The sequence below is a fragment of the Streptomyces sp. NPDC039430 genome (assembly GCF_055639435.1).
In genome coordinates this window covers 409582-466373 of sequence record NZ_JBVKAK010000007.1, presented here as the reverse complement: position 1 = coordinate 466373, position 56792 = coordinate 409582, and the positions used below count along the sequence as shown (strand labels likewise).

Annotated in this window: 48 protein-coding genes and 1 riboswitch (1 of these 49 running past the window's edge); of the genes, 18 read left to right on the top strand and 30 right to left on the bottom strand. The window is 72.1% G+C overall.

Going from position 1 to position 56792, the window contains the following annotated elements; translation table 11 throughout:
• From ACZ7LS_RS20830 to ACZ7LS_RS20815, 4 genes are all read right to left on the bottom strand, one after another.
• A protein-coding gene (locus ACZ7LS_RS20830; protein WP_385136663.1) for a hypothetical protein crosses the window boundary here: on the bottom strand, positions 1–1150 show its 5' end (the start). It extends 3551 nt beyond the left edge of the window; 1150 of the gene's 4701 nt are visible here — the first part of the coding sequence; the start codon lies at positions 1148–1150; its stop codon lies off the left edge, out of view.
• A gap of 32 nt (positions 1151–1182) precedes the next feature.
• Entirely contained in the window at positions 1183–2094 is a 912-nt protein-coding gene (locus tag ACZ7LS_RS20825) for a hypothetical protein (protein WP_385136665.1), read from the bottom strand.
• Between the two features lie 612 nt (positions 2095–2706).
• The gene (locus ACZ7LS_RS20820; RefSeq protein ID WP_385136666.1) at positions 2707–4254 is read right to left on the bottom strand and encodes a hypothetical protein; all 1548 of its coding nucleotides are present in this window, start codon (positions 4252–4254) and stop codon (positions 2707–2709) included.
• 61 nt (positions 4255–4315) lie between these two features.
• Positions 4316–5026, bottom strand: coding sequence for a GntR family transcriptional regulator (locus ACZ7LS_RS20815; protein WP_382529953.1), 711 nt, complete (start codon positions 5024–5026; stop codon positions 4316–4318).
• A gap of 150 nt (positions 5027–5176) precedes the next feature.
• Between ACZ7LS_RS20815 and ACZ7LS_RS20810 the strand changes: the two genes are divergently transcribed.
• The 6 genes from ACZ7LS_RS20810 (at position 5177) to ACZ7LS_RS20785 (ending at position 12396) form a co-directional block, all read left to right on the top strand.
• A complete protein-coding gene (locus tag ACZ7LS_RS20810) occupies positions 5177–6469 on the top strand; it encodes an MFS transporter (RefSeq protein ID WP_382871837.1) in 1293 nt (430 codons plus the stop codon).
• 4 nt (positions 6470–6473) lie between these two features.
• Positions 6474–7238, top strand: a complete 765-nt coding sequence (locus tag ACZ7LS_RS20805) for a LamB/YcsF family protein (protein ID WP_382529957.1) — start codon at positions 6474–6476, stop codon at positions 7236–7238.
• Positions 7235–7858: a 5-oxoprolinase subunit B family protein gene (locus ACZ7LS_RS20800; protein ID WP_385136669.1), complete on the top strand. Its 624-nt coding sequence runs from the start codon at positions 7235–7237 to the stop codon at positions 7856–7858. Before ACZ7LS_RS20805 ends, ACZ7LS_RS20800 begins: the two co-directional genes overlap by 4 nt.
• Positions 7855–8733 carry a 5-oxoprolinase subunit C family protein gene (locus ACZ7LS_RS20795; RefSeq protein ID WP_385136670.1) on the top strand — a complete coding sequence of 293 codons (879 nt, stop codon included), beginning with the start codon at positions 7855–7857 and terminating at the stop codon, positions 8731–8733. Before ACZ7LS_RS20800 ends, ACZ7LS_RS20795 begins: the two co-directional genes overlap by 4 nt.
• A 208-nt stretch (positions 8734–8941) precedes the next feature.
• The gene (locus ACZ7LS_RS20790) at positions 8942–10903 is read left to right on the top strand and encodes a hypothetical protein (protein ID WP_385136671.1); all 1962 of its coding nucleotides are present in this window, start codon (positions 8942–8944) and stop codon (positions 10901–10903) included.
• 5 nt (positions 10904–10908) lie between these two features.
• Positions 10909–12396 carry an ABC transporter substrate-binding protein gene (locus tag ACZ7LS_RS20785; RefSeq protein WP_385136672.1) on the top strand — a complete coding sequence of 496 codons (1488 nt, stop codon included), beginning with the start codon at positions 10909–10911 and terminating at the stop codon, positions 12394–12396.
• 7 nt (positions 12397–12403) lie between these two features.
• Here ACZ7LS_RS20785 and ACZ7LS_RS20780 read toward each other — a convergent pair whose 3' ends face one another.
• From ACZ7LS_RS20780 to ACZ7LS_RS20755, 6 genes are all read right to left on the bottom strand, one after another.
• Complete coding sequence (locus ACZ7LS_RS20780) at positions 12404–16006, bottom strand: hydantoinase B/oxoprolinase family protein (RefSeq protein WP_382529967.1); 3603 nt, start codon at positions 16004–16006, stop codon at positions 12404–12406.
• Positions 16003–17019 (bottom strand): SGNH/GDSL hydrolase family protein, encoded by a 1017-nt coding sequence (locus ACZ7LS_RS20775; protein WP_385136674.1) that lies wholly within the window; start codon positions 17017–17019, stop codon positions 16003–16005. Before ACZ7LS_RS20775 ends, ACZ7LS_RS20780 begins: the two co-directional genes overlap by 4 nt.
• Complete coding sequence (locus ACZ7LS_RS20770; RefSeq protein WP_385136676.1) at positions 17016–18209, bottom strand: glycosyltransferase; 1194 nt, start codon at positions 18207–18209, stop codon at positions 17016–17018. Before ACZ7LS_RS20770 ends, ACZ7LS_RS20775 begins: the two co-directional genes overlap by 4 nt.
• A complete protein-coding gene (locus tag ACZ7LS_RS20765) occupies positions 18206–19324 on the bottom strand; it encodes a glycosyltransferase family 4 protein (protein WP_382529973.1) in 1119 nt (372 codons plus the stop codon). The genes ACZ7LS_RS20770 and ACZ7LS_RS20765 overlap by 4 nt, the downstream gene beginning before the upstream one ends.
• Before the next feature lie 186 nt (positions 19325–19510).
• Positions 19511–20929: a HEAT repeat domain-containing protein gene (locus tag ACZ7LS_RS20760; protein ID WP_385136678.1), complete on the bottom strand. Its 1419-nt coding sequence runs from the start codon at positions 20927–20929 to the stop codon at positions 19511–19513.
• 228 nt (positions 20930–21157) lie between these two features.
• Positions 21158–21550: an ankyrin repeat domain-containing protein gene (locus tag ACZ7LS_RS20755; protein WP_385136680.1), complete on the bottom strand. Its 393-nt coding sequence runs from the start codon at positions 21548–21550 to the stop codon at positions 21158–21160.
• Between the two features lie 252 nt (positions 21551–21802).
• Here ACZ7LS_RS20755 and ACZ7LS_RS20750 point away from each other — a divergent pair, with 252 nt between their 5' ends.
• Complete coding sequence (locus ACZ7LS_RS20750; RefSeq protein WP_030355560.1) at positions 21803–21997, top strand: hypothetical protein; 195 nt, start codon at positions 21803–21805, stop codon at positions 21995–21997.
• A 38-nt stretch (positions 21998–22035) separates the two neighbouring features.
• Positions 22036–23691: a hypothetical protein gene (locus ACZ7LS_RS20745; RefSeq protein ID WP_382971032.1), complete on the top strand. Its 1656-nt coding sequence runs from the start codon at positions 22036–22038 to the stop codon at positions 23689–23691.
• A 23-nt stretch (positions 23692–23714) separates the two neighbouring features.
• Here the strand turns inward: ACZ7LS_RS20745 and ACZ7LS_RS20740 are convergent, their stop codons facing one another.
• Entirely contained in the window at positions 23715–25214 is a 1500-nt protein-coding gene (locus ACZ7LS_RS20740) for an SCO1417 family PLP biosynthesis transcription factor (RefSeq protein WP_382529980.1), read from the bottom strand.
• A 100-nt stretch (positions 25215–25314) separates the two neighbouring features.
• Between ACZ7LS_RS20740 and yczE the strand changes: the two genes are divergently transcribed.
• From yczE to ACZ7LS_RS20720, 4 genes are all read left to right on the top strand, one after another.
• Positions 25315–25983: a membrane protein YczE gene (gene yczE / locus ACZ7LS_RS20735; RefSeq protein ID WP_382529982.1), complete on the top strand. Its 669-nt coding sequence runs from the start codon at positions 25315–25317 to the stop codon at positions 25981–25983.
• The gene (locus ACZ7LS_RS20730) at positions 25980–26744 is read left to right on the top strand and encodes a glycerophosphodiester phosphodiesterase family protein (protein WP_382529984.1); all 765 of its coding nucleotides are present in this window, start codon (positions 25980–25982) and stop codon (positions 26742–26744) included. Before yczE ends, ACZ7LS_RS20730 begins: the two co-directional genes overlap by 4 nt.
• Before the next feature lie 61 nt (positions 26745–26805).
• The gene (locus ACZ7LS_RS20725; protein WP_385136683.1) at positions 26806–28164 is read left to right on the top strand and encodes an MFS transporter; all 1359 of its coding nucleotides are present in this window, start codon (positions 26806–26808) and stop codon (positions 28162–28164) included.
• A gap of 266 nt (positions 28165–28430) precedes the next feature.
• Positions 28431–28805, top strand: a complete 375-nt coding sequence (locus tag ACZ7LS_RS20720) for an RNA polymerase-binding protein RbpA (protein ID WP_003959706.1) — start codon at positions 28431–28433, stop codon at positions 28803–28805.
• A 94-nt stretch (positions 28806–28899) separates the two neighbouring features.
• Here ACZ7LS_RS20720 and fxsA read toward each other — a convergent pair whose 3' ends face one another.
• From fxsA to ACZ7LS_RS20700, 4 genes are all read right to left on the bottom strand, one after another.
• On the bottom strand, positions 28900–29499 hold the full coding sequence (fxsA, locus tag ACZ7LS_RS20715) for an FxsA family membrane protein (protein WP_382527590.1): 600 nt from the start codon (positions 29497–29499) through the stop codon (positions 28900–28902).
• 55 nt (positions 29500–29554) lie between these two features.
• Complete coding sequence (locus ACZ7LS_RS20710; RefSeq protein WP_385134906.1) at positions 29555–30442, bottom strand: polyprenol monophosphomannose synthase; 888 nt, start codon at positions 30440–30442, stop codon at positions 29555–29557.
• A 601-nt stretch (positions 30443–31043) separates the two neighbouring features.
• Positions 31044–32714 (bottom strand): amidohydrolase, encoded by a 1671-nt coding sequence (locus tag ACZ7LS_RS20705; protein WP_385134908.1) that lies wholly within the window; start codon positions 32712–32714, stop codon positions 31044–31046.
• Positions 32715–32927: 213 nt separating this feature from the next.
• A complete protein-coding gene (locus tag ACZ7LS_RS20700) occupies positions 32928–33368 on the bottom strand; it encodes an Lrp/AsnC family transcriptional regulator (protein WP_382527581.1) in 441 nt (146 codons plus the stop codon).
• Positions 33369–33571: 203 nt separating this feature from the next.
• On the opposite strand from ACZ7LS_RS20700, the gene ACZ7LS_RS20695 reads away from it, so the two are divergent.
• Positions 33572–33970 carry a hypothetical protein gene (locus tag ACZ7LS_RS20695; RefSeq protein ID WP_382527578.1) on the top strand — a complete coding sequence of 133 codons (399 nt, stop codon included), beginning with the start codon at positions 33572–33574 and terminating at the stop codon, positions 33968–33970.
• An 80-nt stretch (positions 33971–34050) separates the two neighbouring features.
• Here the strand turns inward: ACZ7LS_RS20695 and ACZ7LS_RS20690 are convergent, their stop codons facing one another.
• Positions 34051–35223: an acyl-CoA dehydrogenase family protein gene (locus ACZ7LS_RS20690; protein ID WP_382527576.1), complete on the bottom strand. Its 1173-nt coding sequence runs from the start codon at positions 35221–35223 to the stop codon at positions 34051–34053.
• A 352-nt stretch (positions 35224–35575) separates the two neighbouring features.
• On the opposite strand from ACZ7LS_RS20690, the gene ACZ7LS_RS20685 reads away from it, so the two are divergent.
• Positions 35576–36814, top strand: coding sequence for a glycoside hydrolase family 18 protein (locus ACZ7LS_RS20685; RefSeq protein ID WP_385134911.1), 1239 nt, complete (start codon positions 35576–35578; stop codon positions 36812–36814).
• 75 nt (positions 36815–36889) lie between these two features.
• Here the strand turns inward: ACZ7LS_RS20685 and ACZ7LS_RS20680 are convergent, their stop codons facing one another.
• Positions 36890–37570: a TetR/AcrR family transcriptional regulator gene (locus tag ACZ7LS_RS20680; protein WP_382674095.1), complete on the bottom strand. Its 681-nt coding sequence runs from the start codon at positions 37568–37570 to the stop codon at positions 36890–36892.
• A gap of 127 nt (positions 37571–37697) precedes the next feature.
• Entirely contained in the window at positions 37698–39098 is a 1401-nt protein-coding gene (locus ACZ7LS_RS20675) for a peptidase C39 family protein (protein ID WP_382527568.1), read from the bottom strand.
• Between the two features lie 253 nt (positions 39099–39351).
• Here ACZ7LS_RS20675 and ACZ7LS_RS20670 point away from each other — a divergent pair, with 253 nt between their 5' ends.
• Together ACZ7LS_RS20670 and ACZ7LS_RS20665 are read left to right on the top strand one after the other, a co-directional pair.
• Positions 39352–39981, top strand: coding sequence for a uridine kinase family protein (locus ACZ7LS_RS20670; protein WP_382876414.1), 630 nt, complete (start codon positions 39352–39354; stop codon positions 39979–39981).
• Between the two features lie 371 nt (positions 39982–40352).
• The gene (locus tag ACZ7LS_RS20665; RefSeq protein ID WP_382527563.1) at positions 40353–42257 is read left to right on the top strand and encodes an AAA family ATPase; all 1905 of its coding nucleotides are present in this window, start codon (positions 40353–40355) and stop codon (positions 42255–42257) included.
• Between the two features lie 53 nt (positions 42258–42310).
• On the opposite strand, the gene ACZ7LS_RS20660 is transcribed toward ACZ7LS_RS20665, so the two are convergent.
• The 11 genes from ACZ7LS_RS20660 to ACZ7LS_RS20610 form a co-directional block, all read right to left on the bottom strand.
• Positions 42311–43411, bottom strand: a complete 1101-nt coding sequence (locus tag ACZ7LS_RS20660; protein ID WP_382876412.1) for a hemolysin family protein — start codon at positions 43409–43411, stop codon at positions 42311–42313.
• On the bottom strand, positions 43408–44784 hold the full coding sequence (locus ACZ7LS_RS20655; RefSeq protein ID WP_382527558.1) for a hemolysin family protein: 1377 nt from the start codon (positions 44782–44784) through the stop codon (positions 43408–43410). Before ACZ7LS_RS20655 ends, ACZ7LS_RS20660 begins: the two co-directional genes overlap by 4 nt.
• A gap of 210 nt (positions 44785–44994) precedes the next feature.
• Positions 44995–45513: a PH domain-containing protein gene (locus ACZ7LS_RS20650; RefSeq protein ID WP_382527555.1), complete on the bottom strand. Its 519-nt coding sequence runs from the start codon at positions 45511–45513 to the stop codon at positions 44995–44997.
• 52 nt (positions 45514–45565) lie between these two features.
• Positions 45566–46414 carry an ATP phosphoribosyltransferase gene (hisG, locus tag ACZ7LS_RS20645; protein WP_382527552.1) on the bottom strand — a complete coding sequence of 283 codons (849 nt, stop codon included), beginning with the start codon at positions 46412–46414 and terminating at the stop codon, positions 45566–45568.
• 88 nt (positions 46415–46502) lie between these two features.
• Positions 46503–46775, bottom strand: a complete 273-nt coding sequence (locus tag ACZ7LS_RS20640) for a phosphoribosyl-ATP diphosphatase (protein WP_030355539.1) — start codon at positions 46773–46775, stop codon at positions 46503–46505.
• Positions 46776–46783: 8 nt separating this feature from the next.
• The gene (gene ribH / locus ACZ7LS_RS20635; protein ID WP_382527549.1) at positions 46784–47296 is read right to left on the bottom strand and encodes a 6,7-dimethyl-8-ribityllumazine synthase; all 513 of its coding nucleotides are present in this window, start codon (positions 47294–47296) and stop codon (positions 46784–46786) included.
• Between the two features lie 52 nt (positions 47297–47348).
• Positions 47349–48638 carry a bifunctional 3,4-dihydroxy-2-butanone-4-phosphate synthase/GTP cyclohydrolase II gene (locus ACZ7LS_RS20630; RefSeq protein ID WP_382527599.1) on the bottom strand — a complete coding sequence of 430 codons (1290 nt, stop codon included), beginning with the start codon at positions 48636–48638 and terminating at the stop codon, positions 47349–47351.
• A gap of 5 nt (positions 48639–48643) precedes the next feature.
• Positions 48644–49294, bottom strand: a complete 651-nt coding sequence (locus ACZ7LS_RS20625; protein ID WP_382875898.1) for a nicotinamide mononucleotide transporter family protein — start codon at positions 49292–49294, stop codon at positions 48644–48646.
• On the bottom strand, positions 49291–49956 hold the full coding sequence (locus tag ACZ7LS_RS20620; protein WP_382527545.1) for a riboflavin synthase: 666 nt from the start codon (positions 49954–49956) through the stop codon (positions 49291–49293). Before ACZ7LS_RS20620 ends, ACZ7LS_RS20625 begins: the two co-directional genes overlap by 4 nt.
• Positions 49957–51087: a bifunctional diaminohydroxyphosphoribosylaminopyrimidine deaminase/5-amino-6-(5-phosphoribosylamino)uracil reductase RibD gene (ribD, locus tag ACZ7LS_RS20615; RefSeq protein WP_385134950.1), complete on the bottom strand. Its 1131-nt coding sequence runs from the start codon at positions 51085–51087 to the stop codon at positions 49957–49959.
• Between the two features lie 182 nt (positions 51088–51269).
• A riboswitch (FMN riboswitch) is annotated at positions 51270–51400 on the bottom strand.
• A gap of 184 nt (positions 51401–51584) precedes the next feature.
• The gene (locus tag ACZ7LS_RS20610; protein WP_382527542.1) at positions 51585–52799 is read right to left on the bottom strand and encodes an ROK family transcriptional regulator; all 1215 of its coding nucleotides are present in this window, start codon (positions 52797–52799) and stop codon (positions 51585–51587) included.
• Between the two features lie 184 nt (positions 52800–52983).
• Here ACZ7LS_RS20610 and ACZ7LS_RS20605 point away from each other — a divergent pair, with 184 nt between their 5' ends.
• Positions 52984–54210: an MFS transporter gene (locus ACZ7LS_RS20605; protein WP_382527540.1), complete on the top strand. Its 1227-nt coding sequence runs from the start codon at positions 52984–52986 to the stop codon at positions 54208–54210.
• Positions 54211–54252: 42 nt separating this feature from the next.
• Here ACZ7LS_RS20605 and ACZ7LS_RS20600 read toward each other — a convergent pair whose 3' ends face one another.
• A complete protein-coding gene (locus ACZ7LS_RS20600; RefSeq protein ID WP_385134952.1) occupies positions 54253–55530 on the bottom strand; it encodes an alginate lyase family protein in 1278 nt (425 codons plus the stop codon).
• Positions 55531–55837: 307 nt separating this feature from the next.
• Between ACZ7LS_RS20600 and ACZ7LS_RS20595 the strand changes: the two genes are divergently transcribed.
• Positions 55838–56767, top strand: a complete 930-nt coding sequence (locus ACZ7LS_RS20595) for an LLM class F420-dependent oxidoreductase (protein WP_382527537.1) — start codon at positions 55838–55840, stop codon at positions 56765–56767.
• Positions 56768–56792: the final 25 nt, after the last annotated feature.

The following is a 56792-nucleotide window of genomic DNA, read 5'->3' as shown; positions in this document are numbered from 1 at the left end:
CGACGGTGAGGGCCAGCGAGGCGTGCCGGTAGGCCAGTTCGGCGGCGATCAGCGCGCTTCGGCCGCGCTCCTGCTCCGCCGAGGTCACCGTATGGGCGGCGGCGGTCACCTGCCGGGCGAGGTCGGCGGCCCGCTCCCGCTCCTCCGCCGCGCGGGCCGTGAGCCGCCGTACGAGCGTACGGGCCCGGCGCTCGGCGCCCGCGTGGATGTCACGGGCACGGGCGCGGGTGTCGGCGGCCTCGACGATCCGGCCGAGCAGATCGACCGAGCCGGCGGTGAAGTCGCGCTCGGCGGTGAGTTCGGCGCGGCGGCCCAGCTTGTTGCCGAACCCCCCGACGAGATCCGCGAGCCCGTCCGTGTCCCGGGTGTCGGTGACGGCCCGCAGCAGCAGATCGGTGAAGTCGGAGTCCTTCTTGACCGCGAAGAGGCCCGCCGCCTCACCCTCGTCGGCGTTCATCTCGCGCTGGTAGCGGAAGAGTTCGGGGTCCAGGCCCAGATCCCCGAGGTGCTCGTTCCAGCGGTCGTGGATCTCCTCCCAGTGGACGTCGAGATGCGGATAGAACTTGCCCGCCTCGGTCAGGCAGTCCCGGAAACCCTTCATGGTGCGCCGCCTCCCCCGGGCGCCCGAGGCGCCCTCCACGGGCGGCCGGACGGCGGTGGACTCGGCGACGGGCAGCGAGTCGAGACTGAGCCCGGGGCCCGGCCGGAAGGAGTACCAGCCCTCGGCGAACTTCCGCGGGTCGTTGGACACCTGACGGCCGCGCCACTCACTGGCCTTGCCGACCACCACGAGTTCACCGGTGAGCGTGTGCTGCCACTCCAGCGCGACATGTCCGCAGTCGTCCGCGAGGAGGAACTTCCGCAGCACGCCGGAGCTGGCGCCGCCGAGCGTATTGCGGTGTCCCGGCAGCATCACCGAGAAGATCAGCTTGAGCAGCACGGACTTGCCGCCGCCGTTCTCCAGGAAGAGCACACCCGCGGGGGCGGGCCGGCGCGGCGGGCCGACCGGCTCCTCCTCGAAGAACTCCGCCTGGGCGGGGGCGGGGTGGGGCACGGGCGCGCCCACTCCGCGCAGATCGAGCACGGTGTCGGCGTAGCGCGCACCGGCGGGGCCGATGGAGTAGAGGCGGACCCGGGACAGCTCGTACATGGCGGGGACTCTCGTCGTGGTGGGGGGCGGGGTCAGGCGTGGAACGGCAGGCCGGCGTCGGCGGCCAGCTCCAGATCGTCACCCTCGGGCGGTGGCAGCAGGGTGGCCGAGCCGTCGGTGACGGGGACGACGCCCAGCTCCAGCAGCTCGGCCATGGCCGCGTGGCCCGCCATGTCGCGGACCTGGAGCTGGTAGCGGGCGGTGGTGCGGTACGCGCCGCCCGCGTCGTCGCCGGTGCGCTGGAGGAAACCGGAGTCGGTGAGGAACGCGACGGCCTTGCCGACGATGCCGGTCGTGGAACCGGCCAGCCTGCGGGCGTCCTTGGTGGCGCCCGTGGCGCTGCGCCGCGCGTAGATCCGCCAGGCGGCTTCCAGGCCCGGTTCGCCGGTCGACGGGTCGGTGTTCTCCCCCGCCTCCTCGGCGCGCTCCTCCAGCCGGCGGCACGCCTGCCGTACGAACGCGTCGACGCCGTTGACCGTGATCCGGCCGATGTATCCGTCGTCGGCGAGGTCGGCGGGGCGGGGGAACGCCATGGCGGCGACGGCGAGATGGGCGAGGCCGTGCAGGAAGCGGTCGGCGGAGTCGGTGGCGGCGCGGCGGGCGTAGTCGCCCATCCGGACCGCGAAAACGGAGTCCTCGCCCGCGGTCACGGCCATGCCGGCGCGCGGGGAGACCTCCAGGACGACGAGGCCGAAGCCGGTGGCGACGGCGTCGGCGACGCGGGCGAAGGCGGGGTCTTCGCGGTAGCGGCGGAGGAGCCCGGTGTACTCGGCGTCGCGGGCGGGGAGCAGCTTGGGCTGGAGCCCGAAGGAGACGAGGCGGGCGGCGTCGGCGGCGTCGGCGGGCGTGACGTGGCCGGCGGAGCCGGCGGGGGTCGTGGTCTCGGCCGCGTCGGCGTCGGTCTCGGTCCACGCGGCGGGGTGCTCGGCGTGGTGGTCGCTCACGGGGTCTCCTTGTGCGGGTGCGCTGGGCTGGGCTGCGGTGTGCTGGGTTGCGGTGTGCTGGGTTGCGGTTTCGTGCGGCTGGTGCCGGGGCCCGGGGCCTCCGGAGGCACATGTCCGGACGGCATGATTTACGGCGCGTTCTGCCCTGTCGTTGGTTCGGGCGTCCGCGCGCCACACCTCACGCTTCAGAGTCCGGACACGCACCTCCTACACCCCCGACCCCTCCCCCGGTGGTCGTCCCGCAACCCACCGCCCTGGTGGGGGTGTGGGGTCGGGTGCGGCCCGGTGGCCCGGACCACTTGCCGCCCCGGTGCGGGAGGGTGTCGCCGCCTCCCCCGCCCACCCTCGCGCACGAACGCGTGGCTTGTGCGGGCGGTGAAGGGGGGCGCGCAGGGGGCGTGTCCGGGACACTAAAGCGTGATGTGTGGCGCGCGAACGCCCGTTTCCTGACTGTGGCCGGCTGCGCGCCGTACGGGGGTCCGGGGGTGTCCCCCGGGAAAGCACGGCATGCCGTCCCGGGCGCGAGCCCCGGAGCGCCACCCGACCACCACCCCCAGCCGAAACGCACCCGCACCCAGCAACCCGCACCCGATCACGACCCCCAGCCACAACTCACGCACCCTCGCCCCGCCCCGCGCGCACCGCGCGCCCCGCGCCAAGGCGGGCCGTTCCCACGATCAAGTCCGCCCCGCCGAACTCCACGTCGTCCAGCCGCGTGCCGTCGTCCACCGCGAACAGCACGCTCTCCTCGCCCTGCCGGTACGCCGTCCCCACCGGCGGGCTCGCCGCGTGGATGGCCAGTAGCGCCACCAGATACGGCAGTTCGGGATCGCGGCGGCGCGCCTCCGTCAGCAGGCCCGAGAGGCGGCGCGGCGCGTCGTGTTCCAGGTCGAGCAGTTCCTTCGCGCTCGCCAGCTGTTCCTCGGTGAAGCGGCTGTCGTCCGGGGTCGCGATCAGGTCCGGTTCCGGCATCTCCGCGCCCAGGTGTTCCCGTTCGACCGGTGGCGTCAGCAGCAGGTCGATCAGGTCGCCGACGCGTACGGAGACGGGCGTGCGCGGGCCGGTGCCGCGGGCGAAGAACGCGTCCGTCACGCGTGCCGCCCGCTCGACGGGGAGCGGCAGCAGCGGGGCGAGCAGTTGTCCGTACAGGTCGAGGCCCGTGTGGGCGGTGGGCCGGGCGAAGGCCTGCCGGTCCTGTTCCGCGCGGAAGAGCGGGCCCGCCTCCAGCAGCCGGGACTGGAGCTGGGTGTGCCGGCGGATGCAGTCCTTGACGATGTCGACCAGCTCGGCCGCGCGCCGCTTGTGCTCGGCCGTCTTGGGGTCCGCGCCGGTCTCGGCCTCGTCGCGGGCCTTGCGGATGTTCGTCAGGATCGCGTTCTCGTGGCGGTACCGGTCGGCGACATGGTCGAGGGCTTCGTCGATCAGGTCCGGTACGGCGTTGAGCCAGTCGACCGCCCGTACGTTGCGGCGGGTCGCCTCCAGCGTCCTGCGGAGCGTCTCCGCGTACTGCACGGTGCGGTATCTGGCCTGTTCCGCGGCGAGTTGGGCGTCGGCCAGCCTGCCGCGGCTGATCAGCACTTCGAGCTTGACCTCGGCGGCGATCTGCGCGCTGGTGACGTCCGTGTCGAGCGCGCCGACCAGGACGTTGACCGCTTCGTCGGTGGTCCGGAGGAAGACGCTGCCGCCGTGTCCCGGGACCTCTTCGATGAGCTTGAAGTCGTAGTCCCTGCGGGTGTAGACGCCGTCGGTGCCGAACGTGCCGTACACCGCGCGGAATCCGCGGTCCACGCTGCCGACGTTGATGAGGTTCTCCAGCACCCAGCGGGCGACGCGTTCATGCTCCGCGACCGGGCGGCGGGGTGCCTGCGCGGCGACGCGTGGCAGCAGTCTGGACACGATCTGCTCGTGGTCGGCGCCGGTGTCGAAGTCCATGTTCAGCGTGACCAGATCGATGGCCGAGAGCGCGACCTCGGCCATCGCGTAGACGGAGTACTCGCCCGCGAGATTGGCCTTGCGGGTGTCCAGGTCGTGCAGCGGCGCGGTGCAGGCGAGCGCGCGCAGCCGCCGCGCGAGCCCTTCGTCGGCGGCCGGGCCCTGTGCGGGCCGCGGCCCCGCGCTGAGCTGGGGCGGAACGAAGTCCGTCGGGGCAGGCGAAGTCACGCTGCACAGATTATGTCCTCGCACCGACAACGGGCGAAACGGTGCGGAAGCGGCCCCTGTCTCACTCGGTCCCGTCCTCGGCGACGAGCCTCGCGTACACCTCCACGAGCTGTTCGCGCGAGTCGTCCAGATACGCGGCGAGCATCCGTTCCGTGCCGTCCCTGTCGCCGGCTCCGAGGGACTCCAGGAGCTGCCGGTTCCGTACGAGGTACGGCTCGTGCAGCAGGCGCGGGTCGTCCACCACGTGGAAGGCGAGCCGTAGTTCGGCCAGTACGGCGCTCATCAGTTCGTCGGTGCGTACGCTGCCCGCCAGCGCGACCAGTTCGCGGTGGAAGTGGATGTTCGCGGTCGAGACTCCCTTCCAGCGCCCCTCGCGGGCCGCCCGCGTGCCGTTGGCGACCGCCTTCTCCAGGCCGTCGAGCGCGAACGGGGGTTCGCCGAGGCCGCGTACGACGGCGCATTCGATCAGCCGGCGTGTGCGGTAGATGTCCTCGACGTCCTCGACCGCGAGCACCCGCACGAAGACCCCGCGGTTGAGCTCGTGGACCAGCAGCCGCTCGTGCGTGAGCAGCCGGAACGCCTCGCGCAGGGTGTTGCGGGAGACGACCAGCGCCTTTCCGATCGACTCCTCCGAGAGCCGTTCGCCGGGCTGGAAGTAGCCCTCCGCGATGCGCGTCCGGAGGATGTCCGCGACCCGTTCCGCCGTGCTCGTACGGCCCAGCAGGGGGCGGTCGTCCGCCAGCTCGCCGAGTTCGGTCCCGCTCGTCGCCACAGCGCCCTCTTCCGTCTCCGTTCGCGTACGGACTCATCGTAGAAGCAAGAACGAAACAACAAGTCTCTTGTCGGATCGTTGAACAATCCCCTACGGTCTTCTCAGCTCACGGTCCCAGCACACTCCCCTTCCTGCGAGGTGCAGATGAGCATGACCCAAGCACGTCTGAGCAAGGACGGATCTCCCGAGGACACCGGCGCGTTCGCCTGGCTGCGGGCCCTGGGGCCGCAGGGGCGCCGGGCCTTCGCCGGCGCGTTCGGCGGCTACGGCCTGGACTCGTACGACTTCTTCACGCTGCCGCTGTCCATGGTGGCGATCGCCGCGTACTTCAGCCTCGACAACGGCCAGACGGGGCTGCTCACCACCGTCACCCTCGTCGTCTCGGCCATCGGCGGGGCGGTCGCGGGGGTACTCGCCGACCGCATCGGCCGGGTCAGGGCCCTGATGATCACCGTCATCACCTACGCGGTCTTCACCGTGCTCTGCGGATTCGCGCCCAACTACGAGACGCTGCTGGTCTTCCGCGCCCTCCAGGGGCTCGGTTTCGGCGGCGAGTGGGCGGTCGGCGCGATCCTCGTCGCGGAGTACGCCTCCGGCAAGCACCGCGGCCGTACGCTCGGTGCCGTCCAGAGCGCCTGGGCGGCCGGCTGGGCGCTCGCGGTCCTCGTCTACACGCTGGTCTTCCAGTTCCTGGACGCGGACACCGCGTGGCGCGTGATGTTCTGGACGGGCGCGCTGCCCGCCCTGCTGATCGTCTACGTACGGCGGAACGTCCACGACGCGCCCGAGGCCGCCGCGCAGCGCCGCGAGAGCGCCGAGAAGGGCTCGTTCAGCGCGATCTTCCGCGGGGACCTGCTCCGTACGACGTTCTTCGCGACGCTGATGTCCACCGGCGTGCAGGGCGGTTACTACACGCTCGCCACCTGGGTGCCGACCTATCTCAAGACGGAGCGCGGCCTCACGGTGGTCGGCACCGGCGGCTATCTGACCTTCCTGATCAGCGGGGCCTTCACCGGCTATCTGACCGGTGGCTATCTCACCGACCGGCTGGGCAGGAAGAAGAACATCGCGATCTTCGCCGTCCTGTCCGCCGTCGCCATCCTGGCCTACACCAACATTCCGGCGGGGGCGGACGGTCTGCTGCTCGTCCTCGGATTCCCGCTCGGCTTCTGCATGTCGGCCATCTTCAGCGGCTTCGGCTCGTTCCTCAGCGAGCTGTATCCGACGGCCGTACGCGGTACCGGCCAGGGCTTCACGTACAACACCGGGCGGGCCGTGGGCGCGCTCTTCCCCACCCTGGTGGGCTTCCTGGCCACCAGCTGGGGCGTCGGGGGCGCTCTGGTCTTCGGCGCGGTCGGTTACGGTCTCGCGGTACTCGCGTTGACCGGGCTGCCCGAGACCCGCGGCCGCGAACTGCTCGTACCCGAACCGATCGGAAGGTGACTCCATGACCTGGGCGTCCATCGATCTCAACGCCGACCTGGGCGAGGGCTTCGGCCACTGGCGGCTGACCGAGGACGAGGAGCTGCTCTCCGTCGTCACCAGCGCCAATGTGGCCTGTGGCTTCCACGCCGGGGACGCGGCCACCATGCGGCGGGTCTGCGGCTGGGCCGCCGAGCGCGGGGTCCGGATCGGCGCCCAGGTCTCGTACCGCGATCTGGCCGGCTTCGGCCGCCGCTCGATGGAGGTGCCCGCGGACGAGCTGGCCGCCGAGGTCGCCTACCAGATCGGCGCGCTGGAGGTGTTCGCGAAGGCGGCGGGCGCCCGCGTCGCCTATGTCAAACCGCACGGCGCCCTCTACAACAGGGTGGTCCATGACGCGGAGCAGGCCGAGGCCGTCGTGGAGGGCGTGCTGCTGACCGGCGAGCGGCTGCCGCTGCTCGGCCTGCCGGGCTCCCTGCTCCATGACGTGGCGGAGAAGGCCGGACTGCCCGTGGTCACCGAGGCGTTCGCGGACCGCGCCTACACCTCGGAGGGCACGCTCGTGCCGCGCGGGCAGGAGGGCGCCGTGATCACGGACCCCTCGGCGGTGGTGGAACGGTCCGTGTCCATGGCCCGGTTCGGCGTGGTGACCTCCCTGTACGGACGGTCCGTCGGCGTCCGCGCCCGCTCGCTGTGCCTGCACGGCGACACCCCGGGCGCCGTGGATCTCGCCCGCCGGGTGCGCCACCGGCTGGAGACGTCCGGCGTCCGGGTGGAGTCCTTCGTATGAGGGCGCTGCCGGTCGGCGACCGGGCAGTCCTCGTCGAGCTGGCGGACGGCGAGGAGACGGCGGCGTTCCACGCCGAGCTGCTGCGCCGCCGCGCGGCGGGCGTCCTGCCGCCGGTGCGGGAGATCGTCCCCGCCGCCAGGACCGTACTGCTCGACGGCCTGGACGATCCGGCGGGCTTCGCCGCGGGGCTCCACGGCTGGCGGGCCGAGGCGCCGGACACGCGCGTGCCGGACACCGTGGAACTGCCGGTGCGTTACGACGGTCCGGATCTGGCGGAGGTCGCCGCGCTGTGGGGTGTGCCGCCCGAGGAGGTGGCACGGATCCACTCTGCGGCCGAATTCCGGGTCGCGTTCTGCGGGTTCGCGCCCGGCTTCGGCTATCTCACCGGACTGCCCGCGCGGTACGCCGTACCCCGCAGGCCCACTCCCCGTACCGCCGTACCGCCGGGCTCGGTCGCTCTGGCGGGCCCGTACACCGGGGTGTATCCGCGCTCCTCCCCCGGCGGCTGGCAGCTCATCGGGACGACGGACACCGTCCTGTGGGATCCGGCGCGGGTGCCCGCGGCGCTGCTCGCGCCCGGGACGCGGGTGCGCTTCGTGCCGACGGCGGCCGGCCGATGACGGACCGGGCTCTCTCCGTCGTACGTTCCGGGGCGCTGACCACCGTGCAGGACCTCGGCCGGTACGGGCACGCCCATCTGGGGGTGCCGCGCTCCGGGGCGCTCGATCCGCCGGCGCTGCGGCTGGTCAACCGGCTGGTGGGCAATCCGGAGGGCGCCGCGGCGCTGGAGACGACGCTCGACGGCTGTGCGGTACGGCCGCGCTGCGCGGTGACGGCGGCGGTCGCAGGAGCGCCGTGCCCGGTCCTGGTCGACGGGCGCCCCGCCCCCTGGGGCGCTCCCGTGCGGGTGCCCGCGGGCGCGCTGCTGGAGGTGGGGAGGGTCGTCTCCGGGGTCAGGAGTTATGTGGCGTTCGGCGGCGGGGTGGCGGTGGAGCCGGTCCTCGGCAGCCGGTCGGCGGATCTGCTGTCGGGCCTCGGGCCCGCGCCGCTGCGTGACGGTACGGTCCTGCCGCTGGGCCGGGTGACGTCGGGAGCGGCCCGGGTCGACGGGGTGCCCACGCAGGCCCCGCCCGCCGAGCTGGTGCTGCGGATACGGCTCGGGCCGCGCGACGACTGGTTCACGCCTACGGCCCTGCGTACGCTGGCCACGCGCGCCTACCGGGTCTCGGCCGCGAGCAACCGTATCGGGCTGCGTACGGAGGGCCCGCCGCTGGAGCGCGCCGTCTCCGCCGAACTGCCCAGCGAGGGCATGGTGACGGGGGCCGTGCAGGTGCCGCCCGACGGCCGGCCGCTGGTGTTCCTCGCCGACCATCCGACGACCGGCGGCTATCCGGTGATCGCGGTCGTGGCGGAGCGCGACCTCCCGGCGGCGGCGCAGGCCGCGCCGGGGACGCCCGTGCGGTTCGTGGTCGTACGGCACCGGCCCGCCGGATGACGCCGGGGAGGCCGCCGGCCGACGTGAATGGGGCAGGGAGCCGCTGTGCGCGGCGGCCCGGTCCGGGCAGGTTCACGGTGCGACTCAGCAACCTCCGTAAAATCAACTGTAGTTGTAAGGCACTCCGGTAGACTTGACGGTGTCGCCCCACTTGTGCGGGGCGCGTGGCTCGGGGGGGCTGATGCGCGTGACGGATTCCGGAGTGCGCATGGGCCTCAGGGGCCGCAACGGCATCATCTCCCTCGTCGACGAGTGTCTGAGACAGCAGCCCACCGCGGAACGGCCGGTGACGATGCTGCTCGGCCCGCGCGGCAGTGGTGCCAGTGAGGCGCACAGTGCGCTGATGGAGCAGTTCGGCCCCGAGAACCCGTTCGCCTATGTCAATCTCGCCGCCGAGCACGGGCTGTTGCCGCGCTACGGTCTGGGGCTGCTCGCCCGGCAGCTCGAACGGAAGCTGCCGCGGTACCGCCGCTCCCACTTCCCCCGGCTCACCCTCGGACTGCTCGCCTCCGACCACGACCTGCGGATGACCAGCCTGGCCGAGGGACGGCGCAATATCCGGCGGGAGCTGGACGCCTTCCAGGAACGGGCCGAGGCCCGCTACGGCGATTATCTGGCCGCGTTCTTCGAGGTGGCGGGCGGCGCCGTGGGAGCCCCTGACGGCGCGTCGACCGCCGCCCTCGCGCTGCTGCGGGACGCCCTGCGGCGCGGCCGTCGCCGGCTGCCCGGCCGTAAGTTCACCGGGAGCGCCGCGTGGTACGGCGGGCATCCGCTCATCCGGAGCCAGGACCCGTGGGAGGCGCTGGTCGAGCTGAACCTGTGGCGGCACGACGGCGACGCGGAGGACGAGGAGCGGCTCGACCGCGTGCTGTTCTCGGCGTTCCTGGCGGATCTGCGGGGCAACGCGGCCCACTCGTTCACGCCCCGCTCGTATCTGCTGCTGCTCGACAACTCCCATTCGGAGTACGGCCGTCGCTTCCTCGATCTGCTGATCCGCGCCCGGCACGACGACACCGTGGTGGCGGGGCTCTCCTGCGACCCGCTGACCATCGTCGCCAGCTCCAACCGCTGGCTGCCGCGCTGGGGTCCGGCCACCGGCGACCAGTGGCCCTGGCAGCTGCGCGGCCCCGACCGGGCCTCTCTGGCGGACTGGAGCGAGCACCGGCCGACCCGCGACAGCGACGACACCTGGTGGTATCCGCTGCGGCTGCGGGATCTCAACCTCGACGAGGTCCGTATCCGTATCGAACTGGAGCTGCGCCGCCACCCGGATCTGGCGCCCTTCACCCGCCTCGCGCCCTTCGTGCACCGGCTGACCTGCGGGCTGCCCAGCGCCGTGCACCAGGTCCTTGAGGTGCTGCGGCACTCCGACGTACCGGCCGAGGACGGCCCCGAGCAGGACCGCTGGCTGCGCGGGCTGCCCGACCGGACGCTGCGCGACGGCGAGGAGACGCTCACGCTCGCCGACGCGGCGCTCGACCATCTACTCCAGGGCATCGACGAACCACGGCGCGCGACGCTCGCCGAGTGCGCCGCCGCGCGTGATCTGTCGATCGGTACGCGGGTGCTCAGCCCCGGGGACCCGCTCTTCGGCGAGATGCGCGCCCGCTGGCTGCTGCTCGGCCCCGGGAGTGTGACGCCGGCCCTCCATCCCTGGCCGCGGCGGCTGCTGCTGTGGCGGCTGGCCCGGCGCCCCGACGACTGGGACACCGTGCACGAACTCCTCGCCGAGCACTTCGGATCCGTGGGGCGCACGGTCCAGGAGATGTACCACCGGCTGGCCTGGGGCCGGATCGAGGAGGTGACCGCCCATCTGGTCGGGCGGTTCCCCCGGGTGCCCGCGGCGCAGTGGATCAGTGAGTTCAACGCGATCACGGCCGCGCCCAACCGGCTCGTCTCCCTGGGCGGTCCACTGGATCTGCTGGCCGGGCTCGGTCCCGGCGAGCCCGGCGAGGCGGTCACCACCGGAGGGGTGATCCGGGAGCTGATCATCACCCGCTGGGTGTGGAGCGATCCGCTCGCCGACCCCGGGATGCGGCTGAACGATCTGATCGCCGACGGGTTCAACCAGCTGTCGCGGCTGCGCAGGAACGATGTCGTGGCGCTGTTCAACGAGGCGGAGCGCTATCGCCACTGGCGCCATCCGCTGACGTCCACGAGCGAGGGGTGAGCGGGATGCGCAGACTCGAATGGCCGCTGCACATCGTGCGCCGCGTGGTGATCGGGGTGGTCATCGTCGCCGTGCTCGCGGTGGCGGTCCCGCTGGGCGTCCGCTGGATCGGTGACGTACGGGCCCGGTGCGACGACGGGGTCGTCAAGCGCGGCGAGGACAAGGAGTGCGTGGGCGTCACCGACGGCTCGTTCCATTTCGCGGACCATCTGGCCACCGTGGTGAAGAAGATCAAGGAGGAGAACGACCTGGTCAGCAAGGAGGCCAAGAAGGAGCCGTATGTCAGCGTCGCGTACATGACCTCCTTCACGCTCACCAACGACGACAGCAATTCCGAGGATTCGGTGCGGCACGAGCTGGAGGGCGCCTATCTCGCGCAGTACCGGCACAACCGCGGCGATCTCGCCTCCTCGCCCAAGATCCGGCTGCTGATCGCGAACACCGGCAGCAGTTCGGCGCACTGGAACCACACCGTGGACGAGCTGATCGCCCGGAAGGACTCGGACGACAAGCTGGTGGCCGTGACCGGTCTCGGCCCCAGCACCGGCCCGAATCTGGCGGCGCTCAGGAAGCTCTCCGAGAGCGGCCTCGCCACCGTGGCCAGCACCATGACCGCCACCAACATCCAGGGCATCCCCGGCTTCGTACGGGTCTCGCCCACCAACGTGGACGAGGCGTACGCGGCGGCGGCCTATCTGAAGCGGTCCACGAAGCTGCGTACGGCGGTGGTCGTCCAGGACGCCGCCACGACCAATCTGTACGCGGCCACCCTGGGCACCGCGTTCACCGAGGCGTTCCCCGACAAGAAGACCGGCCACCGGCTGGTGGCGGAGCGGATGACGTTCGACTCGTCGGTGCCCGGCGGCGCCTGGAAGAACGAACTGCGTTATTTCCCCGCGCAGCTCTGTGACACCCGGCCGCAGGTCATCTACTTCGCGGGCCGCGGCCGGCATCTCACCAACTTCCTCGATTCGCTGGCCAACCGCAGCTGCACGGACCATACGTTCACGGTCCTCGCCGGTGACGACACCTCGAACCTGGACCGGGAGCAGATCGCCCACGCCGTCGAGAACGATGTCACGGTGCTCTTCACGGGGCTGGCCCACCGCGACATGTGGCGGGCCGATCCCGGGCGGGTCTCCGAACGCTCCGCGCGGTACTTCCAGGAGAACGGCCTGCTGGACACGTGGTTTCCGGGCGACGACCGCTACGACGGCCAGGACCTCATGGCCCATGACGCGGTGCTGACCGCGGCCGAGGGCGTCCGGATGGCGGCGGGCGGCCCGGGGGCCGTGACCGGGGGCGCGGTGGGCCGGATGTTCCAGCAGATGAACGGGCCGCAGCAGGTGGCGGGGGCGAGCGGTTTCATCTCCTTCCGGAACAACGGCAATCCGCGGAACAAGGCCGTCCCGATCCTGAGGCTCAACGCGCGGGGCCGCGCCGAACTCGTCGAGGTGTCCTCCGCGCAGGGCAAGCCCCCCGAGGGGCAGTGACCTGGCCTCAGCGGGGCGGCGTCCCGTAGCCGCCACCGCCCGGCGTCCGCATGACCAGGACGTCGCCCGGCCCCACGTCGGCCGAGTCGACGCCGCGCAGCGGCGTGACCGTGCCGTCCGCGCGCTCCACCGTGTTGCTCCCGAGCGCGCCGGGTCCGCCGCCCGCCATGCCGTACGGCGGGACCCTGCGGTGCCCGGTCAGCAGCGTCACCGTCATCGGCGCCAGGAAGCGCAGCCGCCGTTCGACGCCGTCGCCGCCGTGCCAGTGTCCGCTTCCGCCGCTGCCGTCCCGTACGGCGAACGCGTCGACCCGTACGGGATAGCGCCACTCCAGCACCTCCGGGTCGGTGAGCCGGGAGTTGGTCATATGGGTCTGTACGGCGTCCGCGCCGTCGAAGCCGTCGCCCGCGCCGGAGCCGCTGGCGACGGTCTCGTAGTACTGCACCCGGTCGTTGCCGAAGGTGAGGTTGTTCATGGTGCCCGAGCCCTCGGCCTGCACGCCGAGGGCCGCGTACAGCGCGCCGGTGATGGCCTGCGAGGTCTCGACATTGCCCGCGACGGTCGCCGCGGGAGGGGCGGGCGCGAGCATCGATCCTTCCGGCACCCGCACGTCCAGGGGTTCGAGGCAGCCGCTGTTGAGCGGGATGTCATCGGCCACGAGCGTACGGAAGACATAGAGCACGGCCGCCAGCACGACGGACGTGGGCGCGTTGAAGTTGCCGGGCAGCTGCGGCGAGCTGCCGGTGAAGTCGATGACGGCGGAGCGCGCTTCCCGGTCGACCCGGACCGCGACCTCGATCACCGCGCCGCCGTCGGTCTCGTAGCGGTACGCGCCGTCGTGCAGCCCGGCGACGATCCGGCGTACGGACTCCTCGGCGTTGCGCCGTACGTGCCCCATGTACGCCTGGACGACGTCGGTGCCGAACTCGTCTGTCATGCGGCGCAGTTCGGCGATGCCCTTCTCGTTCGCCGCGATCTGGGCGCGCAGATCGGCGAGATTGGTGTCCGGGTCGCGGGAGGGGTGAGGGGCCGTGGTGAGCAGTTCCCGGGTCTCGTCCTCGCGCAGCCTGCCGTCCCTGACGAGCGGCCAGTTGTCGAAGAGCACGCCCTCCTCGTCGATGGTGGTGCTGAAGGCGGGCATGGAGCCGGGGGTGATGCCGCCGATCTCGGCGTGGTGGCCGCGCGAGGCCACCAGGAACCGCGGCGTTCCGCCCTGTTCGTCGAAGACGGGCGTCACGACGGTCACGTCGGGCAGATGGGTGCCGCCGTGGTACGGGTCGTTGATGGCGTACACCTCGCCCGGCCGCAGCGCGCCCTCGTTGCGGCGGAGCACTTCCTTGATGGTCTCGCCCATCGATCCCAGATGGACGGGGATATGGGGCGCGTTGGCGATCAGATTGCCGTCGGAGTCGAAGAGCGCGCAGGAGAAGTCGAGCCGCTCCTTGATGTTGACGGAGTGGGCGGTGTTCTCCAGGCGCACGCCCATCTGTTCGGCGATGGCCATGAAGAGGTTGTTGAAGACCTCCAGCAGGACGGGGTCCACGTCCGTGCCGACCGCGACCCGCGCGGGGCGTGGCCGTACGCGCGTGAGCAGCAGATGCCCCCGCTCGCCCGGAGCCGCCTGCCAGCCCGGTTCGACGACGGTCGTGGCGTCGGCCTCCGCGATCACCGCGGGCCCGGTCACGGTGTCGGCGGCGCGCAGGTCCTCGCGGCGGTACAGCGGGGTGTCCCGGACCCGTCCCTCGGTGAACATCCCGACGGTCGCGTACGGTTCGTGTCCGCCGGTCCCGGCGGGCGGCGTGGGCGCGTACGGGGCGTGCGGACCGGACGCGCCGACGGCCTCGACCGATACCGCCTCCATCACCAGCGGTTTGTCCATGGTGAAGGCGTAGCGCGAGCGGTGTTCGGCCACGAAGGCGGCGGTCATGGCCGCGGCCCCGTCCAGGGGTACGGGCAGGCTCGCGTCGGTCCCCGCGTAGCGCAGCAGCACCCGCGCGCGCGTGGTGATCGCGTCGTCCGGGACGGAGTCGGCGCGCAGCTCGGCACGGGTGCGTTCGGCGAGGGAGTCGCACAGTTCGCGCACCCGGCGCAGGGCCGGTTCGGTCAGCTCGGTCTCGACGGACTGCTCCCGCATGGCGGTGGCGTCGGCGAGCCCGATGCCGTACGCGGAGAGGACACCCGCGAGCGGCGGGACGATCACGGTGTCGACGCCCAGCGCGTCGGCGACCGCGCAGGCGTGCTGGCCGCCTGCGCCGCCGAAGCTGGTGAGGGCGTAGCGGGTGACGTCGTGGCCGCGCTGTACGGAGATCTTCTTGACGGCGTTGGCCATGTTCAGGACGGCGATCTCCAGATAGCCGGCCGCGACCTCCTCGGGGGTGCGGCTGACGCCGGTGGCCTTCCGTACCTCCTCGGCCCGGCGCGCGAAGCGCTCCCGTACGGCCTCCACGTCCAGCGGCTGGTCGCCGTGGGGGCCGAACACGGCGGGGAAGTGGGCCGGCTGGACGCGGCCCAGCATCACCTGCGCGTCGGTGACGGTGAGCGGGCCGCCGCGCCGGTAGCAGGCGGGGCCCGGCACGGCGCCCGCCGAGTCGGGCCCCACGCGGTAGCGCTGGCCGTCGAAGTGCAGCACGGACCCGCCGCCCGCCGCGACGGTGTGGATGTTCATCATGGGCGCGCGCATCCGCACCCCGGCGACCTGGGTGCCGAGTTCGCGCTCGAACTCGCCCGCGTAGTGCGAGACATCGGTGGAGGTGCCGCCCATGTCGAAGCCGATGACCCGGCGGAAGCCGGCCTGTCCCGACGTGCGGGCCATCCCGACGACCCCGCCGGCCGGTCCCGACAGCACGGCGTCCTTGCCGCGGAAGTGGGCGGCCTCCCGCAGGCCGCCGTTGGACTGCATGAACATCAGCCGGATGCCCCGGAGTTCATGGGCGATCTCGTCGACGTAGCGGCGCAGGATCGGTGAGAGGTAGGCGTCGACGACGGTGGTGTCGCCGCGCGGTACGAGTTTGATCAGCGGGCTGACCTCATGGGAACAGCTGACCTGCGTGAAGCCCGCCGCCCGCGCGGCCCCGGCGACGGCGTTCTCGTGCGCGGGATGGCGGTAGCCGTGCATCAGGACGACGGCGGCGCCGCGGAAGCCGTCCTCGTGGGCGGTGCGGAGGGCGGCGGCGACGGCGTCCGTGTCGAGCGGCCGTACGGTGGCGCCGTGCGCGTCGATACGTTCCGGGACCTCGATGACGCGTTCGTAGACGGCCTCGGGCAGCACGATATGGCGGTCGAACAGCCGGGGCCGGTTCTGGTACGCGATGCGCAGGGCGTCGCGGAAACCCTCGGTGATGAGGAGGACGGTCGGCTCACCGCGCCGCTCCAGGAGCGCGTTGGTGGCGACGGTCGTCCCCATCTTGACGACATCGATCCGGTCGGCGGGCACCGGTTCGCCGGGACCGAGACCGAGCAGCAGCCGGATGCCGGCCACCGCCGCGTCCTGGTACCGCTCGGGATGGTGCGAGAGCAGTTTCCGTGTGACCAGCTCTCCGTCGGGGCGCCTGCCCACCACATCGGTGAAGGTGCCGCCCCGGTCGATCCAGAATTCCCAGCGCCCGGTCATTCCCCCATTCTGGCAAGGGGAGCGCCGGGCGACAGCGCGGCGAGCGCGCGGGAGAGGGCGAGTTCGGCGTGCAGGTCGAGCCGGGCGCCGGTGCCGCGGGCCCAGTGCGTCACCTCGTCGCCCGCCAGCCGCAGCAGCTCGGGCAGGAGATCCCGGCAGCGGCGCGCCACCCATCCGGTGCCCGAGGTGGCGAGCCAGCGCAGCGTGGCCGCGCGGCTCGGCGGGGGCTGGTCGGCCGCGAGGGAGGGCTCGTGGCCGAGGGCCAGTCCCCGTTCGGCGAGCAGCGCGTGGAAGCGCGCGGCGATCATCCGGTGCCCGCGCTCTGCGGGGTGCAGCCGGTCGGCGCTCCACAGGGACCGGTCGGCGACCCAGGACGCCTCCGCCATGTGCAGATGGACGGTGTCGTAGCGCGCCGCCAGGGCGTGGACGACGGCGTTGACGGCGCGCTGCCGCCTGGCGAGGGGCAGGGCGAGCGGCGCGGGCAGCCCGAGCATTCTGCCGGGGTCGGGCAGACAGGTGGTCAGCAGTACGGTGCCGTGCGCGGCGAGTGCGCCGCACGCGCGGTCGAGGCGCAGGGCGAGGTCCTGGATGTCGAAGGCGCGGCGCAGGGTGTCGTTGACGCCGACGACGACGGAGGCGAGGTCGGGGGCGAAGGTGAGGGCGGCGGGGGTCTGCTTCTCCTCGACGTCGCGGGTGAGCGCGCCGCTGACGGCGAAGTTGTGGAACCGTACGCCGGTCCCCGGGTCGCCCACGCCCGCGCCGAGCAGGGCGGCCCAGCCCCGCCATCCGCCGTCGACGGGGTCGCCGATCCCGGCGGTGAGCGAGTCCCCGAGGGCCGCGTAGCGCAGGGCGCGCGGCGGTGCGGGCGCGTCCGGAACGGGGTCCGGCGCCAGCTGGGCCTGGTCCCGTATCTCGTGCCGTTCCTGGCGCCTTTCCTGGCGCCTTTCCTGGCGCCGTTCCTGGTCCGGGGCCGCGTCCGCGGGCGGTGTGCCGCGCTCCGCCTCCGTCGTCATCTCGCCTCTCCCTCCGGCCGGTGGACCTGCTGGACCTGCGACGGGACCTTGTTCAGCACCGGTACGCCGAGCGGGAGGTCGTGGGCCGCGAGGAAGGCGGCGACCGCGTTCTCCCAGCTGAAGAGCTCCGCGCGGGCGCGGGCCGCGGCGCGGCGCGCCCCCTCGGGGCGGGCCTGGAGCTCCTGGATCGCGTCGGCGAAGGCCGAGGCGTTGTCCCGGGCGGCGATGCCCGCGTCCCCGATCACCTCGGGCAGCGCCGACGACGCGCTGGCGACGACCGGTGTGCCGCACGCCAGTGCCTCCAGGGCGGACAGCCCGAAGGTCTCGGCGGGTCCCGGCGCCAGGCAGATGTCCGCGGATGCCTGGAGATCGGCCATCGCCTCGCGGTCGCGCACATGGCCGAGGAAGAGCGCGGGCAGCCGCTCGGCGCGGGCCCGGCGCACCAGCCCGGCCCGCAGCGGACCGTCTCCGGCGACGACCAGCACCGCGGGGACGCCCCGCTTCCGCAGCTCGGCGAGCGCGTCGAGCGCGGTGCCGGGGCGCTTCTCCACCGACAGCCGGGAGCCCAGTACGAGCAGTACTTCACCCGTACGCGCGTACCGGGAGCGCAGCTCGGCGTCGTACCGATCCGGCGTGCACCGGCGCAGATCGACACCGAGCGGTGCGCGCACCACATTGCGGGCCCCGATCCTGAGGAACTCCCGCTCCGCCCACTCCGTGGTGCAGACGATCCGCGAGTACGCCCAGGCCGTGCGCAGATTGAGCCGGTCGGCGGCCCGGCCGGCGGCGACCCCGGGCACACCCCAGGTGCGCAGCACCCCGTCCGCCGTCTCGTGGGAGACCATCACGGACGGGATGCGATGGCGGCGTGCCCACTCCCCCGTCCAGCGCAGGGTGGTGCGGTCGGAGACTTCGAGGCGGTCGGGCCCGATCTCTTCGAGCACCTCCCGCAGCCGCCGCCGCGCGCTCAGCACCCGGTATCCGCCGGTGCCGGGCAGAACGGGCCCCGGCAGGGTGATCACCCGCCCCTGCGAGGTGTCCACGTGGGACTCCCGCTCCCCCGGCACGATCAGCACCGGCTCGTGCCCGGCCGCGAGATAGCCGCTGCCCAGCTCCTGGAGCGCGGTGCGCAGTCCGCCCGAGGCGGGGGTGACGAAGTTGGCCAGCCGTACGATCTTCAGCGCGCTCACGCGACCACCGCCGTACGGGCGCCGAGCACCTCGGAGTAGTGGCCGAGCAGCTGGTCCCCGACGACGGCCCAGGTCCTGCCCTCGACGGTGGCGCGTCCCGCCTGCCCGTAGGCGGCGCGGAGCGCGGGGGCGAAGGCGAGTTCCTCCACGGCCGCGGTGACGGCGTCGGCGTCGTGCGGCGCGACCAGCAGCCCGGTACGTCCGTGGTCGACGAGGTCGAGCGGTCCGCCGGCGGCGGGCGCGATCACCGGCACCCCGCTGGCCATGGCCTCCTGCACGGTCTGGCAGAAGGTCTCGTAGGGGCCGGTGTGCGCGAACACGTCGAACGAGGCGAAGGTCCGCGCCAGTTCGTCACCGGTCGACCGGCCGAGGAAGACCGCGCCGGGCAGCGCACCGCGCAGCGAGGTCTCGCTGGGCCCGTCCCCGACGATCACGACGCGGACGCCGGGCAGCCGGGAGACCCCGGCGAGGAGTTCGACATGCTTCTCGGGGGCGAGCCGGCCGACATAGCCGACGATCAGCTCCCCGTTGGGCGCGAGCCGCCCGCGCAGTTCCTCGTCACGCAGTTCGGGCCGGAACCGTACGGTGTCCACGCCCCGCGGCCAGAGCCGCACCCGGGGGATGCCGTGCTCGGCGAGATCGTTCGCGGCGGCGCTGGACGGCGCGAGGGTGAGGTCGGCGGCGGTGTGCACGGCACGGATCCGCCGCCAGGCCGCGGCCTCGCCCGCGCCCACATAGGTACGGGCGTAGCCGGCGAGGTCGGTCTGGTAGACGGCGACGGCGGGGACACCGAGCCGGGCGGCGGCCGTCATGCCGCGTACACCGAGCACGAAGGGTCCGGCCAGATGGACGAGTTCGGCGCGGTGCGCGGTGATGGCCGCCGCGATGCGCCGGCTGGGGAGCGCCACCCGCACCTGCGGATAGCCGGGCAGCGGGAGTGAGGGCACGCGTACCACGGGGCACGGTGCGTCGATCTCGGCATCCCCGGCGACGGCCGGGGCGATGACGAGCGGATCATGACCGCGGGCGGCGAGGTGCCGGGCGGTCTGGAGGGCGCAGTGGGCCACCCCGTTGACATCGGGCGGGAAGGATTCGGTGACGATGACGACGCGCATATCCGTGTTGTCGTCGCGCCGAGCGTGTCCCTGCCAACGTGGATCTTTCCGCGTGGGGAACGTCCCGTGAGCATTGGACGCGGGACGTTCCCCGGACGCGACGAAGGCGCACAGACGGTACGGACCGGCTCACGGAGCGAAGGTTTCCGGCCGTATGCGACGGGGGCGCGGCCGTGGCCGCCGGGCTCAGCGCGCGGCGGCGTCCGGGCCCATCCTGCTGCGCACAGCGGTCTGCACCTCGGCCTCCTCGGCCGGATCGGCGGCCAGCCGCCGCAGTCTTTCCGCCACGCGTACGTCGCCGGTCTCGGCGTGCAGCGCGGCGACCTCACGGGTGGTCTCCTCGCAGTCCCACAGGCACTCGACGGCGAAGCCGGTGGCGTAGGAGGGATCGGTCGCGGCGAGCGCGCGCGCCGCCCGGCCGCGCAGATGCGAGGAGGCGGTCTCCCGGTAGACATGGCGCAGCACGGGAGCGGCGCAGACGATTCCGAGGCGTCCCGCGCCGTCGACGAGGGTCCACAGCCGCTGGGTGTCGGGGCCCTCGGCCCGTACGGCCTCCCGCAGCGCGCCGAGGACCAGCGCGGTGTCCTTCGTACCGCCGCGGCAGGCGAGCACGCCCGCGGCGGACGCGCCGAGCGCGTCGGGCCTGTGGACCCAGCCGCGGGCCCGGTCGACCGCCTCGTCGCCGCACATCCGCTCGAAGGCGGCGACGGCCGCGTCGGCGACGGTGCGGTCCGTGCCGCCGGCCGCCGCCTCGATCAGATCGAGCACGACGGGGTCACGGACCTCGGCGAGATAGTGCAGCGCCGCGCAGCGGGCGCCGTCGGGGCCGTTGCGCGCGGCCTCGACGATCAGCGGGCGGTCGTCGGGCCCGGCGACGGCGGTGAGACAGCGGGCCGCGGGCCCGTGCATCTCCGTGCCGCGCTCCAGGGCCTGCTGCGCCCAGTCGAAGACGGCCCGCACGCTCCAGCCGGGGCGTGGGCCGCTCGGCCGCAGCTGCCGTTGCCAGCGGTCGAAGGAGCCCTGTTCCCCGGCGGCCCTGATCCGCGCGCCGACCGCGGGCCGTGGGTCGTCGGCCCAGAGCCGCCAGGGCCGGGGCTCGAAGGCGTCGCGTACGACCGACGCCAGTGCGGCGTCGCCCTCGGGGCCCGCCGGGAATCTGGCGAGGACCGGTACGGCGAGGGAGCGCAGCCCGGTGTCGTCGTCGCGCAGCGCCAGCTCGTCCAGGGCCCAGGCCCAATTGGCGCCGGTCGCCGCGTACCGCCTGAGCAGGTCGAGCGCGTCGTGCCTGCCGTACGCGGCGAGATGGCCGAGCACGGCGAGCGCGAGTCCGGTCCTGGACTCCTCGGTGTCGAAGTGGTCCTCGGCCCGGAAGAGGTGGTGGTCGATGGCGTCGAGACCACCGTGGAGATCCAGATACAGGCGTGCGTAGTACAGCGAACGGTTCTCGACCTGCCAGTCGTGGCGGGGGTCGTTCAGTACGCAGTGGTTGAGGGCGGCGAGCGCCTCTGCGCGGGGTGCCGCGAGCGCGTGCAGCGTTCCGTCGCCGCGGCCTCTCTGCAACAGCCCGAGCAGGGTGCCGCTCGGCGCTATGACTGGATCGAACATGGGGAAAGCCTCACATCAAGCTGTCGACGCAACCGGGGGTGCGACCGGGGGACGTGGCACCCTTCCCGCTCTAGACCGTGCGGCGACATGATCGGCCGACCGTCGTCTTCCGCTTAATGCAGACCATCTTCCCTGCCTCTCGTTGATGACCCGTTGTGGGCCCGACGTCATGATGACCCAGCCATTTCGCCACCGCGACCACATTTACGACGTCTCTCACCCGGGGCATCACTGGTCGCCGAACAGCTCCAGAAGGTCCCTCTTCCCAAACATCCGCGCGGTATCCACCGCGGAGGGGTTTCCTCCGTTTGGATCCGCGCCGCCGGCCAGCAGTGCGCGGATCACGGCGTCCTCACCCTTGAAGACAGCGCCGGCGAGTGGGGTCTGCCCGCGGTCGTTGACCCGTCCGGCGTCGGCGCCGCGCGCGATGAGCGCCTCGACCGCCTCGGCGTGACCGTGGTACGCGGCGAGCATGATGAGGGAGTCGCCGCGGTCGTTGGTGAGGTTCGCGGGCACCCCGGCGTCGACGTAGGCCGCGAGTGCCCCGGTCTCACCGCGCCGGGCCAGATCGAAGACCTTCGTGGCCAGCTCGACCACGTCGGGATCCGGTATCTCACTCATCGGTGGACCGCCTTTCAGTCCGGCGCGCACGCCGGCTCACACGCCGTTGACCTGCTCCGCACGGCCCTGGCGCCGTAGGGATAAACCGACAGGGTACTGCGGACCGCGCCCCGCACGGGCGCCACCGTGCTCCGTGGGCCAGCGCAGTGAAATACCTCGCATTTCACTCATTTGCACCTTTTATCGCATAGATACTTTCAGTGATCCTGGAAGAACTCATGGTGACTGTCCCCTCGAACCAGGAGAATTCTCGTGATTCTGTCCATGTCAGGCGTGGTGCTGCTCGGAATCATCGTCTTCCTCTTCTTCCGCAAGGACGGACTCAAGGCGTCCCACGCCATGGTCTGCGCCCTCTTCGGCTTCTATCTCGCGGGCACGGCCATCGCGCCGAGCATCACGGCCGGCGGCGCCAGCCTCGCCGGGCTCATCGGCGGGATCAAGTTCTGACGCCCGCCCGCCCCCTTCCGCATCATCAGGAGACATCCGTGGCCCGGCGACCACTCCCCCGCATTCTGACCAGCGGCAGCGCCCAGATCGCCCGCGGTCGCGAACTGGCCCGCACGGCCGCCGACAGCGCCACCGACGTTCTCCATCCGCTGATCACGGTCTCCCGAGGTCTGCGCATGCTGGCCACCGCGGCACGCCAGAAGTGGGCCGGCACCCCGAAGGACCGGCGCGGTCCCGCGCTGTTCCTGGTGGCGGCCTGCGTTCTGGTGGTCGCGCTCATCCCGTACGGGCCGCTCCTCGGCCTGATCACACTGATGGGCGTGGCCGGGTGGAAGGGGCGCGACACCACTCCCGTACCGACCGGACCCGACGACACGGAGGTCAAGCGGCTCCAGTCCCTCTACGAGGCGCTGGTGCCGTACTTCGCCGTGCCGGAAGACCCGAATCCGCTCTACGCCCACGGCGGTGCCTGGGGAGCCGCGTTCGACGACCACGCCTTCGACTCCGGCGGACGGCTCACCCGGCTCCAGCTGAGATACCCCCCGTACTTCCCCGACAGCGACCCCGACGTGCGCGCCCGGATCGAGCAGCTGCTCCAGGCCAAGTGCGGGCGTGGTCGCGAGTACCTCTTCGAGTGGGAGGAGGAGGCCAACCAGCTCACGGTCACCGTCCTTCCCGCGCTCTCCACCGCCATCGTCGCCCAGCCCTTCGTCACCGCCCCCGGCGAGACCGTGCTCGGCTTCACGGACGACAGCGCGGTACGGCGCACCGTCCCGGTCATGGCGGACGGCGAGAACCGCGACGAGCCACCGGTGCTCTGGCGGACGGGACCGCGCTCCACCGCGCCGCATCTGCTGGTCACGGGTCCACCGGGCAGCGGCGCCACCAGCCTGCTGCGCTCCCTCGCGCTCCAGGCCGTCCAGCACGGTGAGGTCCTGATCGTGGAGGGCGGCGGGACCGGCGACTTCGGCTGTCTGGCCGGGCGTACGGGCGTCCTGGCCGTGGAGTGCGGACTGGCCGGGGCGCTGGCCGGTCTGGAGTGGGCCGCCAGCGAGACGGAGCGCCGGCTGATCGCCGCCAACCGGGCCGGACAGTCGGGCCTTCCGGCGCCCGAGGACACCAGGCGCCCGCTGTGGATCCTGCTGGACCGGCCGAGCGTCTTCGGTCATCTGGCCGCCGCCGAGGGACGGCCCGATCCGCAGGAGCTGCTCACGGTGCCGCTGCGGCACGGCAGATCGGCCCATGTGACGGTGGTCGTGGCCGACCAGCTCGACAGCCTGGACACGCTCAGCGACGCCGTACTGACCTGCGCCCGCGCCCGGGTGATCCTCGGGGCCGCCGCGCCCGCGCAGGTGGAGGCGGTGCTGGGCGCGCCGCCGCGCTCCACACCCCCGGCGGACGTCCCGCCCGGCCGGGGGTACGCGCGGCTCGGCACGGGACCGGTGCTCAGGCTCCAGGTCCCGGCGACGCCCGACCCGTACGACGACGCGACGAGCGAGGCGCACCGCCGCGCCGTCCTCGGTCTTCTTCCGGGGCCCCACCAGGCGGTCGCGGCCCCCGCCTCCGGCGAGGACCCGGCCGCCGCGGAACGGACCGCCGCGCAGTCCGTTCCCGACCAGGAGCGCGCACCGGGTCACGGGCGCGCGCCCGCCGCCGCGGGGCCGGCCGGCGGGGTCGTACCCGCCGAGGGCTGACGCGGCCCGGACGCGTGGGTCCGTCAGGCCACGAAGGTGCGCGGCGCGTCCGTGCCGGTGCTCGCCCCGGTCTCCACGAGCCGCGCGGCGGCCGCCAGCCGCGCCGCCGCCTCGACGGCGACCGGGCCGCCCACGGTGAACGGCAGCCGTACGTACCCCTCGAACGCCCCGTCGACCCCGAAGCGGGGCCCCGAGGGCACCCGTACGCCGACCCGTTCGCCCACCTCGGCCAGGCGTGAGCCGGACAGTCCGCCCGTACGCACCCACAGGGTCAGGCCGCCGCCCGGCACCTCGAACTCCCAGCCGGGCAGCTGGTCGCGTACCGCCGCCACCAGCGCGTCGCGGTTCTCGCGCGCCTGGGCCCTGCGCAGGGCGACGGCCTCCTCCCAGCCGCCGGTCCGCATCAGCCAGTTGACGGCGAGCTGCTCCAGCACCGGGGTGCCCATGTCGGCGTAGGCGCGCGCGGAGACCAGCGACCGGATCACATCCGGCGCGGCGCGTACCCAGCCGATCCGCATCCCCGCCCAGAACGCCTTGCTGGCCGAACCGACCGTGATCACCGTGCCGCCCGCGGGATCGAACGCGCAGACCCGCCTCGGCATCGCCAGATCCGCGTCCAGCCGCAGTTCGGACATGGTCTCGTCGACGACCAGCACCGTGCCCGCCGACCGTGCGGCGTCGACCAGTTGCCGCCGCTGGTCCTCGTCGGCCAGCGCGCCCGTCGGATTGTGGAAGTCGGCGACGACATAGGCGAGCCGGGGGGCCGCCTCCCTGAGCACCTGACGCCAGCGCCCCAGATCCCAGCCGGTCAGCCCCTCCGCCATGGCGACGGGCACCAGTCGCGCGCCCGCCTCCCGCATCAGCTGGAGGATATTGGCGTACGAGGGCGACTCCACCGCGATCCGCTCGCCCCGCCCCGCGAAGAGATGGCAGATCGCGTCGATCGCGCCCATCGCGCCGGTGGTGACCATGATCTGCTCCGGCATGGTCGGGATGCCGCGTTCGGTGTAACGGTCGGCGAGCATCTGCCGCAGCGCGGGCAGCCCGGCCGGGTAGTCGCCATGGGTGTGCGCGTACGGCGTCAGCTCCTCCAGGGCGCCCTGGACACCCCGGGTGAGCCAGGGCTCGGGGGCGGGCAGCGCGGCGGTGCCGAGGTCGATCATCGAACCCAGCGACTCGGGCGGCAGCGGTTCCAGACCGCGCGCGGGCAGCGGGTTGCCCGCCGGTACGGCCGTCCAGCTGCCGGCACCCCGACGGGACTCCAGGAACCCTTCCGCGCGCAGCGCCTCGTACGCGGCGGCCACGGTCGTACGGCTCACGGTCAGGGCGAGCGCCAGCTCACGCTCGGCGGGGAGCCGGGCGGCGACGGGGACCCGGCCTTCGAGGACGAGCAGCCGGATACCGTCGGCGAGCGCCCGGTAGGCGGGCGGCCTGCGGGTGCCGGGGGCGAGGGGCCCGCGCTGCTGGGTCTTGAGCTGACGGGCGAGCTGAGCCGCACCCACAGCGGAAGTCCACTGAGCCATGGAAATCAGTCCACCTTCCCCGAATTGGCCATGGTTGACATCTGCCACCCGGCCACAGAGTGACATGTATCAGTCCACCATCGCATTAGGGGGCACCACCATGTCCATCACCTCCGGCCTCCGCGGTCCCCATCTCACCCGGCGGCTGATCCAGCTGTACGGGGGACTGGCGGTGTACGGGGCCAGCTCGGCGCTGCTGGTACGCGGCGGCCTCGGGCTGGAGCCGTGGGGTGTGCTGCACCAAGGGCTCGCGGAGCTGACCGGGCTGACGATGGGCGTCGTCTCGATCATCGTCGGCGCCGTGGTGCTGCTGCTCTGGATACCGATCAGGCAGCGCCCCGGGCTCGGCACGGTCTCCAACGTCTTCGTGATCGGCGTGGCCATGGACGCGACGCTCGCCCTCGTCCCCGAAGTCCACGGCCTGGCCGTCCGTGTCCCGCTGCTGATCGCGGGCATCGTGCTCAACGGCGTGGCCACCGGCCTCTACATCGCGGCCCGGTTCGGCCCGGGACCGCGGGACGGCCTGATGACCGGGCTGCACCGGCTGACCGGCCGCTCGGTGCGGCTCGTCCGCACGGGGATCGAGGTGGCGGTGGTCGGCACCGGCTTCGTCCTCGGCGGGTCGGTGGGCATCGGGACGGTCGCCTACGCCCTGGCCATCGGACCGCTCGCCCAGCTGTTCCTGCGCGTCTTCGCCATCCCGGCGGCGGCCAACGGCAGCACGGTGGTCGCCACCGGGTCACCGGAACAGGCCATACTGCGGCGGTGACTCGCGTACCCCATCCCTATCTGGACCGGCCGGCCCCCATCCCGTTCGCCCATCGCGGCGGCACGGCGGACGGCCTGGAGAACACCGCCGCCGCGTTCCGCCGCGCCGCCGGGCTCGGATACCGCTACTTCGAGACCGATGTGCACACCACCGCGGACGGCCGGCTCGTCGCCTTCCACGACGCGACGCTGGACCGGGTGACCGACGCCCGCGGCCGGATCGCCGATCTGTCCTGGAAGGACGTGCGCCGGGCGCGCGTGGCGGGGACGGAGCCGCTGCCGCTCTTCGAGGAGCTGCTGGAGGAGTTCCCCGAGGCGCACTGGAACGTGGACATCAAGGCCGCCCCCGCCCAGCTCCCCCTGGTCGAGCTGATCCGCAGGACCGACAGCTGGGACCGGGTGTGCGTGGGCTCCTTCTCGGAGGCCCGGGTGGCCGGCGCGGCCCGGATCGCGGGCCCCCGGCTCGCCACCTCGTACGGGGTGCGGGGCGTCCTCGGCCTGCGGCTGCGCTCGTACGGCATCCCGGCCCCCGTCCGGCGGGGCGCCGTCTGCGCCCAGGTCCCCGAGACCCAGAACGGCGTCCGGGTGGTCGACGAGCGCTTCATACGGACGGCGCACGCGCTCGGCCTCCAGGTGCATGTCTGGACGGTCAACGAGCCGGATCGGATGGAGGCGCTCCTCGATCTCGGTGTGGATGGCATCATGACTGATCAACTGGAGACGCTGCGCGCGGTGTTGACCGCGCGGGGAGCCTGGCACTGACCGGGCGGGGTGTCCGCCGGGAAGGGCCGGGAACAGCGACGGGGAGAGCGAGGAAACACCGGTGACCGCTGACACCGTGGACCGTGCCGACGGGTCGGCCGACGGGGCGTCGGAGCGCAGGCGCGAGCAGCGCGGCTGGTACTTCTACGACTTCGCGTGCTCGGTCTACTCGACGAGCGTGCTCACCGTCTTCCTCGGCCCCTATCTGACCTCGGTGGCGAAGGCGGCGGCCGACGCGGACGGCTTCGTCCGTCCGCTGGGGATACCTATCCGCGCGGGCTCGGTGTTCGCGTACACGGTCTCCCTCTCCATCGTGGTGGCGGTGGTGGTGATGCCGCTGGTCGGCGCCGCCGCCGACCGTTCGGGACGCAAGAAGCCGCTGCTCGCGCTCTCCGCGTATCTCGGCGCGGGCGCCACGGCCGGCATGTTCTTCCTGGACGGTGACCGCTATCTGCTGGGCGCGCTGCTGCTGATTGTGGCGAACGCCTCACTGGCGGTCTCGATGGTGCTCTACAACGCGTATCTGCCGCAGATCGCCGGGCCCGAGGAGCGCGACGCCGTCTCCTCGCGCGGCTGGGCGTTCGGCTACACCTCGGGCGCGCTGGTGCTCGGCCTCAATCTCGTGCTCTACACCGGCCATGACTCGTTCGGCGTCTCGGAGTCGACGGCCGTACGGATCTGTCTGGCCTCGGCCGGTGTCTGGTGGGGCGCCTTCACGCTCATTCCGCTGCGCCGGCTGCGGGACCGCCGGGTGGTGCGGGACGGCGCGGGCGCGGTCGGTACCGGCTGGGGGCAGCTGATCGCGACGCTGCGGGACATGCGCCGCCATCCGCTGACGCTGTCCTTCCTGCTCGCCTATCTGCTCTACAACGACGGCATCCAGACGGTCATCTCGCAGGCATCGGTCTATGGCTCCGAGGAGCTGGGCCTGGACCAGACGACCCTGATCACCGCCGTGCTGCTGGTGCAGATACTCGCGGTGGCGGGCGCACTGGGCATGGGTCGAATGGCCAGGTCCTACGGGGCCAAGCGGACGATTCTCGGCTCACTCGCCGTCTGGACGCTCATCCTCGGAGCGGGGTATTTCCTGCCGTCCGGGGCGCCGGCCGCGTTCTACGCGCTGGCCGCGGCGATCGGTCTCGTCCTGGGCGGCAGCCAGGCGCTGTCCCGCTCGCTCTTCTCGCATCTGGTGCCGAGCGGCAAGGAGGCGGAGTACTTCTCCGCGTACGAGATGAGCGACCGCGGCCTGAGCTGGCTCGGCCCGCTGGTGTTCGGGCTCGCGTTCCAGCTGACCGGCAGTTACCGGGACGCGATCATCTCGCTGGTGATCTTCTTCGTGCTCGGTTTCGTGCTGCTGGCGAGGGTGCCGGTGCGACGGGCGATCGCCGCCGCGGGGAACCCCGTACCGGAACGGATTTAGACGTTGAAGTCAAAGGGCGGTAGTGTACGCGTTTGGCCTGCCAGGCGGACCGTTACTGCGTAGTCGAGAAACGAAAACGCTGGGTGACATCTCCCGTTAGATGTGACAAACCGGGCGCTGGTGGGTACGCAATCCTGGAATGACCAGCGGCACAGACGGGCGACGCATGACCCGGAACGGGAATCTTTACCGCCGACCGGACGTTGACCGGATGACGACGACAGCGACACCTGTCCTGTGGGCGACAAGCCCGGGAGGCACGATTCATGAGTGAGCGAGCTCTCCGCGGCACGCGACTCGTGGTTACCAGCTACGAGACGGACCGCGGCATCGATCTGGCCCCGCGCCAGGCGGTGGAGTACGCATGCCAGAACGGCCATCGATTTGAGATGCCGTTCTCGGTAGAGGCGGAAATTCCGCCGGAGTGGGAGTGCAAGGCGTGTGGCGCCCAGGCACTCCTGGTGGACGGGGATGGCCCCGAAGAGAAGAAGGGCAAGCCTGCGCGTACGCACTGGGACATGCTCATGGAGCGGCGCACCCGCGAGGAGCTGGAGGAGGTGCTGGCCGAGAGGCTGGCCGTCCTGCGCTCCGGCGCCATGAACATCGCCGTGCATCCGCGGGACAGCCGGAAGTCCGCCTGACCGCGTAACCACCGCATACGAATAGCGAACAGCACCAAAGCCGCGGGCCGCGTCACACTCCCTGTGTGACGCGGCCCGCGGCTTTGGCCTGCCCTCATGGGGTGAGCGGCGGGCGCGGGCCCTCGTCCCCGGGGTGGTGGGGGCCGCGCCCCTCGTCGTCGTGCTTGATGACCTCTCCCTGGACCACCTTGCCGTCCGGCTGGCGCATCCGGGCCTGCTGGAAGGCGTCGCCGAGGCTGCCGGGCACGGCCGCGGCGCTCATCCGCCGCTCCAACGACCGCTCCGCGTACCGGCCGAGTGCCTTCCGTACCGGCGGGATGAGCAGGAGCAGCCCCAGGACATCGGTGATCAGACCGGGCAGCATGATCAGCAGACCGCCGAGCATCAGGAAACCATTGCCCGTGCTGCCGCTGCCGGCCTCGGTCTCGGGCGGTTCGCCCGGCTGTCGCTGCTGCTGCCGTTGCAGGGTCTCGGTGAGATTGCGGAAGGCGCGGCGGCCGGCGCTCTTGATGACCACCGCGCCGAGTACGACCGCGCCCACGAGCAGCAGCAGGACGGTCAGTCCGCCGGCGACATCGGCCACCACGGTCAGCAGCCAGATCTCCAGCACGAGCCAGGCGGCGACGCCCAGCGGGATGAAAGTTCGGGCGCGTGAGCGCTTGGGAACGGTCCGGGGCGATTGCGCGGTCGTCATGCTTCCAGTGTGCCTGGGGACGCGTCCGGATGGCGTATGGGGGCGATCGGAATGATCAAGCGGATCCGGCGGATCCGGTTCCGGTGGATCCAGTCCCGGCGGGTCCGGTCCCGGCCGGTCCGCCGGAACCGGTGGGTCCAGTGGATCCGGTCCCGGTCGGCCGGGCTCCGGCGGATCCGGCGGGCTTCCGGCCGAGCAGCCGGTTCGTCCGGGACTCGACGCCCCAGGCCGTGACCCGCCACAGCGCCTCGACGAGGATGTCCTTGCTCATCTTGGAGTCGCCGAGTTCGCGTTCGACGAAGGTGATGGGCACCTCGACCACATGACAGCCGGCCTCGATGGCGCGGCGGGCCAGATCGACCTGGAAGCAGTAGCCCTGGGAGGAGACGGCGTCGAGTCCGAGCCGCTCCAGGGTCTCCCTGCGGAACGCCCGGTAGCCGCCGGTGACATCGCGGATCGGGACACCGAGCAGGACACGGGAGTAGGTGCTGCCGCCGCGGGAGATCAACTCACGGGTCCTGGGCCAGTTGACGACCCGTCCGCCCGGCACCCAGCGCGAGCCGAGCACCAGATCGGCGCCCTTGAGCGCGGTCAGCAGCCGGGGCAGTTCCTCGGGCTGGTGGGAGCCGTCGGCGTCCATCTCGACGAGGACGCCGTAGTCGTGCTCGATGCCCCAGCGGAAGCCCGCGAGATAGGCGGCGCCGAGTCCTTCCTTGCCCCTGCGGTGCAGGACCTTCACATGGCTGTCCTCGGCGGCCAGTTCATCGGCGATCTTGCCGGTGCCGTCGGGGCTGTTGTCGTCGGCGATGAGGATGTCGGCCTCCGGCACCGCGGCGCGCACGCGGGTGACGATGGTCCTGATGTTCTCGGCCTCGTTGAAGGTCGGGATGATCACCAAGGCTGTACCGAGCGGGCCGTACCGCCTCTGGCCACCGTCGTTCACTGCTGCCCCTTAATCGCCGTACGCAGGTGCCCCAGCTTAGCGAGCACGCCATGGCCGACGACCACCATGGTGACCCTGTGTCGGTGGGGATGGGCGGTGATGTCCGGAGATGGCGGACGGAACCGGAGATCTTGTTACGGAACATGTACCGGCGCGGGGAAACCGGAGGGAAAAGAGGAAGCGGAAGGAATCATCCGCTGCGGATCGGGACCCGGCGTCCTTCGGGCCGACCTGGGACCCGCTGGCTGCGGGTCGACCGAAAGCCGTTGTCTACTGAACGCCGGGCCCCATCCGGGGTCGCACCTGCCGACCGGCTGAAACCTTCCCTCGCCCCCGAGACGCGACTGCTGGACCTGGCTCCCAGTGGTGGTGTGCCGGTGCGGCACACCGCCCCATGACCCAGTGGCGTTCGACGACTGCGTGGAGGCTGCCGGACGGACGTCCTGTGGTGGACCCGGCCGAACCTACCCGCCGGTGGCTGCTTACTGTCAATAGTCGTTTGACCTGCGGTGTTGACCCAAATCACCAGGTCAGTGGGGAAGATCCGCAGGTCGCGGCAGAGGCCGGCGGGGATCGGGCGGCGGCACGAAATGTCCGTACGTCACTCGTTCGGTCGCAGGAAGACCGTTTGTCCGGAGACGACGGTCCGCAGACATTCGGGCAGCGGGCGGCCGGGCGTCAGATCGGGCAGACCCGGTGTCCCCGAGCGCGGATCGGTGGACCAGCGGGCCACCCGGTCGTCGGGGGCCTGGACCACCAACTCCTCCGTCCGCCATACGGCGTAGTCGGCGGGGGCGCCGGGCACGAGCGTACCCGCGTCGTCCCGTCCCATGGCCCGCCGGCCGCCCCGGGTGTGGGCGGTGAAGGCCGCCCGTACGGAGATCCGGTGTTCGGGGGTGTGGTGGAAGGCGGCGGCCCTGACGGTGCCCCAGGGGTCCAGCGGGGTGACGGGGCTGTCGGAGCCGAACGCCAGCGGTACGCCGGCGCGCAGCAGCGCGGCGTACGGGTTGAGGGTACGGGCGCGGTCGGCGCCGAGCCGCTGGGCGTACATACCGTCGGCGCCGCCCCAGAACGCGTCGAAGACGGGCTGCACGGAGGCGGTGAGGCCCAGTTCCGCGAAGGCCGCGATGGTCGCCGGCGTGAGCATCTCGGCGTGCTCGACGCGGTGTCTGGCCGCCCTGATACGGGCGAGGCCCACGCGCGCGGCGGCGGCGCGCACGCCATCGACGACGGCGCTGACCGCGGCGTCGCCGATGGCGTGGAAACCGGCCTGGAGCCCGGCCTCGGTGCAGATGGCGACATGGGCCGCGATCGCGGCGGCGTCGAGCTGGGCGGTACCGGTGTGGGCGGCGTCGGCGTAGGGCTCGCGCAGGGAGGCGGTGTGGGAGCCGAGGGAACCGTCGACGAAGAGATCACCCGCGGCCCCTGCCGCGCCCAGCTCCCGGACGCGGCGGGCGCCCTTCTCGTCGGTGATCCTTTCGGCCCAGTAGCCGTGGATCCGCGGCCCCGGCTCGTCCTCGGCCAGCCGCAGCAGTGCGGTGAAGTCCTCCTCGTCGGAGATCTGCGGGCCGCCGCACTCATGGAGCGAGCCGATACCGAGCGAGGCGGCGCGGGCGCGGGCCGCCCGCTGCGCCTCGGTGCGCTGGCGCGCGCTGATGGACCCGTGGGCGGCGGCGCGCACGGCGTGATGGGCGGCGGCCGTCAGCGGCGCGTCCGGGTGATAGCCGGTCAGCGAGGTGACGCCGGGGACCAGATCGAGCAGGGCGGTGGTCACGACCGCGGAGTGCACGTCGATCCGGGTGAGATAGAGCGGCCGGCCGCCGGCCGCGTCGTCGAGCTCGGCACGGGACGGGGGGCGCTGCTCGGGCCAGCGGGCGGAGTCCCAGCCGTGGCCGAGCAGGATCCGGTCGCCGGGGTGGGCGGCGCGGTGGTCCCGTACGAGGTCGAGCGCCTCCGGCAGGGTCCGGGCGCCGGACAGGTCGAGGCCGGTGAGGGCGAGACCGGTGGCGGTGGTGTGTACGTGGGCGTCCGTGAACGCGGGGGTGACGAGTGCGCCTTCGAGGTCGATGACCTCGTCGACGCCGGAGGCGAAGGAATCCGCGGCGCCTTCGGAGCCCACCCAGGCGATATGGCCGCGTTCCACGACCATGGCGGTGGCGAAGGGGTCGGCGGGGCTGTGGACTTCGCCGCGGCGCAGGAGGGTGGTGCGATGGGCCGGGGCGGTGCGGATGTCCGGGGCGGTGCCGGGGTCCGGGGCGGTGCGGTTGGTCATGTGGACAGTGTCGCGCGGCGCGGCCCCGGCCGGGAGCGCGGGTGGGGACGCGGCGTTCCTGGTGCCGTCTTTCCGGTGGCGAGTGAGCCGAAGGGGCGCGCCGACGTCGTAAGGGAGAGCGCGCGGAGGTTCGTGAGGAACGAGCGAATCGAGCACGGTCGACCGTCGACGTTGGCGCGAAGCGCCCCGGAGGCGAACCGAGCCCTCAAAAAATTACAGACTGGGCGGACGGGACTCGTAGGGGGTGGAGAGGACCACCGTCGTGCGCGTGGAGACTCCGGCCAGGCTGCGGATGCGGGTGAGCAGGTGTTCCAGGGCCAGCGGGGTCGCCACCCGGACCTTGAGGATGTAGTTCTCGTCGCCCGCCACGCTGTGGCACGCCTCGATCTCGGGGATCTCGGCGAGCCGGTCCGCGATGTCGTCGGGGGCGCTGGGGTCGAAGGGTTTGACCGAGATGAACGCGGTGAGGGGGAGGCCGACCTGCTCCGGGTCGACCACCGCGGCGTAGCCGCGGATGACGCCCCGCTGCTCCAGTCGGCGTACGCGCTGATGCACCGCCGAGGTGGACAGGCCGGTGGCCTTGCCCAGGTCGGTGTAGCTCATCCGGCCGTCCTTGACAAGCAATTCCACGATCTGACGATCCAGCTCCTCCATGCGGATCAACCTATTGCCCCGGGCCGCTTCCAGCACAGTCGGGAGTGAGCCGAAGAGGCGCGCGAGGGGCCGTGTGACGAAGACCACAGGTCTCTGGGCGGGTCGGTCGAGACCTTACGGTTACCTGCCTCGCGCGACGGGAATTGCTTGCTGTGGTCGAGACCACGAGAGCCTGGTCGGCCCACCCGAGGGGGAATGTCTCCATGCAGAGCCTGAAGCGCGCCGGACGTATCGAACCGGAGCCCGTTGAACTCGTCGACGCCGACGAACTCGACTTCTACGACACCTTCGAGATGTACCGGGTCGTCTGCCCGGACTGTGCGCAGCCAATCGCGTTGCTGGCGGACGAGGATGTCCTGCCGGAGCACGCGCTGTGCCCTTCCCCGTGGAATCCGTTCGTGCTCTCGGTGTGTGCCGGTACGGGCCGTTCGGCGTCGGAGGCTCCGGCCGCCGACGCGTCGTCCGAGGCTCAGGAGCAGGACACCGCGCTGCTGCTGACGCTGCCGCAGGGGCTCGACTGGCGGACGCAGCCGTTCTCGCATGTCGGCGGACCCGGCTCGCGTCCGTTCAAGGTGCCGGCCCTCCAGCGGCACGCGGCGTAGGCCCTGTCTTCGGGAAGTCCCGCCTGCGCGGCGACGCCCGGCGCGCACGCTGACCGCCCGTCAGCGTGCGCGCGGGGTGTTCAGCGGGTTTCCGGGCCGGCCAGGTGGCGGGCGATGACCATGCGCTGGATCTGGTTGGTGCCCTCGACGATCTGGAGCACCTTCGCCTCACGCATATAACGCTCCGCCGGGAAGTCCGCGGTGTAGCCGTAGCCGCCGAGCACCTGTACGGCGTCGATGGTGACCTGCATCGCGGCGTCCGTGCAGAACAGCTTGGCCATGGCGGCCTGTTGGGAGAACGGGTGGCCCGCGTCGCGCAGCCGGGCGGCGGCGAGATAGAGCGCGCGGCCGGCCTCGATCCTGGTGGCCATGTCGGCGAGCAGGAAGCGCAGTCCCTGGAAGTCCGCGATGGGCCTGCCGAACTGCCGCCGCCCCGTGGCGTATGCGACGGCTTCGTCCAGGGCCGCCTGGGCGAGTCCGATGGCGCAGGCGGCGATGCCGAGGCGGCCCGAGTCGAGGGCGGAGAGTGCGATGGCGAAGCCCTGGCCCTCGTCGCCGACACGGCGGTCGTCGGCCACCCGTACGCCGTCGAAGTGGAGTTGGGCGGTGGGCGAGCCCTTCATGCCCATCTTCTTCTCGGGCTCCGCCGCGTTCAGTCCCGCGGCATCGCCGGGGACGAGGAAGGCCGTGATGCCCCGGGCGCCCTCCTGGCCGGTGCGCGCGAGCACGGTGTAGAAGTCGGCGATGCCGCCGTGGGTGATCCAGGACTTGGTGCCGGTGATGACCCAGTCGTCGCCGTCCCGCACGGCCTTGGTGCGGAGCGAGGCCGCGTCCGAACCGGAGGCGGGCTCGGAGAGGCAGTAGGCGCCGAGGAGACCGCCGCCCAGCATGGCGGGCAGGTACTCGTTCTGCTGGGCCTTCGTTCCGTAGCCGGCGAGGGCGTGGCAGGCGAGGGAGTGGACGCTGACGCCGAGGCCGACGGTGAGCCGCGCGGCGGCGAGTTCTTCGAGTACCTGGAGGTAGACCTCGTACGGCTGGTCCCCGCCGCCGTGGGCGGAGTCATAGGGGAGGCCGAGCAGTCCGGACGCGGAGAGGAGGGTGAAGACGTCGCGGGGGAAATGCCCGGCGTCCTCCTCCTCGGCTGCCTTGGGAGCGATCTCCCGCTGGGAGATGTCGCGTACGAGGGCGACGAGATCCTGGGACTCCTCGGTGGGCAGCCGGCGTTCCACCGGTCGCGGGGCGCGGTCGGGCATGCGGCGCTCTCCTCCCTGTCGGGCGCTGCGGCGGCGCGCACGCGGGGTGTGGCGGCGCCGCCGGCTGGGGTCCGGGGGTGCCCCCGGACGGCAGTGTTGCCCAGCCGATGCTGCACCCCCGGATCACGGAAGCGGCTGATCAGCGACTGTGGCGCGTTGGAGTATGCCCGATCGGGCGCCCCTTCGTCACGGGCGGGAAGTGGCCACTGGCCAGTCCCAACTTGGTCCGAACCATTGACCCCAGTGGTCTAGTCCTTCTAACGTCCACCCCAACGCGTTTCGCGTTCATGCCAAGTCAGCCCCATGGCTTCGCTGCCCCCCACTCGCTCTTCCTCCCCCACGAGGAGATCCCGTGCTCAGACTCCACCGTCCCCGCGCCCGGTTCCGTGCGCTGATCGCCGCCGCGTGTACCGCCGTCCTCGGCGTGACCCTGCTCTCCGGAGCGGGCAGCGCGTCCGCCGGTGAGGCCGCCCCCGCCACGGCCGCCGCGGCGGGCAGCAAGGTGGTCGGCTACTTCACCAACTGGGGCGTCTACGACCGGAACTACCACGTCAAGAACATCGCGACCTCCGGCTCCGCCGCCAAACTCACGCATATCAACTACGCGTTCGGCAATGTCACCGGCGGCAAGTGCGTGATCGGCGACTCGTACGCCGACTACGAGAAGGCGTACACCGCCGATCAGTCCGTCGACGGCGTCGCCGACACCTGGGACCAGCCGCTGCGCGGCAACTTCAACCAGTTGCGCAAGCTCAAGGCGCAGCACCCCGGTCTCAAGGTGATCTGGTCCTTCGGCGGCTGGTCCTGGTCCGGTGGCTTCACCGAAGCGGCGAAGAACCCGGCCGCGTTCGCGCAGTCCTGCCGCGCGCTGGTCGAGGACCCGCGCTGGGCCGATGTCTTCGACGGGATCGACATCGACTGGGAGTACCCCAACGCCTGCGGTCTGACCTGTGACTCCAGCGGTCGTGACGCGTTCAGGAACCTGGCCTCCGCGCTGCGCGGCGAGTTCGGTTCCGATCTGGTGACGGCGGCCATCACCGCCGACGGCTCGGACGGCGGGAAGATCGACGCCGCCGACTACGCGGGGGCGGCGCAGTACCTCGACTGGTACAACCCGATGACGTACGACTTCTTCGGCGCGTTCGCGGCGCAGGGCCCCACGGCCCCGCACTCACCGCTCACGTCCTACCCGGGCATCCCGACCGAGGGCTTCAACTCCGACGCGGCCATCACCAAGCTCAAGGCGCTCGGTGTCCCGTCCGAGAAGCTGCTGCTGGGCATCGGCTTCTACGGGCGCGGCTGGACCGGCGTCACGCAGAAGGAGCCGGGTGGCACCGCGACGGGCGCGGCGCCGGGGAAGTACGAGGCGGGCATCGAGGACTACAAGATCCTGAAGACGTCCTGCCCGGCCAACGGCACGGTCGGGGGCACCGCGTACGCCTTCTGCGGCAACCAGTGGTGGAGCTACGACACCCCCGCGACCATCGCCGGGAAGATGGCGTACAAGAACCAGCAGGGGCTGGGCGGCACCTTCTTCTGGGAGCTGAGCGGCGACACCACCGACGGTGAACTGATCAAGTCGATCAACTAGAGCCTGCGCGACACGCTCGCGCGACCGGCCCGTCGGGGGCGGGGAGAGCCTCGGAGGCCCCCGCCCCCGGCGACTTCATGCCCGCGGGCTCTCTGCCGCGTCGACGCCGGTGACGGGGCGCCAGTCGAGGTCCTGCGGCGGCGCGGGGCACTCCGGGGAGAACTCCTCGATCGTGTTCAGCGTGTGGCGCAGCATCCGTACGAGCAGATCGCGCGGGATCTCCCTGGGCAGGTCCTGCTGGTACTCCAGCCATTCGAGCGTGAGCCACTCGACGCTGCTGAGCCAGCCGAGCAGGGCGAGCCGGGCGATCGGCGGGATGTCGGAGCGGCCGTACGCGCCCTGGGCGACCGTGGAGACCAGTCCCGTCCGTACGACGTCACGGATCGCCTGGACCTGGGTGTCGAAGCCGACGCCGCCCGTGATGATGGTGCGGTACGCCGCCTCGTTGTACTGGGCGAAGCGCAGATACGCCTCCACCGTGCGCTGTACGCGCTGGGTACGCGGGAGTTCGGCGCCGCCCGAGGCGAGCGAGACGAGTTCGGCGACCGAGTCCTCGACGACGGCGAGGTAGTAGCCGCGTTTGTTCTTGAAGTAGTAGTAGATCAGCCCCTTGGCGACCCCGGCGTGCTGCGCGATGTCGTCCATCGACAGCGCGTCGTACGAGGTGTCGGCGAACAACTTCCGGCCGGTCGCGATGAGTTCGGAGCGCCGGGCCTGGGAGCGTTCGGAGCTGCCGCGCTGTTCACTGCGATTCACATTCGCGTCCTGGGGTCCGGCTGCCACGGGGTGTGCGCACGATCGCCCGCAGTATCGCAGAGCGTCTCCGGACCGCCACGAGCGGCCGGAGGGGATCGTTCCTCCGGCCGCCGGGGACGGCGACGCGTCAGAGCAGGCCCACCGACCGCAGGGCCCGGCGCTGGGCCGCGTCCGGCGCGGCGGGCCAGTAGACGTAGCAGACGCCGCCCGTACCCGAGGTCACCTTGCCCGAGGCGTTGTACCGCTTGGTCCTGAGCCAGATGTTCTCCCATTCCACGCGCCGGTAGACGCGGCGTACGGCGGGGTTGTCCGGCGAGGCGGGATCGTTGGCGATCACATCGCCTCCGGCCGTGAATCCGATCACGGTCATCAGATGGCCCGCGGTGCCGTAACCCGCCCCCGTCAGCTCCTCCTTGAGGAAGGACTGCGAGGTGATCACGGGGATACCTGCGCGGATGAGGGTCTCCACGTCGGTGAGGGAGCCCAGCCGGGTCACGGCCGCGCTCATGTCCCGGTAGGTGGTGGCGTACGCGGCGTTGAAGGGCCAGTTGCCACACCCCTCGTACTGGTAGTCGTAGGTGAACCGGGCCGCGTGGCAGACCTGGGGATCGGCGAAGTCCGGATTCACCCAGGCGAGATCCTCGGCGGTGGGCCGGCGCCCCCAGTACTCGATGATCATCTGCGAGGAGGTGGGACTGCACCAGGCCTCGCCGCCGTTGTCGTACTCGGGGTACTGCCCGGTGTGGATGTTCTGCGAGTAGCGCGGCACGATCAGCTCCCGGGCCAGGCCGGGCTCGGACGCGGGGACGGTGAACCGGTCCGGGACGTCGGAGGCCATCGCGCCCGCCCGGTGCACGACCGGCGTGAGCGTGGTGCCGGGCCTGCGGTAGAGGGTGAGCCGCAGCCGGTACGAGACGAGGCGCAGCCCGCTCGCCGGATCGTCCACCGAGAAGGTGTCGGTCCAGATGCTGCTGCGCCCGTCGGTCTGGCCGTCGAGGGACGTGCGCCGGATGTCGCCCTCGCCGTCGCCCGAGGTCCAGCGGCCCATCACGTACCAGGGCGTCGCGGTGCCGTCGGCGTACTGGCCGCGCAGTTCGATCTGGAGCCAGGTGCCGGCCGGGGTCCTGGCGTTCCAGGAGGCGATCACCTCGGTGGCGGGGACCGTGGAGCGGTGCACGGGTGAGGTCCAGGTCCCGTACTCCCAGCTGGTGGTCGTACCGGTGTGCGGATCGGCGTAGTCGGTACGGCCCGCGGGGGCCCCGATCACCAGCGAGGGCCGGGCGCCGGACACCGCGCGGGTGCCCTTCGCGGTACCGGCGCGCCAGTCGGCGTACGAGGTCCAGAAGGCGTTGTCCACGAGAGGTTTCGCCCCGGTGGGAGCCGTTGAGGTCGTGGGGGGTGAGGCGGGGGCCGGGTCCCGGGTCGGGGCGGAAGCGGCGGCGGCCGGGACCGCGCCCGCCGCCCCGGTGCCCGCGACGGCCGCGAGCGCGGCGGCCAGCACGGTTCTGCGTGAGGTGGGGCTGGTCATGAGAACCTCCGGTCGAAGGCGGAGAGAGCGGTGAGAACGTTCGGAACGCTGGGAACGCTGGGAACGCCGGGGATACGGGAGAGCGCGGAGAGATGACGGCGGTTCGACAGTCGTCCACTATCGCGCTTCGCGGTGGGCCTCTGCCAGCGGTTCGGACCGCGTCGGCCCACCAATATTGGTCTTCACCAGTGACGTGACCTGCGGCGGCGACCGCCCCGGGGCGCGTGGGGCGCGGCCTCGTAGGGTGGGACGGATGAACGACCTGACCGAACAGGCCACGGCCCTGCGCGCGCTGCCGCCCTCCTGCGGTCCCGTCCGGCTGATCGCGGTCGACGGGCACGCGGGCTCCGGCAAGAGCACGTTCGCGACGCGGCTGTCGGCGGCGCTGGACGGGGCGCCCGTACTGCGGCTCGACGACCTGGCGACCCACGAGCGGTTCTTCGGGTGGGGGGAACGGCTGAGGTCGCAGGTCATCGAACCGCTCTCGCGCGGCGCGAGCGCGCGCTACGCGCCGTACGACTGGACGCTGCGGCGGTTCACCGCGCCGCGTCCGCTGCCGCCCGCCCCCGTGGTGATCATCGAGGGCGTGGGCGCCGGGCGGCGGGCGCTGCGGCCGAGCCTCGCCCGGCTCTTCTGGATGGACCGGGACGCGGAGGGGTCCTGGGAGCGGGGCCGGCGGCGCGACGGGCCCGCGCTGTCCGCTTTCTGGGACGCGTGGACGACGGCGGAGACACGCCATTTCTCGGCCGACCCCTCGCGGCCGTTCGCCGATGCCCTGGTAACCGAGCGACAGACGGGGTACGTGATACGCACGGGGCCCGTGACGACCGCGAGGGCGGACCAGACCATCACACAGCGTGATCAGCTTCCGCCTCCATACTGAGCAGTCGGAAATAGGCCCCGGGAGAGTGCCCAACTCGGCTTGACCGAGGGGCCGGACAGGTCTTACGTTCTTAATGTGCGGCTTTTCGGAGCCGCCGCAGACGCGAAGCCCCCGGTTGTTCCCCCGTGATCGGGGGCTTCGTTCTGCCCTTCGCACCTGTTCGTCGCCCCGTCACCCGTGCCGTACGCCTCCCGCGCTCACCCTGGGTCACTGCTCCGCCCACGCTGCGGTGCCCTTAGTCGCACACCCTCTGCGCAGGTACGATGCCTCTCGGTGCGGTCAATTCCCGTCCGCGACAAGGTGGTTCGGCACGCTGCCGGCGGGCGCCCGCCCGGCGGGACATTCCGGGGGCACGGTTTGTGGGGGACCTGATGGATATCGGCGCGCAGGGCACGCAGGCCCCGGCCGACCTCGCCTGGGTGCGCGGTGTGGACGCCTACACGATGGGGGCCTATCCCCAGGCGGAGGAGGAGTTCAGGACCGCCGTACGGCTCGATCCCGCAATGGCCGACGGCTGGCTCGGGCTGCACGCGCTGCGCGTCGACACCACCACCGCCCTGCTGCGGATGTACCGCCACCGCGACCGCTTCGGCGAGCAGCGCTCCCGCCACCGCCGCACCCTCAATTCCTGGTACTGGCTCGGCTGGTGGGTGCAGCCGGTGCTGGAGAGCGGGCGCGATCTGCTGCTCGCCCATGCCTCGCACTGGCTGGACGGCCGCCATGTGCCGGAGCTGGACCGGGCCCTCGCGGGTCTGCCGCCGGTGGACGCCGATCCGCAGGTGCGCTTCCTGCACGCCTGCCGCGCCTATCTGGTCAAGGACTGGGACCAGTTGGTGCGGCACACCGAACCGCTCGTGCATGACCCACTGCTGGGGATCGAGGCCGGGCTCTTCGGCGGGATGGCGCGGGTGCGGCTGGAGATGTACGGGCAGGCGGAGCCGCTGCTGTCCACCGCGCTGATGCGCTGCCGCAGCGAACAGCCCCAGCGCAAGGAGCTGCGGTACTGGCTGGCCCGCGCCCATGAGGGCACCGGACGCAGCGCCGCCGCGCTGCCGCTCTACCGGGCCGTGCACCGGCTCGATCCGGCGTTCATGGACACCGCGGCCCGGCTCGCCGCGATCACCGATTCCGACGGGTACGAAGGGCCGGACGACCCGGTGGGGATCGCCTCGGTCGCCCGGACGGGGCTCGGCCAGGACGCGGTGGACACGGCGGAGTCCGGGGGCGAGCCTGAGGGCTCGGCCGGCTCGGACGTACGGATCGGCAACGAGGTCCAGCCCCAGCTGGGCGGTGCCACCCCGCCCCCGGCACGCGAAGGCGTACGGGAGAAGGCCCCGCCGCCCGCGCCACCCGCTCCGCCGCGCTTCCCGGACGGCCCGACCGATCCCGCGCTGCTCGCCGAGGCTCTCGCGGAACTGGAGCGGATGGTCGGTCTGGAGCCGGTGAAACGGCAGGTCAAGGCGGCGACGGCGCAGCTGCACATGGCGCGGCTGCGGGCCGGCCAGGGGCTGCCCGTCCAGCCGCCGAAACGTCACTTTGTCTTCTCGGGCCCCTCCGGCACCGGCAAGACCACCGTCGCCCGGATTCTCGGGCGGATCTTCTACGCCCTGGGGCTGCTCGGCGGGGACCATCTGGTCGAGGCCCAGCGGGCCGACATGGTGGGCGAGTTCCTGGGCCAGACCGCCGTCAAGGCGAATGAGCTGATCGACTCGGCGATCGGCGGGGTGCTCTTCGTCGACGAGGCGTACAGCCTCTCCAACTCGGGTTACACCAAGGGCGACGCGTACGGCGACGAGGCCCTCCAGGTGCTGCTGAAGCGCGCCGAGGACAACCGCGACCATCTCGTGGTCATCCTGGCCGGCTATCCGGAGGGCATGGACCGGCTGCTCGCCACCAATCCTGGCCTCTCCTCACGCTTCACCAGCCGGGTCGACTTCCCCAGCTACCGGCCGCTGGAACTGACCGCCATCGGCGGTGTGCTGGCCGCGGAGAACGGCGACGTCTGGGACGAGGAGTCGGCGGACGAGCTGCGCTCGATCAGCGGCCATGTCGTGGACCAGGGATGGATCGACGAGCTGGGCAACGGCCGCTTCGTGCGGACGCTGTACGAGAAGAGCTGCGCGTACCGCGATCTGCGGCTGTCCGGCTACAGCGGGACGCCGACCCGCGACGACCTGGCGACGCTGCGGCTGCCCGATCTGATGCAGGCGTACGGCGAGGTGCTCTCGGGCCGCGGCCCGGCGAACCGCGGCCCCCAGGACATACCGCCTGTCTAGGGGCTCGGTCCGCCGGACAGCGGGACTTCCCGAACGCGCTCCGGGCCGCTCCGTCAGCGTGCCAGGACCTGATCGGACTGGTCCGTGCGCTGCTCACCCACCAGGGCCGCCTTCGGCGCCGCCGCCCGGTGGGACGGGTCGCGTACCTCACCGACCAGCATTTCCAGGACGTCCTCCAGGGCCACCAGACCGAGCACCCGGCCGGAGGCGTCCGCGACCTGCGCCAGATGCGAGGCCGCGCGGCGCATCACGGTGAGCGCGTCGTCCAGCGGGAGTTCCGCCCGCAGCGTCGCCATCGGCCGCCAGATGTGCTGCGGCACGGCGCGTTCGCCGGCTTCCAGATCGAGGACGTCCTTGACATGCAGATAGCCCATGAAGGCCCCGCCGCCCTCCGCGCAGACCGGATAGCGGGAGTAGCCGGTGCGTACCGTCAGCTCCTCGATCTCGCGCGGGGTGACCGCGGGGGTCACCGTCACCAGGGAGGCGCGGGTCAGGAGCACGTCCGTGACCGGGCGGCTGCCCAGCTCCAGGGCGTCCTCCAGCCGTTCCTGCGCCTCCGGTTCGAGCAGTCCCGCCTGGCCCGAGTCCTCGACGAGCCGGTTGAGCTGCTCGCTGGTGAAGACCGCCTCCACCTCGTCCTTGGGCTCGACGTGGAAGGCCCGCAGCACCAGCCGGGCGCAGGCGCCGAGACCGGCCGTCACCGGCCGGCACAGCCGGGCGAAGCCGACCAGGCCGGGGCTGAACCAGAGCGCGGTCTTCTCGGGCGCCGCCATGGCGAGGTTCTTCGGGACCATCTCGCCGATGACCAGATGCAGCGAGACGACCAGCGCGAGGGCTATGACATAGCCCAGCGGATGGATCAGTCCCTCGGGCATATGGACGGCGTGGAAGACGGGCTCCAGCAGACGCGCCACCGTGGGCTCGGCGACCGCGCCGAGCGTCAGGGAGCAGACGGTGATGCCGAACTGCGCGGCCGCCATCATCTGCGGCAGGTTCTCCAGGCCGTGCAGCACCTGTCTGGCCCGCGCGGAGCCGCGTGCGGCGTGCGGTTCGATCTGGCTGCGGCGTACGGAGACGAGGGCGAACTCGGCGCCGACGAAGAAGCCGTTGGCCAGGACGAGCAGCAGGGCGAAGACGAGTTGCAGGGCGCTCATCGGGGGCCCTCCGCCATCGCCGGGACACAGGCCCGCTGGTCGGCCGGGGTGCCCGCCGGAAGCTCGGCGGTCCGTACCAGCCGGACCCGCTCGGCCCGGTAGCGGTCCACCTGGCGTACGGAGAGCCGCCAGCCGGGCAGTTCCGCCCGGTCGCCGGGGGCCGGGATACGGCCCAGCAGATCGGCGACGAGTCCGGCGAGGGTCTCGTACGGCCCCTCGGGTACGTCGAGTCCGATCCGCCGGAGGGTGAGGACCCGGGCGCTGCCGTCGGCGTCCCAGGCGGGGCGGCCGTCCTCGGCCGCGACGGGGGCCAGTTCCGGCCGTCCGTCGCCCTCGGCGTCGTGCTCGTCGCGTACCTCGCCGACCAGCTCCTCGATGATGTCCTCCAGGGTGACGACGCCGGCCGTACCGCCGTACTCGTCGACCACGATGGCTATCGGCTGCTCGCTGCGCAGCCGTCCGAGGAGCTGCTGCACGGGCAGGGTCTCCGGGACCAGCAGGGCCGGTACGGCGATCCGGCCGGCCGGGGTGCGCAGGCGCCGCTCCACCGGCACCGCGAGCGCGTCTTTGAGATGCACCATGCCCACGATCTCGTCGATGCGCTCCCGGTAGACGGGGAAGCGGGACAGACCGGTGGCGCGGGTGAGGTTGAGGACGTCCGCGGCGGTCGCGTCGGCCTGGAGGGCGCTCACCTTCACCCGGGGGGTCATCACATGCTGCGCGGTGAGCCGGCCGAGTGAGAGGGTCCGTACGAACAGATCGGCGGTGTCCTGTTCGAGGGTGCCCGCGCGGGCGGAGTGGCGGGCCAGGGAGACCAGTTCGCCGGGGGTGCGGGCCGAGGCGAGTTCCTCGGTGGGTTCCACGCCCAGGAGCCGGACGAGCCGGTTGGCGACGGTGTTGAGCAGGCTGATCACCGGCCGGAAGACGGTGGCGAAGAGATGCTGGGGCCCCGCCACGAACCGCGCGACCTGGAGCGGCCGGGAGACCGCCCAGTTCTTCGGGACGAGTTCGCCGATCACCATCTGGACGGCCGAGGCCAGGAGCATGCCGATCACCACCGCGACCCCGGAGACGGCCCCTTCGGGCAGTCCGGTCGCGGAGAGCGGGGCGTCCAGCAGCTGGGCGAGCGCGGGCTCGGCGAGCATGCCGACGACCAGCGAGGTGATGGTGATGCCCAGCTGGGTGCCGGAGAGCTGGAAGGACAGTTCCCGCAGGGACCTGACGACCGTACGGGCGCGGCGGTCACCCGCGGCGGCGGCGCGTTCGGCGTCGGGACGGTCCACGGTGACGAGGCCGAACTCGGCGGCCACGAAGAATCCGTTGGCGAGGATCAGAAGGAATGCCGCGGCGAGCAGCAGAAGGGGGATGGTCATGCCGCCGCCTCTTCGAAGGGGGCGGCGCAGGTACTACCGGACGATCCGTCCATTGCTGGAGGGAGTCACTCCTCGGGTCGCAGGTGCTCCGCGGGCCGGACTCGGCCGTGGGATGCGGAGCGGGGCGCACTCGGCGCCTCCGGCACCAGAGTAATCAAGACAGCGGCGATGAGGGCAGTGCTGTAGGGCCGTGGATGGGGCGCCGCGGGGTCAGCCGTGGCCGGCCGCGGTGGAGTGGGAGTCGGCGAGCGCACGCAGGGCGCGGGCGTCACGGATGGCGTGTGCCCTGGCGATTCCCGGCTGGATGGCCAGAACGGGCAGGCTGCTGCCGTCGCTGAGGTCGAGGAAGACCCAGGGGTCGCCGGGCCGCAGATTGACGCGCAGGATCTCGGCCCACTCCAGTCGGCGGCGGCGCGTGATATTGACGACAGTCACTCCCGTGTCGTCGGCCACGACCTTGGGGCGGCTGAGCAGCACCAGCACGCCGAGGAACAGCAGAGCCGTGAAGATGAAGCTCATCCGCTCCCCCGCGCTCAGCTGATCGAGTACCAGACCGATGGCCGTGATGACGGCGAACATGACCACGCCGACGGTCAGCAGCACGGCCCGGGTACGGGTCGGCCGGAAGGTGACCGGAAGGGCGGGCGGACCGGACTGGCCGGGCGGACCCGGCACACCGGACGAACCGGGCTGACCTGACGGATCTGGCTGGGGCGCGGGGGCGGACATACGTTCTCTGACTTCCGGGAGTGGGTGCGGTGGCCGGGTGACCGGCGCGGGCTCAGAGGCGGCAGGCGTGGATGGCCGTGGTGAGGATGGCGCGGGCGCCCAGCTCGTACAGATCGTCCATGATCCGCTGTGCCTCCTTGGCCGGAACCATCGCGCGGACGGCGACCCAGCCCTCGTTGTGCAGCGGGGAGATGGTCGGCGACTCCAGGCCCGGGGTGAGCGCGACGGCGCGCTCCAGGTGTTCGGCGCGGCAGTCGTAGTCCATCATCACGTACGTACGGGCCACGAGGACGCCCTGGAGCCTGCGCAGGAACTGCCGCACCTTGGGCTCCTCGCCGTCGGCGCCGCTGCGGCGGATGACGACCGCCTCCGAGGTCATGATCGGCTCGCCGATCACTTCCAGGCCCGCGTTGCGCAGCGAGGTGCCGGTCTCCACCACATCGGCGATGACCTGGGCGACACCCAGCTCGATGGCGGTCTCGACCGCGCCGTCCAGGTGGACGACCGAGGCGTCGACACCGCTGTCCGCGAGGTGCTTGGCGACGATGCCCTCGTACGAGGTGGCGACGGTCATGCCGCCGAAGTCCGCGACGCCGCCCGCGGTGCCGGGCTTGGTGGCGTAGCGGAAGGTGGAGCGCGCGAAGCCGAGCGGAAGGATCTCTTCCGCGTTGGCTCCGGAGTCCAGCAGCAGATCACGGCCGGTGATGCCGATGTCCAGCCGTCCCGAACTCACATAGATCGCGATGTCGCGCGGGCGGAGGTAGAAGAACTCCACCTCGTTGTCCGGGTCGACCAGGACGAGTTCCTTGGACTCCTTGCGCTGCTGGTAGCCGGCCTCATGGAGCATCGCCGACGCAGGTCCTGAGAGTGAACCCTTGTTGGGAACGGCGATGCGCAGCATGAGGTCGGATTCCTTTGTGCGAAGGGGCTGTTGTACAGAACGGGCGATACAGGACGAAACGGGACGCGTGTGCTCGGAGACGGGCGTATCAGAGATGGGCGTACACGTCGTCGAGGGAGATTCCGCGCGCGACCATCATCACCTGGACGTGGTAGAGGAGCTGGGAGATCTCCTCGGCGGCGGCTTCCTTGCCCTCGTACTCGGCGGCCATCCATACTTCGGCCGCCTCTTCGACGACCTTCTTGCCGATGGCATGGACGCCCTTGCCGACCAGCTCGGCGGTGCGGGAGGTGGCGGGGTCGCCCTCGGCGGCCTTCTGCTGGAGCTCGGTGAAGAGCTCCTCGAACGTCTTCTTGGACATGGTGAGGGTCACTTTACGCGGCCGGACGCGGCCCCCTGGCGCCAGGGTTCGGCGATGGTCCGCAGGGTGGTCGCGGTGGCGACGGCGGCGGTGACCGCCTCGTGCCCCTTGTCCTCGTGCGAGCCGTCGAGCCCGGCCCGGTCGAGCGCCTGCTCCTCGGTGTCGCAGGTCAGCACGCCGAAGCCGACCGGCACACCCGTGTCGACGGAGACCTGCGTGAGGCCCTGCGTCACGCCCTGGCACACATACTCGAAGTGCGGGGTGCCGCCCCTGATGACGACGCCGAGGGCGACGACCGCGTCATAGCCGCGGCCCGCCAGCACCTTCGCGACGACCGGAAGCTCGAAGCTGCCCGGTACGCGGACCAGGGTCGGCTCGTCGATGCCGAGGTCCCGCAGGGCCCGCAGGGCGCCGTCGACGAGGCCGTCCATGACCTGTTCGTGCCACTGCGCCGCGATCACGGCGACCCGGAGGTCTCCGCAGTTCTTCACACTCAGTTCGGGTGCGCCCTTGCCGCTCACGTCTCTCCTCGAAGCTGTTCGCTGCTGGTTCTCTGGCTGTTGTGCGGGGTGGTCACTGGTTGTCGCAGGTGGACGCGGTGGACGCGTCCAGCCACGGCAGGTCGTGTCCCATCCGGTCGCGCTTGGTGCGCAGATAGCGGAGGTTGTGCTCCCCCGCCTGGACGGGCATCGGCTCGCGTCCGGTGACCCGCAGCCCGTGCCGGACGAGCGCCGTCGTCTTGTCGGGGTTGTTGGTCATCAGCCGCAGCCCGCGGACCCCGAGGTCGTCGAGGATCCGCGCGCCCGCCGCGTAGTCGCGGGCGTCGGCGGGCAGGCCGAGTTCGAGGTTGGCGTCCAGCGTGTCGTGGCCGCGCTCCTGGAGCTCGTACGCGCGCAGCTTGGACAGCAGCCCGATGCCCCGGCCCTCGTGGCCGCGGAGATAGACGACGACTCCGCGGCCCTCCTTGGTGATCCGCTCCATGGACGCCTGGAGCTGGGGGCCGCAGTCGCAGCGCAGCGAGCCGAAGATGTCGCCGGTGAGGCATTCGGAGTGGACCCGTACGAGCAGGTCCTCGCCGTCGCCGATGTCGCCGTGGACGAGCGCGACATGCTCGACGCCGTCGATCGTGGAGCGGTAGCCGTACGCGGTGAACTCGCCGTAGGCGGTGGGCAGGCGTACCTCCGCCTCGCGGCGGACCGTGGGCTCCGACGTACGGCGGTAGGCGATCAGGTCCTCGATGGAGATGATCGTCAGGCCGTGCTTGCGGGCGAACGGGATCAGCTCGGGCAGCCGCAGCATCACCCCGTCCTCGCCCGCGATCTCCACGATCGCGCCGGCGGGACGCAGCCCGGCGAGGCGCGCCAGATCGACGGCGGCCTCGGTGTGGCCGTTGCGTACGAGCACGCCGCCGGTCTTGGCGCGCAGCGGGAAGACATGGCCGGGCCTGACGAAGTCGGCGGGCTGCGCGTCGCCCGCGGCGAGCAGCCGGAGCGTGGTGGCCCGGTCGGCGGCGGAGATACCGGTGGTGACGCCATGGGCGGCCGACGCGTCGACGGAGACGGTGAAGGCCGTACGCATCGACTCGGTGTTGTGGCCGACCATCTGCGGGAGTTCGAGCCGGTCCAGCTCCGCGCCCTCCATGGGGGCGCAGATCAGTCCGCGGCACTCGCTCATCATGAAGGCGATGATCTCGGGGGTGGCCATCTCGGCCGCGATGACGAGATCGCCCTCGTTCTCGCGGTCCTCGTCGTCGACCACCACGACCGGGCGGCCGGCGGCGATCTCCCGTATGGCCTGCTCCACGGGGTCGAGCGAGAGGTCCTCGACATTGTCGGTGGAGTACCAGGTGGGCTGGGTCGGCAGTGCGGTCATGCTGCTGCTCCTTCCAGAGCCGGGGCGTTCGCGCGGGAACGGAGCCACCAGTCGCGCATCCCCCACAGGACGAGGACGAGGTAGATGACGTACACGAGGCCGGAGAAGGCGAGCCCGCTGCTGAAGGCGAGCGGTACGCCGACGATGTCCACGAGCAGCCAGGCGAACCAGAACTCGACCAGCCCGCGGGCCTGGGCGACCATCGCGGCGAGCGTACCGACGAAGATGTAGGCGTCGGGCCAGGGGTTCCAGGACAGGTCCGGGACGGCGGCGAAGAGGCCGCCGACGGCGAGGGTGCCCAGCGCCGTACCGCCGAGCAGCAGCCCGCGCTCGCGCCAGGTGGCGAACCGTACGGCGATCGAGCCGTCCTGCGCCCGCCGCCTGCCGCGCTGCCACTGCCGCCAGCCCCACAACGCCACACCGATGACCAGCAGTTGCTTGCCGACACCGCCGCTGAGGTGGGCGGAGGCATACGCGCCGACGAGGATGACGCCGGACAGGAACTGGGCGGGCCAGGTCCAGATCGAGCGCCGCCAGCCGAGCGCGAGGGCGGCCAGCCCGATGGTGTTGCCGATCATGTCGGACCACAGGATGTGCTGGCCGAAGGCCGTGAAGGCCTCGCCGTTCAGCCAGGACAGAGCGTTCACCGGTCCGACTCCTCGTTTCGCGCCGTGCCGGGCCCCTCGGTCCGCGCCGTGCCGGTCTCCCCGGTCCGCGCCGTGCCGCCGCCGAGCAGCCGCTCGACGTACTTCGCGAGGACGTCGACTTCGAGGTTGACCGGGTCGCCGGGTCCCTTGATGCCGAGCGTGGTCAGGGCGAGGGTGGTGGGGATGAGGCTGATGGTGAAGTAGTCGGGCCCGGCGTCGACGACCGTGAGGCTGACGCCGTCGACGGTGATCGAGCCCTTCTCGACGACATAGCGCGACAGGCCGGCGGGGAGCGCGATCCTGACCAGCTCCCAGTGCTCGGACGGGGTGCGCTCGACGACGGTGCCGGTGCCGTCCACATGGCCCTGGACGATATGTCCGCCGAGCCGGCCGCCGACGGCCACGGGCCGCTCCAGGTTGACCCGGGAGCCGGTCGCCAGCGCGCCGAGGCTGGAGCGGTTCAGCGTCTCGGCCATCACATCGGCGGTGAACTCACCGTCCGCGAAGTCCACGACCGTGAGACAGACACCGTTGACGGCGATCGAGTCGCCGTGCTTGGCGTTCTCGGTGACGACGGGTCCGCGGAGGCGGAAGCGGGAGGAGTCACCGAGGTTCTCGATGGCGGTGACCTCACCCAGTTCTTCGACGATTCCGGTGAACACTCAACGCTCCTTCGTGGTGGGGACATTCATGGCGGGCGCGGGCGCCGGTCCGGGTCCGTTTCCGGGCTGGGGCTCGGGCTGGGGCCGGGGCTCGGGGACCGCGGTGATCCGCAGGTCGGGTCCGATCCGTACGGTCTCCGTCATCCGGAGTCGCAACGCCTCGCCGATGGTGCTGATTCCGGCATCGCCGAGTGCCGTACGGCCGGCGCCGAGCAGAGCGGGGGCGAGATAGCCGACCACCTTGTCGACGGCTCCCGCGGCGACGAAGGAGCCGGCCAGGGCCGGGCCGCCTTCGAGGAGTACGGAGCGGACGCCGCGCGCGTGCAGGGCGGCCAGCAGGGCGGGGATGTCCAGACCGCGTCCGGCCCGCGGCAGCCGTACGACCTCGGGCAGTTCCCCCGCGTCGGCGTCCTCGGCGATCGCGATCAGGGTGGGCGCCGCGCCGTCGAGCACCCGGGCGCCGGGCTTCACGGCGGTCGCGTCGGTGTCGACGACGACCCGCAGCGGCTGGACGGCGCCCTCGATGCCGCGTACGGCGAGATGCGGATCGTCGGCGCGCGCGGTGCCCGAGCCGACCACGACCGCGTCGGCCTCGGCGCGCAGCCGGTGGACATCCGCGCGCGCCTCGGCCGAGGTGATCCAGCGGCTGGTGGAGTCGGCGGCGGCGATGCGGCCGTCGAGCGTGGCCGCGTACTTCCACAGGACGTGGGGGCGGCCGCGGCGTACGGAGGTGAGCCAGGCCGCGTTGCCCGCCTCGGCCTCCTCGCCGAGGAGCCCGCCGGTGACGGTGACTCCGGCCGCGCGCAGGGTGTCGGCGCCGCCCGCCGCCCACGGGTTCGGGTCGGCGACGGCGTAGCTCACATGGGCGATACCGGCGTCGATGAGCGCCTGGGCGCAGGGTCCGGTACGGCCGGTGTGGGCGCAGGGTTCGAGGGTGACGTACGCCGTGCCGCCGCGGGCGCGTTCACCGGCCGCGCGCAGAGCGTGGATCTCGGCGTGCGGGCCGCCCGCGCGCCGGTGGAAGCCCTCGCCTGCGAGGCGTCCCGAGGCGTCGAGGATCACGCAGCCGACGACGGGGTTGGGGCTGGTGGAACCGAGTCCGCGTGCGGCGAGCGCGATGGCGCGACGCATGGCGTCGGCGTCACCCACGACGTCGGTTTCCGTGGCCACCGGGTCCTCCTGCCTCTTCGGGCACGGACTCCGGGGCCTGTCGATGACGACAGAGAAGCGGGAACGCACAGGGGGACGCCGAGGCCGAAGATCCGGCTCGTCCGGGGACGAACCGCCGACGGCGGCGTACCTGTGAGGGCCCGCCGCGCACTGCCTCCCATCCGGACTTTCACCGTCGGTCCAGGAATCTCACCTGGTCAACCGGCCGCTGGATGCGGACGGGTCGCGGACTATAACCGCCGGTTCGGAATTGCACCGACCCCGGAGTGCGCTGCTTCTGGTACCCGACCAGTGTGCCACGGCCGGTCGTGGGCCAGTCGGGCGAGGGTTGTGGGCTGACTCACAGGTCCGGTCCGTGAGACGCGCGCGCCGGTCGTCGCGAGACGCGCCGGTCGCGGCAAGACGCGCGTGGCTGTGAACAAGACGCCTCGGCCGTTCACGCGCGGCGGGATCGAATCTCAGCCATTCACGTGCTGGGGGGCGAACAGTTCGTCCTGCGCCGCGTCCCGCGCGGTGAGCAGGGCGCCGCGCAGCACGGCCGCGCCGCCGAGCGCCCCGGCTCTGACCTCCGTACGCAGCGGTGACATCGCGGCCAGCCGGTCCTCGACCCGGGCCGCCAGCGCCTCGCCGCCCGCGTGGCCCGCCTCGCCGGCCAGCACGATCCGGCCGGGGTCGAGTACGGCGCTCACGGCCGCCGCGCCGAGGGCGAGCCGTTCGGCGAGGTCGTCGAGAAACGCCGCCGCGGACCGCGCCTCCTCCGCCGGGGCGTCCCCCCCGACGGCTCGCACCGCCGCGCGTACCAGCGCCGCGGACGGCGGTTCCTGTGGCGCGGGGACGGCCACGATGCCGTACCGCCCGGCGAGTTCGGCGACGCCCGCCGAGCCCGCCAGGGTGTGGAATCCGCCGTCGCAGGCGATCGCCGAGGGCAGCCGCGAGGTGCCGGGCACGGGCAGGAAGCCGATCTCGCCCGCTCCCCCGGAGGCGCCCCTGCGGAGCTTGCCGTCGAGCACGACGGCCGCGCCCACCCCATGGCCGAGCCAGAGCAGGACGAAGGTGTCCTGGCCACGGGCCGCGCCGAGGCGCTGTTCCGCGAGCGCGGCGAGATTGGTCTCGTTCTCGACCAGGACGGTGGCGGGCAGCCGCTCCTGGAGCGCGGCGACGAGCCTGCGGTGCCAGGCGGGCAGTCCGCTGGTGTCGCGGAGTTCGCCGGTGACCGGGTCGACCAGGCCCGGGGCTCCGATGCCCACGCTGTGCAGGGGTACGGGGCCGGCCTTCCCGGCCGTACGCTCCAGCAGGGCCACGGCCCGTTCGACGGCGGCTTCCGTGGCGGTGTCGCTGCCGATGGGCAGGACCGCCTCGGCGAGGGTCTCGCCGAGCAGATCGGCGACCACGACGGAGACGCTGTGGGTCCGTACGTCGAGGGCCGCGAGATGGGCGCGGTCCGCGACGATCCCGTACAGCCGCGCGTTCGGGCCGCGGCGCCGGTCGCCCGTCTCGCCGACCACCCTGACCAGTCCGGAGTCCTGGAGCCGCTCCACCAGATCGGCGACGGTGGGCCGGGAGAGCCCGGTCAGCGTCTTCAGCTGTCCCGCCGTCAACGGGCCTTCCTGCTGGAGCAGTCGCAGGGCGAGCCGGTCGTTGATGGCTCTCGCGGTGCTCGGGGAGGCGGCCATGCCGGAATCCTTCCAGATCGCCGGGGCGGCCCCGGGGCCTGTCCGGTGGACAGCCCCCAGCGCGCCCAGCTCATTAATGACCTATTTATCAGGCAGGGTTCCTGATAATTTACTCCGGCACCGACGACGGTGCGCCACCGGGTGCGTCGGGCAGGGGCACCTCACAGGGGAGGTACAGGCACTGATGTCGGCCGAAGTGGTCTACGACACCCAGCGGTTGCGGCGGGCCAGGTTCGCCGTCGCCGCCGTCTTCTGCGTACACGGAGCCGTCACCGGCAGCTTCGCGACCCGTATCCCGTGGATCCAGGACCACGCGGGGATCAGCGCGGGACAGCTCGGGCTCGCGCTCGCCTTTCCCGCGATCGGCGCCTCCGTCGCGATGCCGCTGGCGAGCGGGATAAGCCACCGCTTCGGCTCGCGCAACGCGCTGCGCGTCCTGCTCGCCCTCTGGACGCTCGCGCTGACCCTGCCGTCCCTGGCGCCGAATCTCATCACGCTGTGCGCGGCCCTGTTCGTGTACGGCGCCGCGTCGGGCCTGTCGGACGTGGTGATGAACGCCCTCGGGGTGGAGGTCGAGAACCGGCTCGACAAGTCGATCATGTCGAGTCTGCACGGCATGTGGAGCACGGGTGCGCTGATCGGCTCCGCCGCCGGCACCCTCGCGGCCCATCTGGGCAGTGACGCCAGGCTGCATCATCTGCTCGCCGCCACCGTGCTCACGGTGCTGGGCCTGCTGGCCTGCCAGGCCGTACTCGACCTGCGCAGCGCGCCCGAGGAGGACCCGCCGCCGCGCTTCGCGCTGCCGCCGAAGTCCGCGCTGCTGATCGGCGCGATCGGGTTCTGCGCGGTCTTCGCGGAGGGCGCGAGCCTCGACTGGTCGGCGGTCTACCTCCGGGACGTGCTGGACACCTCACCGGGCGTCGCGGCGGCGTCGACCACGGCCTTCGCGCTCACCATGGCGGTGGCGCGGCTCGCGGGCGACCGGGTGATCGACCGGTTCGGCGCGGTACGGACCGTACGGACGGGCGGCGCGCTGGCCGTGGCCGGCGGCCTCCTGGTGGTTCTCGCGCCGCGACCGATGGTCGCCATGGGCGGGTTCGCGTTCCTCGGGCTCGGTGTGGCGGTGGTCGTACCGCTCGCCTTCGCGGCGGCGGGCCGCGCGGGGCCCAACCCGAGCCAGGCCATCGCGGGTGTCGCGACCATCACCTACACCTCGGGCCTGATCGCGCCCTCGGCGATCGGCGCGGTCGCGGACGCGACCTCGCTCGTGGTCTCGTTCGGCCTGGTGACGCTGCTCGCCTGCGGGCTGATGGTGGGCGCGGGTGTGCTCCGCACGGGCGACCGCCGCACCGTGGCGACCGCCGCCGACCCCACCACCAAGCCCGCGCCGGCCGCGGCGCCTGAGGCGTAGGCCCCGGGTACCCCTCCGCACGGGTGCCCGGGTCCTTCCGTCTCAGCCCGCTATGGAGTCCAGTTGCTCAGCGGCGGGCCGCAGCGCCCAGAGGTCGCCGAGGGGCGGAGTCTCCAGGAGCGGGACCGCGGCGCGGGCCCGGCGGTTGCCCGCGTCGGCCGCCGCGTGGACGATGTCGCTCGCCGCGAAGCGCTTGAACTCCAGCTCGGGGTACGGCCAGGGGGCGGCGCCGGTCGCGGCCGGCAGCAGATACTCGACGGCCTTGTGCAGGCTCTGCCCCTGCGGCCCTTCGTACGCCCAGAGGTCCACGCCGACCTTTTCCCCGATGGCCGCGAGGCGCGTGTAGGCGACCAGATCGAACGTCGAGTAGTGCCAGCTGCGCGTACGCGTCAGTTCCTGGGGCTGGCTGCCGTCGCCCGCGATCTGCGGGTCGATGCGCTTCGTGCGGGCGTCGAGGACGATCTGCCGCGCGAGCCCCCGGTCGCCGGTGGCGAGCGCGAGACCGGCGACCTGCATGTCCATGAACGTGCCGTGGTTGTTCTTGGCGGCCGACTCCTCCTTGCCGAAGGGCGAGCTGACCAGCCAGCTCAGGAACTCCTTGTTCCAGGCGCGCATCCCCGCGCGGTCGCCGCTGGTCCACCCCGGGGCTCCGGTGCCGAGGATCGCGAGGGCGTCGATGACGCTGGTGTACTGCTGTGAGAAGTCGATGACGCCGATGGCACGGCCGTCGTATTTGCAGGGGATGAACTGCCCGTGGTTGAGGTTCGGGTTCATCCGGGTCGCGGGGTCGACGAACCAGGTGCGCAGGATCCGCGCCGCGTGCTCCGCGTACCGCTTCTCGCCCGTGTAGTACCAGGCCAGGCTGAGCGTGGTGGTGGAGTTGAAGACCTTGCCGATGTCGGGGCGGTCGGTGCCGGTGTCGACCTCGGGGTTCCGCTCGCCGTCACGCTGGACGTACGGGCAGCCCCAGGGGTTGGCGTCGGTCTTCGGCTGGGACGGCCACCAGTACGGGGCCTGGCTGAGGTAGTCGTGCGGGTCACCGCTGGGGGCGGGCCTCGGCTTGTCGGTGACGGTCCAGGGGCCCTGGCCGAGCCATGAGTCCGCCTGCGCGGTCAGGGACTTGACCGTCGCGCGCAGGGCGGGGTCACCGCGGTCGAGGGCGATACGGGCCTGCCGCATCCGCTTGCCGTCGATCACCACGGTCTCCGGGGCCACGGGATCCGTAGGGTGCCGGCCGGAGGGCTGGGACGCGAGAGGGGAGGCGGCGACGGCGGCCGCCGGGACGAGGACGGCGGCGACGGCGGACATGACGGCGAGCATGACGGACGGACGCCGTCGGATGGATCCGCTCACTTGGACACTCCAATCATGTACGTGAACAACATTCACGAACGAGGCCGTGCGAGCGTAGAGGCGACCGGTATCACTGACAATGATCTGCGCACGATTCATGCATGGAGACGACCGGCGCCGGATACCCGACCAGGCACCCCTCCCCCGTACGGCGGCGCGCCGCGCACCGGCTCCCGGCGGCCGGAACCGTACCGTAGGGAGCTCCAAAGGTTGAGCGCTCAACAAGGCAGTGCTCTACCGTAGTTGTCCCACCGTCCGCACAGAGGAGTGCCACATGCCGGTCAGGCTCGGTCTCGGTCTTCCCCAGATGAAGCAGTACGACCTCGGTCGTGATGTGCCCGCCGTGGCGCGCGCCGCGGAGGAGGCCGGATACGAGAGTCTCTGGGTCTTCGAGCGCGTCCTCTTCCCCGAGCCCGCCACGCAGGGGCTGTACGGCGTACCGGGGCTGCCCTGGCCCGACCAGTACCGCAGCGTCGCCGACCCGCTGATCACCCTCACGCTGGCCGCCGCCGCCACCGAGCGGGCCCGGCTCGGCACGAGCGTCCTGGTCGCACCCCTGCACGTACCGTTCCAGCTGGCCCGCTCGCTCGCCTCGCTCGATGTCGCGAGCGGCGGCCGGGTGATCGCCGGCCTCGGCACGGGCTGGTCGCTCGACGAGTACGCCGCCGCCTCCGTCGCCCCGTTCGAGAAGCGCGGCGCGGTCCTGGACGAGGTGCTCGACGTCTGCGCGGCCGTCTGGGGCCCGGACCCGGTCTCGTACGAGGGCGAGCTGACCACCATCGCGCCGTCCGAGGTCGGCCCCAAGCCGGTCCGTCCCATCCCGGTCTTCCTGCCCGCGAACAGCCCGCGCGCCTCCCGGCGTCTGGTGGACCGGGCGGACGGCTGGGTGCCCGTGGCCATGGGCGCGGCGCAGCTGACCGAGCAGTGGCGGAAGGTGCGGGAGCTGGCCGCCGAACGCGGCAGGGAGCGTCCGCTCGACGCCTGCGCCCGTGCCAACGCCTCCTACAGCGCCAAGCCGTTCGAGGGTGAGGGCCGACAGCCCTTCCAGGGCAGTGTGGCGCAGATCGTCGAGGACCTGGCGGCGCACGCGGAGTCGGGGGTGCCGGAGATCATGCTGGACCTCCAGAGCACGACGCGTGACGCGGCGGAGCTGACCGACGTGGCGGCCGAGGTGTACGCGGAGGCGCGCGCGGCGGGCGTCTGACGGACCCGCCGCGGACACCGTACGA

Bases quoted from the DNA above. Each gene is read 5' to 3' on its own strand.
- ACZ7LS_RS20790 (WP_385136671.1), top strand. From the start codon at position 8,942: ATGGGCCTCAGGGGCCGCAACGGCATCATCTCCCTCGTCGACGAGTGT.
- fxsA (WP_382527590.1), bottom strand. From the start codon at position 29,499: ATGACGACCGCGCAATCGCCCCGGACCGTTCCCAAGCGCTCACGCGCC.
- ACZ7LS_RS20595 (WP_382527537.1), top strand. From the start codon at position 55,838: ATGCCGGTCAGGCTCGGTCTCGGTCTTCCCCAGATGAAGCAGTACGAC.
- ACZ7LS_RS20775 (WP_385136674.1), bottom strand. From the start codon at position 17,019: ATGACGACGGAGGCGGAGCGCGGCACACCGCCCGCGGACGCGGCCCCG.
- ACZ7LS_RS20690 (WP_382527576.1), bottom strand. From the start codon at position 35,223: ATGCCCGACCGCGCCCCGCGACCGGTGGAACGCCGGCTGCCCACCGAG.
- ACZ7LS_RS20705 (WP_385134908.1), bottom strand. From the start codon at position 32,714: ATGACCAACCGCACCGCCCCGGACCCCGGCACCGCCCCGGACATCCGC.
- ACZ7LS_RS20640 (WP_030355539.1), bottom strand. From the start codon at position 46,775: ATGTCCAAGAAGACGTTCGAGGAGCTCTTCACCGAGCTCCAGCAGAAG.
- ACZ7LS_RS20650 (WP_382527555.1), bottom strand. From the start codon at position 45,513: ATGTCCGCCCCCGCGCCCCAGCCAGATCCGTCAGGTCAGCCCGGTTCG.
- ACZ7LS_RS20810 (WP_382871837.1), top strand. From the start codon at position 5,177: ATGACCCAAGCACGTCTGAGCAAGGACGGATCTCCCGAGGACACCGGC.
- hisG (WP_382527552.1), bottom strand. From the start codon at position 46,414: ATGCTGCGCATCGCCGTTCCCAACAAGGGTTCACTCTCAGGACCTGCG.
- ACZ7LS_RS20795 (WP_385136670.1), top strand. From the start codon at position 7,855: ATGACGGACCGGGCTCTCTCCGTCGTACGTTCCGGGGCGCTGACCACC.
- ACZ7LS_RS20755 (WP_385136680.1), bottom strand. From the start codon at position 21,550: ATGAGTGAGATACCGGATCCCGACGTGGTCGAGCTGGCCACGAAGGTC.
- ACZ7LS_RS20600 (WP_385134952.1), bottom strand. From the start codon at position 55,530: ATGCTCGCCGTCATGTCCGCCGTCGCCGCCGTCCTCGTCCCGGCGGCC.
- ACZ7LS_RS20610 (WP_382527542.1), bottom strand. From the start codon at position 52,799: ATGGCCGCCTCCCCGAGCACCGCGAGAGCCATCAACGACCGGCTCGCC.
- ACZ7LS_RS20655 (WP_382527558.1), bottom strand. From the start codon at position 44,784: ATGACCATCCCCCTTCTGCTGCTCGCCGCGGCATTCCTTCTGATCCTC.
- ACZ7LS_RS20785 (WP_385136672.1), top strand. From the start codon at position 10,909: ATGCGCAGACTCGAATGGCCGCTGCACATCGTGCGCCGCGTGGTGATC.
- ACZ7LS_RS20805 (WP_382529957.1), top strand. From the start codon at position 6,474: ATGACCTGGGCGTCCATCGATCTCAACGCCGACCTGGGCGAGGGCTTC.
- ACZ7LS_RS20765 (WP_382529973.1), bottom strand. From the start codon at position 19,324: ATGCGCGTCGTCATCGTCACCGAATCCTTCCCGCCCGATGTCAACGGG.
- ACZ7LS_RS20605 (WP_382527540.1), top strand. From the start codon at position 52,984: ATGTCGGCCGAAGTGGTCTACGACACCCAGCGGTTGCGGCGGGCCAGG.
- ribD (WP_385134950.1), bottom strand. From the start codon at position 51,087: ATGCGTCGCGCCATCGCGCTCGCCGCACGCGGACTCGGTTCCACCAGC.
- ACZ7LS_RS20670 (WP_382876414.1), top strand. From the start codon at position 39,352: ATGAACGACCTGACCGAACAGGCCACGGCCCTGCGCGCGCTGCCGCCC.
- ACZ7LS_RS20800 (WP_385136669.1), top strand. From the start codon at position 7,235: ATGAGGGCGCTGCCGGTCGGCGACCGGGCAGTCCTCGTCGAGCTGGCG.
- ACZ7LS_RS20660 (WP_382876412.1), bottom strand. From the start codon at position 43,411: ATGAGCGCCCTGCAACTCGTCTTCGCCCTGCTGCTCGTCCTGGCCAAC.
- ACZ7LS_RS20665 (WP_382527563.1), top strand. From the start codon at position 40,353: ATGGATATCGGCGCGCAGGGCACGCAGGCCCCGGCCGACCTCGCCTGG.
- yczE (WP_382529982.1), top strand. From the start codon at position 25,315: ATGTCCATCACCTCCGGCCTCCGCGGTCCCCATCTCACCCGGCGGCTG.
- ACZ7LS_RS20695 (WP_382527578.1), top strand. From the start codon at position 33,572: ATGCAGAGCCTGAAGCGCGCCGGACGTATCGAACCGGAGCCCGTTGAA.
- ACZ7LS_RS20740 (WP_382529980.1), bottom strand. From the start codon at position 25,214: ATGGCTCAGTGGACTTCCGCTGTGGGTGCGGCTCAGCTCGCCCGTCAG.
- ACZ7LS_RS20780 (WP_382529967.1), bottom strand. From the start codon at position 16,006: ATGACCGGGCGCTGGGAATTCTGGATCGACCGGGGCGGCACCTTCACC.
- ACZ7LS_RS20675 (WP_382527568.1), bottom strand. From the start codon at position 39,098: ATGACCAGCCCCACCTCACGCAGAACCGTGCTGGCCGCCGCGCTCGCG.
- ACZ7LS_RS20760 (WP_385136678.1), bottom strand. From the start codon at position 20,929: ATGTTCGATCCAGTCATAGCGCCGAGCGGCACCCTGCTCGGGCTGTTG.
- ACZ7LS_RS20720 (WP_003959706.1), top strand. From the start codon at position 28,431: ATGAGTGAGCGAGCTCTCCGCGGCACGCGACTCGTGGTTACCAGCTAC.
- ACZ7LS_RS20700 (WP_382527581.1), bottom strand. From the start codon at position 33,368: ATGGAGGAGCTGGATCGTCAGATCGTGGAATTGCTTGTCAAGGACGGC.